We start from the raw sequence: 56,211 nt of genomic DNA on the forward strand, positions 1-56,211 counted from the left end.
GCTCGGCCGCCCCGCCGTCGAACGGCATGTGCAGCAGCACGACCAGCCGCAGCCGGTCGGCCTCGGCCACCAGCGCGTCCGGCGTCGCGCAGCCGACCAGGCCGTCCACCAGGACGACCTCGCCGTCGGCGATGCGGGACAGCGCCGACGCCATCGTCCCGGCGACGGCCTGCTCGTGGACCCGCCAGCCGAGGGCCTCCAGCCCCTCGCAGACGCGCCGGTCGTAGCGGTTGCCCCCGCTCGGCCGCCGCGGGTCGTCGACCCCCGGCGGCGTCAGCACGTGGACCGTCGTCACAACGCCCGCTCGTAGCTCGCCCAGGCGACGTGGGACTCGTGCAGGGTCACGACCAGCCGGGTCAGGTGCCCGGTCCGGCCCAGGGCCCCCGCGGCCACCCGCTCAGCGAGCCGGTCGGCGACCACGCGGGCCATCACCTCGGTCGTCGTGGGAGTGCCGGCGAGGTCGGGCAGGTCGTCGAGGTTGCGGTAGGTGAAGGCGGAGAGCACCTCGCGCAGCTGCTCGGTGGCGAGCCCGATGTCGACCACGAGGCCGTCCGCGTCCAGGGTCGGGCCGGACCAGGTCGCGTCGACGACGTACGTCGCCCCGTGCAGCCGCTGGGCGGGTCCGAACACCTCGCCGGGCAGGCTGTGGGCGACCATCATGTGGTCGCGGACGGTCACGCTGAACATGGCTCCTCCTCGGGGCAGTCGTAGGTGATGCCGTGGCAGAGCCCGGGCAGGTCGCCGGCCGCGATCCGGGCGAGCACGTCGGGCAGCTCGGCGAAGGGCGAGCTGCCGGTGAGCAGCACGTCGAAGGCCGGGTCGCGGAGCAGTTCCAGCGCGAGGGCGAGCCGCTCCGACGTCGTACGACGGCCGCGCACCGCGGGCGAGACGGTGCCGACCTGGCTGGCGCGCAGGGTGAGCCGCCGCGAGTGGAACGCGCCCCCGAGCGCCACGTCGACCGGCGTGTCGCCGTACCAGCTGAGCTCGACGACCGTGCCCTCCGGCGCCAGGAGGTCGATCGCGGTCCGCAGCCCGGCCGAGGTGGCGCTGGCGTGCAGGACCAGGTCGCGCTCGCCGGCGGCCTCACCGGGACCGGCGAAGCCCACGCCGAGCGCGTCGGCGACCGTCCGGCGTCCCGCGTCCACGTCCACCAGCGTCACCTCGACGCCCGGGATCCCTCTGAGGAGCCGGGCGACGCAGCAGCCGAGCAGCCCCGCGCCGACGACCGCGACCCGGTCCCCGACGAGCGGGGCGGCGTCCCACAGGGCGTTGACGGCCGTCTCGACCATGCCGGCCAGCACCGCCCGGGCCGGGGGCACGTCGTCGGGGACGACCGTCACCGCCTCGACCGGGACGACGTACGCCGTCTGGTGGGGGTGCAGGCAGAACACCGTCCGGCCGAGCAGCTCCGGCGGACCCTCCTCGACCCGTCCCACGCTGAGGTAGCCGTACTTCACCGGGCCGGGGAAGTCGCCGTCCTGGAAGGGGGCGCGCATCACGTCGTGCTGGTCCGGCGGGACACCGCCCCGGAAGACCAGGCTCTCCGTGCCGCGGCTCACCGCCGACCGGAGCGTGCGGACGCGGACCTCGCCGGGGCCGGCGGGCGGCACGGACACCGTCCGGATCTCGCCGTGGCCAGGCTCGCGCACCCAGAACGCCCGCTCCCCGCTCGTCATCGGCGTCATCGATGCCCTCCGCTCCCGCCCGGGTGAACCGGGACGCCATCCTCCTCGTAGTGACAGTCGTACCCCTGGGAGACACGGAGGAACAGTGCATCGGGTTCACGCGGCACCCTCGAGCGCGCTCGCGGGACTGGTCGTGCTCCTCGGCGGGCTCGCCGTGACCGTCGGCCTGGGCCCGGTCGCCTGGAGCGTGGGCCTGGCCTGCGGCGTGGGCCTCCTGGGTCTCCTCGTCGCGGCCATGGGCCGCCACGAACGACCGGGACTGATGCCGGCCGACCGGGTGACGCTGGCGCGCGGGCTGCTCGCCACCGCGGTGGCCGCCCTCGTCGCGGAGGCGGCGACCGGGCACGACGCCGCCCACCTCCGGATCACCCTGGTGGCCCTCGCGGCCATCGCGCTCGTCCTCGACGGCGTCGACGGCCCGGTGGCCCGCCGGACCGGGACCGCCTCGGACTTCGGGGCCCGTTTCGACATGGAGGTCGACGCCTTCCTGATCCTGGTGCTCAGCGTCCACGTGGCGCGGACGTCGGGCTGGTGGGTGCTGGGGATCGGCCTGGCCCGCTACGCGTTCGTGGCGGCCACGTGGGTCTGGCCGTGGCTGCGCGCGTCGCTCCCGCGCCGGAGCTGGGCGCGGGTCGTCGCGGCGGTCCAGGGCGTCGTGCTGGCCGTCGCCGCGGCGGACGTGCTGCCCGATCGGGTGACCCTGGCAGCCCTGGTGGTCGCCGCGGCGTTGCTCGCCGAGTCCTTCGGCCGGCAGGTGCACGACCTGCGCCGGCTGGCTCTCCGGCCTCCGGCAAGCGGCCGCGTGGTCACCGGCGTCGCGTTCGTCGTGGTCTGGGCCGCCCTGGTCCTGCCCGACACCGTCGACCTCCTCACCCCGGCCGGGCTGCTGCGGGTCCCGCTCGAGGGCCTCGTGGTCGTGGTGGTGGCCCTGCTCCTGCCCGACGTCGTACGCCGTCCGGTGGCCGTCGTCGCGGGGCTCGCGCTGGCCGCGCTGGTCGTCCTCCGGCTCCTCGACATGGGGTTCCGCGTGGTCTTCGACCGCCCCTTCGACGTGCTCAACGACTGGTACTACCTCGGCCCCGGGATCGGCGTGCTCCGCGACTCGATCGGCGGCTCCGCCGCCCTGGCGGTGACCGTCGGAGCCGGGGTGCTGCTGGTCGCCCTCGCGGTCGGCCTCCCCGTCAGCACGCTGCGCGTCGCCGGGTGGGTCCACCGGCACCGCCGTGGATCGGCGCGTGCGGTCGTCGCGCTCGGGATCGCCTGGGCGTTGCTCGCGGTCGCCGGTGTCCAGCTCGCCTCGACCAGCGCCGCGCGCCAGGCCGTCGATGCCGTCGCCCAGGTGCGGGCCGACCTGGCCGACCGGCGCACGTTCGCGCGGGAGATCGGCTCGGACTCCTTCGCGACGGAGCCCGACGGGATGCTGGCCGGGCTGCGCGGCAAGGACGTGCTGCTGGTGTTCGTCGAGAGCTACGGCCGGGTCGCGGTCCAGGACACGACGTACGCACCCGGGGTCGACGCCGTCCTCGACGCCGGGACGCGGCGGCTCCGGTCGGCGGGCTTCTCCGCCCGCAGCGCCTTCCTCACCTCACCCACGTTCGGCGCGGGCAGCTGGCTGGCGCACGCGAGCCTCCAGTCGGGCCTGTGGGTCGACAGCCAGCAGCGCTACGACCAGCTGATGACCTCCGACCGGCTGACCCTGAGCGACGCGTTCCGCCGCGCCGGGTGGCGAACGGTCTCCGACGTCCCCGCCGACACCCACGCGTGGGCGCAGGGGCAGGCGTTCTACCACTTCGACCAGATGTACGACTCCCGGGACGTGGGCTACCGGGGGCCCACGTTCGGATATGCCTCGATGCCCGACCAGTACACCCTGGCGGCCCTGCGCCGCCTGGAGCTGACGGGGGCGGGCCGGCGGCCGGTGATGGCCGAGGTCGACCTCGTCTCCAGCCACCATCCGTGGACGCCGCTGCCGCGGATGCTGCCCTGGGCACGCGTCGGGGACGGGTCGGTGTACGCCGGGATGCCGGAGCAGGGCCCCTCCGCGGACGTCCTGTTCCGCGACCCCGAGCGGGTGCGCGCGGCGTACGGCCGGTCGATCGAGTACTCCCTGAGGGCGCTGGTCTCCTTCGTCGCGACCCACCCCGACCCCGACCTGGTCCTGGTCGTGCTGGGCGACCACCAGCCGCACTCCTACGTCACGGGCGCGGACCCCGGCCGCGACGTGCCCGTCTCGATCGTCGCGCACGACCCCGCCGTGCTGGACCGGATCGCCGACTGGGGCTGGCAGGACGGGCTCCGGCCCTCGCCCACCGCCCCGGTCTGGCGGATGGACGCCTTCCGGGACCGCTTCCTCACCGCCTACGGCCGGTGACCGGCACCCGAACGCACCGACGAAAAAGTCACACAGTGTGGCCGCGCCCAGCAGGCCCTCCTATCGTTCGCACCATGACTGACGACTCCGCCGTCGAGGGCGGCCTCGCCGAGCCCACGGAGCTCGAGCCCGACCAGGGTTCGCTCCGGCTCGCGTCGCCCGAGGACGACTGGTCCGTCACCGACTGGGAGCGCAGCACCGCCGCGGTGCTGCGCAAGTCGCGACGGATGACCGACGAGGACCCCGACGACCTGGTCTGGCAGAAGCTGACCCGCACCACGCTCGACGGCATCGCCGTCACCCCGCTCGGGACCCCGGACCTGCTGCAGGACCTGCAGACCTCCGGACGCCCCGAGCGCAGCGGGGACTGGGACATCCGCGCCCACCTCTCGGGGGCGGACGCCAAGACGGCCAACGAGGCGGCGCTGGTCGACCTCAACGGCGGGGTCTCCTCGCTGTGGCTCACGGTCGACGCCGACACCGACCTCAGGACGCTGCTCAACGAGGTCCTGCTCGACCTCGCGCCGGTCGTCCTCGACGCGCCGTCGGCGCCGCTCGTCGCGGCCGGGGCCCTGCTCTCGCTGCTCAAGGAGCGCGGCACCACGCCGGCTCCGGGCACCAACCTCGGCGCCGACGCCCTGGCCGACGAGGCCGAGCTGGTCGCCGTCGCCCGCCTGGCCCTCGACGCCGGCGTGCTCGGGGTCGTCGTCGACGCCACCAAGGTCCACGACCGCGGGGCGTCGGACGCCCAGGAGCTCGCGCACTCGCTGGTGGCGGCCGTGCGGGTGCTGCGGGCCCTGACCGACGCGGGGATCTCGGCCGAGGACGCCGCCGGACTCGTCGAGTTCCGCTACGCCGCCACGGCCGAGCAGTTCCCCACGATCGCCAAGCTGCGCGCGGCCCGTCGCCTCTGGGCGCGGGTGCTCGAGCTCAGCGAGGTCTCGGCAGGCTCGACCACCGGCTCGGGCGGACGGGTGCAGCGGCAGCACGCGGTGACCAGCCGCCCGATGATGAGCAAGTACGACCCGTGGGTCAACATGCTCCGCACCACCGTCGCCGCGTTCGCCGCGGGCGTCGGGGGAGCGGACGCCGTCACCGTGCTGCCCTTCGACAGCCCCCTCGGCGTGCCCGACGCGTTCGGCCGCCGGATCGCACGCAACACCAGCGCGCTGCTGATCTCGGAGTCCCACGTCGCCACGGTCGCCGACCCGGCCGGTGGCTCCTACGCCGTCGAGAAGCTCACCGACGACCTGGCCCGCGCGGCCTGGGAGATCTTCGGCCGACTGGAGGACGGCGAGTCGCTCGACGCGATGGTCGAGGAGACCGTCGCCCGCCGCGAGCAGGAGATCGCCCGCCGCAAGCGCCCGATCACCGGCGTCACGGAGTTCCCCAACCTCGGCGAGACGCTCCCTGAGCGGGCCTCGGCAGGCTCGACCGACGAGTGGGCGAACGTCCGCCGCTACGGCGCGAGCTTCGAGGCGATGCGGGACGAGCCGGTGGACACCCCGGTCCTCCTGGCGCCGCTCGGCACCATCGCCCAGCACACCGCGCGCGCCACGTTCGCCAGCAACCTGCTCGCCGCCGGCGGCATCGCCGTCACGACGGAGCCCGGTGAGGCCGGCGGCGTGGCCTGCGTCGTCGGCACCGACGGCGCCTACGACGTCGAGGGCGCCGAGAAGGCAGCCGCCCTGCGCGAGGCGGGCGCGACCTGGATCATCGTCGCCGGCCAGCCGCGCGACTGGGCCGACGACTCGGCCGCCCTGGGCGTGGACGCCCTCGACTTCCTGACCCGTACGAGGGAGAAGCTGCGATGACCATCCCGAAGAGCTTCAGCGGACTGCCGCTGGGCGGGGGTGTCGAGTCGCTCGCCGGCGCCCGCTCCTCCACCACCGACGGCAGTGGGCAGGCGTGGACGAGCCCGGAGGGGATCGACATCCTCCCGGTCTACGGCCCCGAGCACCTCGAGGGCCTCGACGCCCTGGGGACCTTCCCGGGCCTGAGCCCGTTCCTGCGCGGGCCCTACCCGACGATGTACACCACGCAGCCGTGGACGATCCGCCAGTACGCCGGCTTCAGCACGGCCGAGCAGTCCAACGCGTTCTACCGGCGCAACCTCGCGGCCGGCCAGAAGGGCCTGAGCGTCGCCTTCGACCTCGCGACCCACCGCGGCTACGACTCCGACCACCCGCGGGTGCGCGGTGACGTCGGCATGGCCGGCGTGGCGATCGACTCGATCTACGACACCCGCACGCTCTTCGACGGCATCCCGCTCGACGAGATGTCGGTGTCGATGACCATGAACGGCGCGGTCCTGCCCGTGCTGGCGCTCTACATCGCGGCGGCCGAGGAGCAGGGGGTGAAGCCGGAACAGCTCGCGGGGACGATCCAGAACGACATCCTCAAGGAGTTCATGGTCCGCAACACCTACATCTACCCGCCGGCGCCGTCGATGCGGATCATCTCCGACATCTTCAGCTACACCGCCGCGAAGATGCCGCGCTTCAACTCGATCTCGATCTCCGGCTATCACATCCAGGAGGCCGGGGCCACGGCCGACCTGGAGCTGGCCTACACGCTGGCCGACGGCGTCGAGTACATCCGCGCGGGCCTGGCCACCGGCATGACGATCGACCAGTTCGCGCCGCGGCTGTCGTTCTTCTGGGCGATCGGGATGAACTTCTTCATGGAGGTCGCCAAGATGCGCGCCGCCCGCGCCCTGTGGGCCCGGTTGGTGCGCGACTTCGACCCCCAGAACCCCAAGTCGCTGAGCCTGCGCACCCACAGCCAGACCTCGGGCTGGTCCCTGACCGCCCAGGACGTGTTCAACAACGTGGGCCGCACCGCGATCGAGGCGATGGCCGCGACCCAGGGGCACACCCAGTCGCTGCACACCAACGCCCTCGACGAGGCGATCGCGCTGCCGACCGACTTCTCGGCGCGGATCGCCCGCAACACCCAGCTGATGCTCCAGCAGGAGAGCGGCACCACCGGGACGATCGACCCGTGGGCCGGCTCCTACTACGTCGAGCGCCTGACCCACGACCTCGCCGAGCGCGCCTGGGCCCACATCCAGGAGGCCGAGCAGGCCGGCGGCATGGCCAAGGCGATCGAGCAGGGCATCCCCAAGATGCGCATCGAGGAGGCCGCGGCCCGCACCCAGGCCCGGATCGACTCCGGCACGCAGAAGGTCATCGGCGTCAACACCTACCGGCTCGCCGCCGAGGACAAGCTCGACGTCCTCAAGGTCGACAACGACGACGTCTACCGCCAGCAGGTCGCCAAGCTCGAGCGGCTGCGGGCCGAGCGCAACGACGACGACGTACGCCGCGCGCTGGAGGCCCTCACCAACTCCGCCGACCGCGGCGCGGTCTCGACAGGCTCGACCACCGGGGCGTCCCTCGACGGCAACCTGCTCGCCCTCGCCGTCGACGCGGCCCGCGCGAAGGCCACCGTCGGCGAGATCTCCGACGCGCTGGAGAAGGTCTACGGCCGCCACCAGGCGACGATCCGTACGATCAGCGGCGTGTTCAGGGACGAGGCGGGATCGGCGGGCAGCACACTCGTGCAGCAGGTCCTCGACGCCACCGACGAGTTCGCCGAGGCCGAGGGCCGTCGCCCGCGCATCCTGGTCGCCAAGATGGGCCAGGACGGCCACGACCGCGGCCAGAAGGTCGTGGTCTCCGCCTTCGCCGACATGGGCTTCGACGTCGACGTGGGTCCGCTGTTCTCCACGCCCGAGGAGGTCGCGCAGCAGGCGGTCGACGCCGACGTCCACATCGTCGGTGTCTCCTCGCTGGCCGCGGGCCACCTCACGCTGCTCCCCGCGCTGAAGAAGGCGCTGGAGGAGCAGGGCCGTCCCGACATCATGGTCGTGATCGGTGGCGTGATCCCGCCCGACGACGTCCCGACGCTCCAGGAGATGGGCGCGGCCGCGGTGTTCCTGCCCGGCACGGTCATCGCCGAGTCCGCGCTCGACCTCCTGGCCAAGCTGCGGGAGCAGCTCAGTCACTGATGGCCGACGACAAGGTCGCCGGCCTCGTCGAGGGCATCCGGGCCGGGCGGCGCGCCGCGGTGTCCCAGGCGATCACGCTCGTGGAGTCCTCGAGCGCGAAGCACCGGGAGCAGGCACGCGCGCTGCTCACCGAGCTGAGCGTCGACGGGACGTCGCGGGACGTCGTGCGGGTCGGGATCTCCGGCGTGCCCGGCGTCGGGAAGTCGACGTTCATCGAGGCGCTCGGCTCCCGGCTGACCGCGGCCGGGCACCGGGTCGGCGTGCTCGCGGTCGACCCGTCCAGCGTGCGCACCGGCGGCTCCGTGCTCGGCGACAAGACCCGGATGGCCCGGCTCGCCGCCGACCCGAACGCCTTCATCCGGCCGTCGCCGTCGGCCGGCACCCTCGGCGGCGTCGCCCGCGCAACCGTCCAGGCGATGACGGTCCTCGAGGCGGCGTCGTACGACGTGGTGCTGGTCGAGACCGTCGGCGTCGGCCAGTCCGAGGTCACCGTCGCCGGGATGGTCGACACGTTCCTCTTCCTCACCCTCGCGCGCACCGGCGACCAGCTCCAGGGCATCAAGAAGGGCATCCTCGAGCTCGCGGACGTGATCGCGGTCAACAAGGCGGACGGTGACCGCGAGCAGGAGGCCCGCGCCGCGGCCCGCGAGCTGGCCGGCGCCCTGCGGCTCGTGCGCGGCAAGGGGGAGTGGGCGCCGCCGGTCGTCACCTGCTCCGGGCTCAACGACGTCGGGGTCGACGACCTCTGGGAGCGGGTGATCGCGCACCGCGAGCACCTCGGTGCCGAGGGGCTGCACGACAAGCGGGCCGGCCAGCAGCTGGAGTTCACCTGGGCCCTGGTCCGCGACGAGCTCGCCCAGCGGCTCCGCGACTCGCCGGGCGTGCGCGCGATCCGCGACGAGGTCCGCGACGGCGTCCTGGCGGGGGAGCTGCCCGCGACGGTCGCCGCCGACCGGATCCTGGCGGCCTACGACACCGGCGGCACCAGCCGGTAGGCCCCGCCGGGCAGCTGCTCGATCCAGCGCGGGTCGGGCCGGTTGTCGGCCAGCCGGGCCACGAGGCTGGCCATCGCGTGGGTGACCAGCCGGCGGTCGTGCTCGGCCACCTGGCTGGAGTCGAGGTAGGTCTCGCCGCGCAGGCTCATGGCGAGGTCGCCGGGCGAGCGGGCCCGGTCGCCGGAGTAGAGCAGGATCTCGAGGAGGTCGAACTCGAGGCGGTCCAGCTCGAGCGCGCGCCCGTCGACGGTGAGCAGGCCCTGGTGCGGGTTGAGCGCCAGCCCGCGCAGCTCGACCCACTCGCCGGTGAAGCGCACGCCCGCGCGAGGGGCCGGCTCGGGGGAGGACTCCGCCGTGGCCGGAGCGGCCTCCGGCTCCGGCTCCGGAGCGCCGGTGCCGAGCCTTCCGGGGGGCCGCCGCAGCCCGGCCATGAAGCGGGCGCGGAGCTCGCGGGGACGGAAGGGCTTGGCGACGTAGTCGTCGGCTCCGGCGCCGAAGCCGCCGATGATGTCGTCCTCGCCGGCCAGCCCGGTGACCATGACGATGTAGGTGCTGCTGAACTCCCGGATCCGGCGGGTCGCCTCGAGGCCATCGACGCCGGGCAGCGAGATGTCGACGGTCGTGAGCTGCGGCCGGTAGGTCCGCACCGCCTCGACCCCGGCGTCCCCGTCGTGGGTGACCACGACCCGGAAGCCGGCCTGGCTCAGGATCACCTCGAGCAGGTGGGCGACGTCGTGCTCGTCCTCGATGACGACCGCGACGGGCAGCACGACCCCCGGCTCAGCGACAGCGGACATTGCTGTTCTCCCCTCCTGTGGCACCGGCCACCTGTGCGCACCCCACGACGTTGCCATGGTCCCGGGCCGCCCCGACCAGCGACACGGCGTACCGCGGTGCGGTCATCTCGTTGTCGACGATCCGGTTGTCCCGGCCCCAGCCGTCGAGCACCACGTGGACCTGCACCGCGTCGCCGCGGCCGGTCACGACCCGGTTGCGACGCACCGTCCAGCCGTTGCCCTTCAGGTCGACCGCCGAGTCCGCGCCGGGGTCGGACAGCCGGTTGCCGGCCAGGGTGCCACCGGTGGTGCCCTCCTTGACGTCGACCGCCTCCGCGGTGGTCCGGGTGACGGTGTTGCCGACCAGCCGGTTGCCGTCGCTGCGGTCGGGCTCGCACGCCGACACCTCGCACCAGTTGCTCTCGGCGGACCCGACGTAGATGCCCTCGCCGTACGCCGGCTCCCGCAGCCCGGTGTCGGCGATGAACGACCGCTCGAGCAGGTTGTCGCTGCTGCCGGACCGCAGGTGCACGGCCTCGTCGCCGACCCCGGTCACGTGCAGCCCGGAGAGCACGTTGTCCGACGAGCCGTCCAGCACCACGCCCTTCTGGCCGCCGGTCACGGCGAAGCCGCGCAGCTCCCAGTGCGAGGCCCCGTCGAGGTGCAGCGTGTAGCCGTGGTCCGTGCCGCCCCCGTCGAGCACCGAGTCGCGCGTCCCGCAGAGGCGGATCGGGGACGCCCGGGTGCCGGAGCGGGTGACGTCGAAGGTCCCGTCGTAGTGGCCGGACGCCAGCGCGAAGGCGTCGCCGGGACCGGCCGTGGCCAGCGCCCGGCGCAGCCCCTCGGCCGAGGAGAGGACCTCGGCGCCGGGGGGACAGCCCCGCACGGCCGACGGCGGAGTCGCGTCCCCGGCGGAGCAGGCCGGCACCGCCCCGAGGAGCAGGGCGAGCGACACCACAAGCCGGCGACGGGGCACGCGGTGCAGTCTCACAGCCTGCGACGCGGTCCGCGCGCATCTGGCTGAAATCCGGAAGGCTCCCCCTGTCGCGCCCTACGATCTCCCCTGGAGGGGCGCGGGTCGCCCCGCCGCGCTCGGGGTCGAAACCGCTCGGGACCGTCGTCGGTCCCCACAGGGGAGGGCTGGGGCGCGATGCATGCTGTGCCCTCGCTCGCTGACGACCCGACGTGGTTCCTGCCGTTCGGGATCATCGGGATGGTCTCCTGGGGCTTCTGGCTGGTCCGCAAGCTCCTGTCCGCGACCGCCCGGCCCACCGTGAACGACTACCGCACCACGACCACGGTGGTGGTGCCGTCGTACCACGAGGACCCCGCCGTCCTCGTGCGCTGCCTCGGCACCTGGCTGCGGCAGGACCCCTCGCGGGTCATCATCGTGCTGGACGTGGCCGACACCGAGGCGCAGGAGCGGATCGAGGCGATCGGCGACCCGCGGGTCGAGGTCGTGATGTTCCAGCACCGGGGCAAGCGCTCCGCGCTCGGCTGCGGCATGCGGATGGTCGACACCGACCTGGTGATCTTCGTCGACTCCGACACGGTGTGGGACGACGGGATGCACGACGCCATCCAGATGCCGTTCCTGGACCCCGTGGTCGGCGCCGTGAGCACCCGGCAGAACGTCTACCTGCCCAAGACCAGCATCTGGCGCCGCGTCGCCGACTGGATCATCGACCTGCGCTACTACGACTACGCGCCCGCCATGGGCCGCTTCGGCGGCGTCATCTGCGCCTCCGGGCGCACGAGCGCTTACCGCTGGTCGGTGATCAAGGACCGGATCGAGGACCTCGAGCACGAGGTCTTCTTCGGCCGCGAGTGCGTGGCCGGGGACGACGGCCGGCTGACGTGGCTGGTGCTCTCGCAGGGCTTCCGGGTCGCCCACCAGGACAGCGCCCGGGCGCTGTCGATGTTCCCCGACACGTTCCGCGCCTTCGTCAAGCAGCGCGTGCGGTGGAGCCGCAACTCCTACCGGTGCTACCTCACGGCGATCCGCAACGGCTGGATCTTCAAGGTCCCGATCATCTCGCAGATCACCGTCATGCAGATCCTGCTGACCCCCCTCAGCAGCACGCTGGCCGTCGCGTACGTCGTCGTCGCCGTCGACTGGGGCAGCAACTGGACGGCGCTCGGGGTCGCCGTCGTGTGGCTGTTCGTCGGCCGCGGCATCCGCGGCCTCTCCCACCTGTGGCGCCGGCCGGAGGACCTCTGGATCCTGCCGTTGATCACGCTCGTCGTCCTCTTCATCGCCGGCCCCATCAAGCTCTACGCCTTCTGCACGATGAACAAGCAGGGCTGGCTGACCCGGTCGGCCGACAGCATCGGCGGCGAGGGCCAGAGCGAGGCCAGCCTGTCGAGGGAGCCGGTCGGGGAGCAGGTCGGCGAGTCGGTGGCCGTCCCGTGACCGGGCAGGACACGGTGCTTTTCACCGACGACGAGCGCGGTGACACCGTCCCGCGGTGGGTCCGCCACGTCATCCGGTTCGTCGCCCTCGCGCTGCTGCTCTCCCTCGCCGCGGCCATCGCGCTGGCGCGGCAGCAGATGGCGCCCGCGGACCGGGCCCCCGTCGCCTCGACGCCCCGGGTCGACGCCCCGGTCGACCTCGGCCACGAGGCCGACCTGCTCGGCCGGGAGGACGCCCGGCTCCGCGCGATCAGCATCGGCCGGACGGACCTCGTGCACTGGGTCGACGGGACCCTCGTGCTCGGCACCCGGCGGGCGCCGTACGGCGTGCAGGACCTGGTCGACCGCGGCGCGATGGTGCGCACCTCGCCCACCGGGTTGATGCTCGTGCGTCCGGTCGTCGCGCGCCGCGGCGCGCACCTCGTCCTGCACGCGCCCGGGACCACGCTGCGGATGGTCAGCGGTCACGACCGCTTCACCAGCCTGGTCGCGTGGGGCGGCTCCATCGCGTTGTCCGGGGAGCCCGGCGCGCCACTCACCGTCGAGGGGTGGGACGCGCGCGGCAGGGCGGCCGACGACGAGACCGCGGACGGGCGCGCCTACGTGCTGGTCAAGGACGGCACGCTGCGGGTCGACCGGGTGCGCGTGGACCACCTGGGCTTCTGGAGTGGACGCACGGCCGGGCTCGCGCTGACCGGCACCGCCGAGACCGTGGCCTCGGGTCGCCTGACGCACGTGCGCGCGGGTGACGTGCACATGGGCTTCTACGCCTCGGGGTCGCACCACCTGGTGGTGCGCGACCTCGACGTGGTGCGGCCCGAGCGCCACGGCGTCGAGATCACCAACCGCTCGGCGTCCGCCGTGCTGCGGGGCGTCACGGTGACCCGCCCCGGGGAGGACGGCGTCAGCGTCTCGAACGGGACCTCCGACGTGACCCTCGTCGGGCTGACCGTGCGCCGCTCGGGGGAGTACGGCCTGCGCGTGGACGGGTCCCCGCTCGCCGACGGCCCGAACTCCGCCGGCTACGCGATCGGCAACTACGGCGGCCTGCGCGTGATCCGGGCACGCCTGGCCGGGAACGCCTGGGGCGCGGCCCTGGTGCGGTCGATGGACCGCGTCAGCCTGCAGGGCAGCACGCTCACGGGCGCCCGCTCCGCACTGGTCGTCGAGGGCGCGTCCCGCGGGCTCGACGTGCGCGACTCCACCCTCGACTCCCGCGAGCGGTCGGGCCTCGTGCTCACCGGGGGCGTCCGGGGTGCCCGGCTCACCGGCTCCACGGTCACCGGGGCCTCCGTGGCGGTCGACGTCACCGACAGCACGCTCGCGCTCGACGACAACGCCATCACGGTCGGCACCGGGCACGGCGTGCAGGCGTCGGGCCGGCACACCGAGGTGGTCCTGGGCGCCAACACCATCGACGGGCGTGGCTCCGGCGCGGTCGACGTCCGCGACGGTGCCACGATCACCGCGGACGAGCAGCCCGGCGGCTCGTGGACCTACCGCCCCACCGCCTTCCTGTGGGCCGAGGCCCACTCCGCCGCGCTCCCCATGCTCGGCGTGCTGGTCCTGCCCCTGCTCGGCCTGGCCTTCGTGCTGCGCCGCCGGCGCCAGCAGGGCGAGCTGCGCCGGCTCTTCGAGCAGGCGCTGGTCTCCCAGGGCCGGGTCGCCATCGCGTCGTACGACGCCGCGGCGGGCAGCGCGCCCGGCGCCGAGCCCGCCCCGGCCCCGGCAGCGCGACCGGCGCCCCTGCCGGCACAGCCGGGCGGCGAACCGCGACCCGGCGTGCTCGCGGGCCGCCACTTCGCCGACGCCCGCGCGTTCGCGGTGGCGGCGGCCACCGAGGCCGGCTACTCGCCCGCCCAGGTGGCGCGTGCCCTGCGGCTGCCCACCTCGCGGGTGTCGGAGTGGCTCGAGGAGCCGGCCGACGTTGACCGGGAGCTCGCGGACGCGGTCACCTGAGACACACCGGGGCGTGGCGGCCCCGACCGTCAACTAACCTTCCCGTGATGCCTGCCGATGCCCCCGTGAACGTTCCGGCCCTGATCGACTCCGTCGTGGAGAAGTACGACGCGGAGCTGGTCGAGCTGCGCCGCGACCTGCACGCGCACCCCGAGCTGTCCTGGGCCGAGACCCGCACGACCGCGCTCGTGGCCGACCGGCTCGAGGAGGCCGGCTGGCGGGTGACCCGGCTCCCGCAGACCGGCGTCGTCGCGGAGATCGGGGAGGGTCCCCGCGTGGTCGCGCTCCGGGCCGACCTCGACGCCCTCCCGGTCGACGACGCCACCGACGACCCCTGGCGCAGCACCGTCCCGGGCGTCGCCCACGCCTGTGGCCACGACGTCCACACCTCCGCCCTGGTCGGCGCCGCGCTGGCCCTGTCCGAGGTCCACGCCCGGGGGCTGCTCCCCGGGCGGGTGCGGCTGCTCTTCCAGCCCGCCGAGGAGGTCATGCCCGGCGGTGCCCTGCACCTGATGAGCCTGGGCGCCCTCGACGACGTCGAGCGCGTCTTCGCCCTGCACTGCGACCCCGGCGTCGAGCTCGGCCAGGTCGGTCTCCGGCTGGGCCCCCTCACGAGCGCCGCCGACCGCCTCGAGGTGCGCCTCGAGGGGACCGGCGGGCACACGTCGCGGCCGCACCTCACCGGCGACCTGACCTTCGCGCTGGCCAAGGTCATCACCGAGCTGCCCGCCATGCTCTCGCGCCGCCTCGACCCCCGCTCGGGCGTCAGCCTCGTGTGGGGCATCGTCACGGCCGGCGCGGCCGCCAACGTCATCCCCGACCGCGGCCTGGTCGCCGGCACGGTGCGGATCCTCGACGCGGTGGTCTGGGCCGAGTGCGAATCGCTGGTCCGCGAGCTGGTCCACGACATCGTGCGCCCCTACGGCGTGGTCGCGCACGTCGACTACCAGCAGGGCGTCCCGCCGGTGGTCAACGAGATGCTCGCCCACCAGGTCTTCTCCCAGGCCGTCCACGACGTGCTGGGGGAGGAGGGCCACGTGATCGCGCACCAGAGCCTGGGCGGCGAGGACTTCGGCTGGTACCTCGACCAGGTGCCCGGGGCGATGGCCCGGCTCGGCACCCGCACGCCCGGCGGGCCGTCGTACGACCTCCACCAGGGCAACCTCCGGGTCGACGAGCGGGCCACCGGCATCGGCGCGAAGGTGCTGGCAGGTGCCGCCGTCCATGCGTTGGTCACTGACAGGTAACGGTTCGGGTTTCGTCACCTTTTGCCCATACAGGTGCCGAGCACGGCCATTAGGGTGACTCGGCGTGCGTCGGGAACGGCTGGCGCACCATCACCCACATTTCAGGAGGCCGCCGTGAAGCACACGGCACGCACCGCCGCGATGGTTGGCATCGCTGCACTTGTTCTTGCCGGTTGTGGCAGCCGTCCCTCGGACAGCGCCAGCGACAGCCCCAGTGCTTCGCCGACGGAGTCGACCAGCAGCTCCGCCCCGGCCGAGAGCCACCCCGACTTCAAGGCTTGCGAGGTCTCCGACTCGGGCGGCTTCGACGACAAGTCGTTCAACCAGACCTCGCTCAAGGGCCTGACGGACGCCAAGACCGACCTCGGCGTGCAGACCGCGCAGGTCGAGTCCAACTCCGACTCCGAGTACGCCGACAACATCGACGCGCTCGTCAAGCAGGGCTGCAACTCCATCACCACCGTCGGCTTCCTGCTCGGTGACGCCACCGAGGCGGCCGCCAAGGCCAACCCGAAGGTCGACTTCTCGATCGTCGACTACGGCTACGCCAAGCCCGCCAAGAACCTCAAGGGCCTGACGTTCAACACCGCCGAGCCCTCCTTCCTCGCCGGCTACCTCGCCGCGTCGCAGTCCAAGTCCGGCATCGTCGGCACCTTCGGTGGCCTCAACATCCCCACCGTCTCCATCTTCATGGAGGGCTTCCGCCAGGGCATCGAGAAGTACAACGCCGACAACGGCGCGGACGTCAAGCTGCTCGGCTGGAACGGCAAGGACGGCTCGTTCCTCAACACCTTCGACGACAAGTCCAAGGGCCAGTCGGTCGCCGAGGGCATGATCCAGCAGGGCGCTGACATCATCTTCCCGGTCGCCGGTCCCGCCGGCCTCGGTGGTCTCCAGGCCGCCAAGGACAAGGGCATCCACGCGATCTGGGTCGACACCGACGGCTGCGTCTCGGCCGCCGAGTACTGCGACGTGCTCCTGACCTCGGTCATGAAGGGCATGGACGTCGCCGTCGAGCAGGCCATCAAGGACGCCGTGGACGGCACCTTCTCCAACGAGGTCTTCGTCGGCACGCTGGCCAACGGTGGTGTGGGCCTGGCCCCCTACCACGACGCCGACTCGCTGATCGACGACAGCACCAAGAGCGCGATCGAGGACCTCAAGCAGCAGATCATCGACGGTTCGCTGAAGGTCGGCTGACCCTCACCCGATCACACACGCTGAGAGCCGGGTCGGTAAGTTACCGACCCGGCTTTCCGCGTCTAGGCTCATCGAGAGCACACCGGGGCGGCGAGCCACCCCACCACCGTTCAAAGGAGAGCGATGAAGCTGGAGATCCGGGGGCTGACGAAGAGGTTCGGGTCCTTCACTGCGAATGACCACATCGACCTCACGATCGAACCGGGGGAGATCCACTGCCTGCTCGGGGAGAACGGCGCAGGCAAGTCCACCCTCATGAACATGCTCTACGGGCTCCTCGAGCCGACCGAGGGTGAGCTGCTGATCGACGGCGAGCCGGTGAGCTTCAGCTCGCCGGGCGACGCCATCGCCGCCGGCATCGGGATGGTCCACCAGCACTTCATGCTGATCCCCGTCTTCACCGTCGCCGAGAACGTCATGCTCGGCCGCGAGCAGACGCGCGGCCTGGGGTTCCTCAACCGCAAGGCCGCCGCCTCGCTGGTCAGTGACCTCTCCTCGACCTACCGCCTCGCCGTCGACCCCGACGTCCTCGTGGAGGACATCCCGGTCGGCGTGCAGCAGCGCGTGGAGATCATCAAGGCGCTGGCCAACCACGCGAAGGTGCTGATCCTCGACGAGCCGACCGCGGTGCTGACGCCGCAGGAGATCGACGAGCTGATGGGCATCATGCGCGAGCTCAAGGCGCAGGGCACCTCGATCATCTTCATCACCCACAAGCTCCGCGAGGTCAAGGCCATCGGCGACCGGATCAGCGTGATCCGGCGCGGCAAGGTCGTCGGCACCGCCGACCCCAGCGCCTCCGAGGCCGAGCTCGCCGAGATGATGGTGGGCCGCTCGGTGAAGCTGACCGTCGACAAGGCCGCGGCCGAGCCCGGCGAGTCGGTCTTCCAGGTCAAGAACGTCACCGTCGTCGACCCCCGCGGCGTGCAGGTCGTCAAGGACGTCTCCTTCGAGGCCCGCGCCGGTGAGGTCCTCGGCATCGCCGGGGTCCAGGGCAACGGCCAGACCGAGCTGATCAAGTCACTGCTCGGCCTGATGAAGCCCGACGCCGGTGAGATCACCCTCGAGGGCAAGGACATCCGCAAGCACGGCCCGCGCGAGAGCCTCGAGGACGGCATCGGCTACATCCCCGAGGACCGCTCGCACGACGGCTACGTCGGCGCGTTCAGCGTCCGCGAGAACCTCGTCCTCGACCTCTACCGCAACGACGAGTTCTCCCGCGGGCTCGCCCTCAAGCTCGACGCGCTCGAGGCCAACGCGGCCGCGCGCATCGAGGAGTTCGACATCCGCACGGAGTCGATGGAGTCCTCGGTCAGCTCGCTGTCCGGCGGCAACCAGCAGAAGGTCGTCGTGGCGCGGGAGTTCTCCCGCCCGCTGAAGGTCCTGATCGCCTCCCAGCCGACGCGTGGCGTCGACGTGGGCTCGATCGAGTTCATCCACAAGCGCATCATCGCCGCGCGCGACAACGGCACCGCCGTGATCATCGTGTCGACCGAGCTCGACGAGATCTTCGCGCTCTCCGACCGGATCGCGGTGATGTACGACGGCCGCATCGTCGGCACCGTCAGCCCCGACATCGCCCGCGAGGACATCGGCCTGATGATGGCCGGCGCCCACGGCCCGGCCGAGGCCGAGGAGGTTTCCGCATGACCACCGACACGACCACCCCCGAGCCGGCCCAGGCCCCGGAGCAGCGGAAGGCGCCCGCCAAGCGGCCGCCGCTGGCTGCCGCCGACTGGCTGCCCTCGGTCCGGACGACGCTCGCCGCGATCGCGCTGGCCCTGGTGATCGGCGCGGTGCTGATCGCCTTCTCCAACGAGGCCGTCATCAAGTCGCTGCCCTACTTCTTCTCCTACCCGTGGGACTTCTTCCGCGAGGCGGGCTCGGCCGTCGGCAACTCCTACTGGGCGCTGCTGACCGGCTCGGTCGGCTCCGGCCACGCCATCGGCATCACGCTGGTCCGCTCGGCGCCGCTGATCTGCGCCGGCCTCGGCGTCACGCTGGCCTTCCGGGCCGGCCTGTTCAACATCGGTGCCCAGGGCCAGCTGCTGCTCGGTGCCCTCGCGGCCGGCTACGTCGGCTTCACGTGGCACCTGCCGCCGGGCATCCACCTGCTCGTCGCCCTGCTCGCCGGCGTCGCGGGCGGTGCCCTGTGGGGCGCCATCGCGGGTGTCCTCAAGGCCCGCACCGGCGCCCACGAGGTGATCACCACGATCATGCTCAACTACCTCGCGTCGGCCCTGCTGATCTACTGCCTGGGCAAGAACGCCTTCCAGCGTCCGGGCAGCGACAACACCCAGTCGCCGCCGGTCTTCGACTCCGCGACCTTCCCGACCGTCGGCAACCTCCACCTCGGCGTGATCGTGGCCTTCCTCGCCGCGGGCCTCGTGTGGTGGCTGCTCAACCGCTCGACGCTCGGCTTCGAGATGCGTGCCGTGGGCGCCAACCCCGACGCGTCGCGCACCGCCGGCATGAACGTCCCGGCCGTCTACACGACCGCGATGGTCATCGCGGGTGGCCTCGCCGGCCTCGCCGCGACGATGGGCATCCTGGGGCACCACGACTCGCTGAGCCCGACGATGGCCGGCACCATCGGCTTCGACGCGATCACCGTCGCGCTGCTGGGCCGGGCCACGCCGCTCGGCACCGTGCTCGCGGGCCTGCTGTTCGGCGCGCTGAGCGTCGGCGGCGTCGCCATGCAGGCCAGTGCCGCGTCCACGCCCAAGGAGCTCACCCAGGTGCTCCAGGCGCTGATCGTCCTCTTCGTCGCCGCTCCCGCCCTCGTGCAGGGGATGCTGCGGATGAAGGACACCGACTCCAACAAGACCGTGATGGCGAAGGGATGGGGCGGATGAGCGCCGCAGTCGTGACCGAGCAGGACAGCCCACGCGAGGTCGACGTCGTCGACGTCCGCGACCGGGCCGACGTCCGGCGCCAGGTCAAGCTCGTCGTGGTCTTCGCGATCGTGGCCGCGCTGCTGCTGTGGTTCGCGCTCGACATCAACGACCCGACGGTCAAGTACATCACCGGCGAGCGGGTCACCGCCGACGACCGGGGCACCGAGCTCAACGGCCTCAACCTCGTGTGGGGCTGCCTGGGCATCTCGGTGATCGCGCTGCTGCTGGCCGCCGTCAACCGGATCCCCCGTGGGATCCTCGGGACCCTCATCTCGATCCTGGTCGGCATCGCCTTCTTCGTGGGCTTCATCGTCTGGTCCTACGCCGACCAGACGACGCTGGTCATCGCCAACCCGCTGCCCGGCACGGTCAAGCTCGCCACGCCCCTGGTGTTCGGCGCCCTGGCCGGCTGCCTGTGCGAGCGCGCCGGCGTCATCAACATCGCCATCGAGGGCCAGTTCCTCACCGGCGCGTTCTTCGCCTCGGTCTTCTCCAGCATGTTCTACAGCGCCGAGATGGGCCTGGTCGGCGGCATTCTCGCCGGCGTCGCCATCGCCTCGCTGCTGGCCGTCTTCGCGATGCGCTACCACGTCAACCAGGTCGTGCTGGGTGTCGTGCTGATCGCACTGTCGACCGGTCTGACGAGCTTCCTGCTCAGCCAGATCCCCGACGACCCGAAGATCAAGGGCTACCTCAACGAGCCGCTGATCCTCGCGCCGATGCCGGACGCCAACATGCCGATCCTGTCGCCGGTCGCCGAGACGCTGACCAAGATCCCTGTCCTCGGCCCGACGCTGTTCAACCAGACGCTGCTGGTCTACATCATGTACGTCTCGGTCGTCTTCGTGACCGTGCTGATGTTCCAGACCAAGTGGGGCCTGCGGGTCCGCTCGGTCGGCGAGCACCCCAAGGCCGCCGACACCGTCGGCATCAAGGTCAACCGGGTGCGCTGGCAGGCCGTCCTCCTGGGCGGCGTGTTCGCCGGCCTCGGCGGCGCGTGGTTCACCGTCGGCTCGACCGGGTCGTTCGACCAGGACGCCTCGGCCGGCAACGGCTTCATCGCGCTGGCCGCGGTGATCATGGGCCGCTGGCACCCCGTGTGGGCGTCGCTGTCCGCGCTGTTCTTCGGCTTCATGTGGACGCTGCAGAGCCAGCTGGCCTTCCTCGGGAAGATGCCGCCGGAGCTGCTGCGTGCCTCCCCGTACCTCGCCACGATCATCGCGGTCGCCGGTTTCGTCGGTCGGGTCCGCCCGCCGGCCGCCGACGGCGAGCCCTACACCAAGAGCTGACGGCGTGCCGGACACGGGGCCCGCGGTCGGCGGCGTCGACTGGGACGAGCTCAAGGCCGCGGCCGTGGAGGTCGCCGCCCGCGCCTATGCGCCCTACAGCAAGTTCCACGTCGGCGCCGCGGCGCTGGCCGACGACGGGCGCCTGCTGGTCGGCTGCAACGTCGAGAACGCGGCGTACGGCGTCGTGCTGTGCGCGGAGTGCGGGGTCGTCTCGCAGCTGCACGCGACCGGCGGCGGCAGGTTGACGCACTTCGTGTGCGTCAACGGCGCCGGTGACGTGATCATGCCGTGCGGCCGCTGCCGCCAGCTGCTGTTCGAGCAGGGCGGGCGTGACCTGCTGCTGCTGACCGTGTCGGGCGTGCGCCGGATGGACGAGGTCCTCCCCGACGCGTTCGGGCCCGACGACCTGACCTGAACCACCTTCGAGAGGGAACCATGCCGCAGCACGACGCCGTCGAGGTGATCCTGGCCAAGCGTGACCGGGCCGAGCTGAGCGACAGCCAGATCGACTGGGTGATCGACGCCTACACGCGCGGTGCCGTCGACGACGCGCAGATGTCCGCGCTCGCGATGGCCATCCTGCTCAACGGGATGAACCGTCGCGAGATCTCGCGCTGGACCGACGCGATGATCGCCTCGGGGGAGCGGATGGACTTCTCGACCCTGTCCCGCCCGACCGCCGACAAGCACTCCACCGGCGGCGTGGGGGACAAGATCACCCTGCCGCTGGCGCCGCTCGTCGCCGCGTGCGGCGTGGCGGTCCCGCAGCTGTCGGGCCGCGGCCTGGGCCACACCGGCGGCACCCTCGACAAGCTCGAGTCGATCCCGGGCTGGCGCGCGCTGCTGTCCAACGACGAGATGTTCGCCCAGCTCGAGTCCGTCGGGGCGGTCATCTGTGCCGCCGGCGACGGCCTCGCCCCCGCGGACAAGAAGCTCTACGCCCTGCGGGACGTGACCGGCACCGTCGAGGCGATCCCGCTGATCGCCTCCTCGATCATGTCCAAGAAGATCGCCGAGGGCACGGGCTCGCTGGTGCTCGACGTCAAGGTCGGGACCGGCGCGTTCATGAAGGACGTCGACCGGGCCCGCGAGCTGGCCTCGACCATGGTCTCGCTCGGCCAGGACGCCGGGCTGCGCACCGTCGCGCTGCTCACCGACATGTCCACCCCGCTCGGCCACACCGCCGGCAACGCGATCGAGGTCGCCGAGTCGGTCGAGGTCCTCGCCGGTGGCGGCCCGGCCGACGTCGTCGAGCTGACCCTGGCCCTGGCCCGCGAGATGCTCGCCGGTGCCGGCGTGACCGACGTCGACCCGGCCGAGGTGCTCGCCTCCGGCCGCGCCATGGACTCCTGGAAGGCGATGATCCGCGCCCAGGACGGCGACCCCGACGCGCCCATGGCGACCGCGCGCGAGTCGCACGTCGTGGCCGCGCCGGCCTCCGGGGTGCTGACCCGTCTCGACGCGATGGCCGTCGGCATGGCCGCCTGGCGCCTCGGCGCCGGCCGCGCCAAGGCGGGCGACGCCGTGCAGGACGGTGCGGGTGTCATCTGGCACGCGCGCCCCGGCGACGACGTCACCGAGGGCGCGCCGCTGTTCACGCTGCTCACCGACGAGCCGGAGCGCTTCGAGCGGGCCCTGGCCTCGCTCGACGGCGGCTACGACATCTCGCCCGCGGGATCGACGTACACCGCCGACCCGCTGGTCATCGACCGGATCGTCTGACGCTTCACCATGTGAAGGTGCCACACATTCGTCGCCGTTTCGCCGGTCGGCGATCTAGAGTGAGCGCATGAGCGGAGGGCACGACGGATCGAGCGCGTCCTTGGGCGCCCTCCCTCCGGGGACCCATCTCTGCGCCTTCCACCGCGACCCCGGGGAGCTGACCAGGATCGCCGCGACGTTCGTGGGGCAGGGCCTCTCCGCCGGCGACCGGCTGCTCTACGTCACGACCGACGACGGAGCCCGAGCGTTGTTGGACGAGCTCCGGGACCAGCTGGCCGCTCACGACGCCGTCGCCTCCGGGCAGCTGCGGATCACGTCCTTCGCCGAGGCCTACGGCACCCGTCGGCCCGACGACCTCGACGCGGTCGCGGACGGCTTCCGGGCTGCCGCCGACCAGGCCCGCAAGGACGGCTTCCCGGGGCTGAGGGTGGCCGCCGAGATGGACGGCCTGGCTCCGCTGCTCGGGTCCTCCGAGGAGGTCCTCAACTGGGAGCGCCTCTGCACGGGTCTGCAGCGCGAGCTGGGCGTGAGCTCGGTGTGCCTCTACGACGCCGGCACCCTCGACGAGGAATACCGGGAGCTGCTCACGCGTGAGCACGCCGGCCTCGCCCCCGAGGTGGCGGAGAGCCCGCTGGCCAGGTTCCTGGCCGTGGACGAGCCCTGGGGCGTCCGGATCAGTGGCGAGGTCGACATCTCCAACGACGAGCTGCTCCACCGGGTGCTCGTGTCGCGCGCGGCCGTCATGCCCCGGATGCACGTCGACCTGCACGGTCTGGCCTTCGCCGACCTCCGCACGGTCTCCCGGCTGCGCTCGGTCGCGGCGAGCCTGCCCGAGAGCGGGTGGCTGGCGCTGCACGGTGTCCCGGCCGTCGTCCGCCGCATCCTGGACGTCGCAGGACTCCACCACGACCGATTGAGGCTGGAGTCATGAGCCCGTCCCCCGCCACGCACACGTCCCTGTTCTACGACGACGCCCAGCAGTACGCCGCCGGGGCCGGCGCGTTCCTCCGCGAGGGGCTCGGCAAGGGGCACCGTGGCCTGGTCATGGCGCCCCCGCGTCGCGTCGACGCCCTGCGGGCCGTCCTGGGTCGCGACGCCGATGAGGTCACCTTCGTCGAGGACACCGTCGCCTACGCGCCCCAGTGGAACGCCTACCGCGTCCTGATCGACTTCGCGGCCGATGCGCCCGGTGTCCGGTCGTCGGTGATCGCCGAGCAGACGCTGGTCGAGCGGACCCCGGCCGAGGTGCTCGACTACCGACGGCTCGAGGCGGCCGTCAACGTCGTCTTCGCCGAGCACGACGTCGACCTGCTCTGCCCCTACGACGCGGGCTCGCTCCCGCCCCACCTGCTCGAGATCGGCTGGCGCACCCACGGCGCCGTGCGCGCCGGGCACGACCTGGAGCCCAACGCCACCTTCGACGATCCGCGTGACCTGCTGGCCGACCTGGCCAGGGTCGTCCCACCGCCCCGGGGGGCCACGACGCTCGACTGCGCCTCCCGCGCCGACGTCGCCGCTGCGCGACGGCTGGTCCACGCGCGTGGCACTGCGTCCGGCCTCGACTCCACGGTGGTCGACGACGTGGCGCTGGCCGTGACCGAGGTGCTGACCAACGCCCTGCTGCACGGCGCACCACCCGTCCGGCTGCACATGTACGACGAGGGAGCCACCTGGGTCTGCCACGTCCACGACCGCGGCCGCGGGCCGCTCGACCCGCTCACGGGCGTGCTGCCACCGGCCGAGCCCTCGGACCACGGCTACGGGCTGTGGCTGGCGCGGCAGCTCTGCACCGCCGTCGACGTCGGCAACGACCGCACCGGCACCCACGTCCGGCTCCACACCCGACGGTGAAGCGTCGTCACGGCAGCAGCAGGACGACGCTCTCCGCGACGCAGGCCGGCTTGGACTCGCCATCGATCTCGATGACGTGCTTGAGGGTGAGCTGCTTGCCGGCGGGCAGGTCGGTGACCTCGCCGACGGTGATGGTGCTGCGGATCCGCGAGCCGACCTTGACGGGGTTGGGGAAGCGGACCTTGTTGACGCCGTAGTTGAGCTTGGCGCCGGGGGTCTCCAGGGAGAAGACGGTGCTGCCGAGCCACGGGACGAGCGAGAGGGTGAGGTAGCCGTGGGCGATCGTGCCGCCGAACGGGCCGTCCTTCGCGCGCTCCACGTCGACGTGGATCCACTGGTGGTCGCCGGTGGCCTCGGCGAACTGGTCGACGCGCTCCTGGTCGATCGTCACCCACTCGGAGGTGCCGAGCTCCTCGCCGGTCGCGGCCGCGACCTCGTCCAGGGTGGTGAACACGCGCATGGTGACTCCGTCTCTTTCGGTCAGCCGGCGGGCCTCGATGGAAGGATGAGGCCATGAACGCCTCCACGACGGAACCTACCGTCCCCACCCGTGACCAGGTCCTGCGGGCGCCGAAGGTGCTGCTGCACGACCACCTCGACGGGGGGCTCCGCCCCGCGACCGTCCTCGAGCTCGCCGCGGAGATCGGCCACGAGCTCCCGGCGGCCGACGCGGACTCGCTGGGCCGGTGGTTCCAGGAGGCGAGCGACTCGGGCTCCCTGGAGCGCTACCTCGAGACCTTCGACCACACCGTGGCGGTCATGCAGAACGGCCCGGCCATCACCCGCGTGGCCCGTGAGTGCGTCGAGGACCTCGTCGCCGACGGCGTCGTGTACGCCGAGGTGCGCTACGCCCCCGAGCAGCACGTCGAGCAGGGGCTGACCCTCGACGAGGTCGTGGCGGCCGTCCAGCAGGGCTTCGACGAGGGCACGGCCGCCGCCGGTGGCCGGATCGTCGTACGCCAGCTGCTGACCGCGATGCGCCACCAGGCCCGGTCCATGGAGATCGCCGAGCTGGCCGTGGCGTGGCGCGACCGCGGCGTCGCGGGATTCGACATCGCGGGCGCGGAGGCCGGCTACCCTCCCACCCGCCACCTCGACGCCTTCGAGTACCTCCAGCGCGAGAACTCCCACTTCACCATCCACGCCGGCGAGGCCTTCGGCCTGCCGTCGATCTGGCAGGCGATCCAGTGGTGCGGTGCCGACCGGCTCGGCCACGGCGTGCGGATCATCGACGACATCAAGGTGGCCGAGGACGGGACCGTCGAGCTGGGCCGGCTGGCGGCCTACGTCCGCGACCAGCGGATCCCGCTCGAGATGTGCCCCGCCTCCAACATCCAGACGGGCGCCGCGACCTCGATCGCCGAGCACCCGATCGGGTTGCTGACGCGGCTGCGCTTCCGGGTCACCGTCAACACCGACAACCGGTTGATGAGCCAGACCTCGATGACCGACGAGATGTGGTCGCTGGTCGAGGCGTTCGGCTACACCCTGGACGACCTGCGCTGGTTCACCATCAACGCCATGAAGTCGGCCTTCCTGCCCTTCGACGAACGGCTCGCGATCATCGACGAGGTCGTCAAGCCCGGCTACGCGGCGTTGTCGGCGTTGTCGGCGTCATGACCCTCCACCACGGGCCCGGCTACCTCACGCTGGCCTCCGCCGTCGTCGCGCTGGTGCTGGGGCTCGGGTTCGTGGTGCGGGGCTTCCTCCAGCGACGGGCCGCGACGGCCTTCGTGGACCGGGCCGTGGCGACGACGGCCGTGGTGACCGCCGTGCACCCCAAGGACGTCGCCGTCGCGGGGGAGCCGCTGACGATTACTTCACCGAGGTCCGCTTCACCGTGGACGGCCAGGAGATCGAGACCGACACCATCACCGGCATCGAGCCGCCGACCCCGCGGGTCGACGACGAGGTGACGGTCCGCTACGACCCGAGGCGGCCGCGTCGCGTCGAGCTCGCCGACGTGGAGGGGGAGGCGCACGGCGCCGGCCTCACGTCGTTCGCGATCGCGCGGGTCCTGCTCGCCCTCGCCCTGCTCCTGCCGGCGGCATGGGGCGTGCTGACCCTCGTGGTGTTCACGGGCTGACGACCCACCAGGCCCGGTCCCAGCCGGCCAGCCCCAGCCGGTGGGTCGCGAAGGCAGCGCGGTCCACGTCGACGATCGCCCCGGCGGCCGGCTCGTAGCAGCGCAGCCGTGCCTGGACCTCGCCCAGGACGAGCACCACGTGCCGCGGCAGCCAGGCGTTGCCGACGTACAGCGCGGCCGGGCGGTGGCCGGAGGTGGCGGCGACCAGGTCGTCGTACACCTCGGCTCCGGAGGTCCGGACCTGGTGGACCTCGTAGCGGACGGCCGGGAGGCCGGGTCCCGACGTGGCCGACAACTGGTGGGCCACCGCCCACGGCGGCGTCCCGATCGCGCGCGGCCACGGCAGCTGGAGGTGGCCGGCCGCGTCCACCACCCCGGTCACGCGCTCGTGCATCCCGAGCACCTCGTAGCGGAACCGGCTGGCCACAGTGCCGGGCAGCGCGAAGCCGGTGCCGGGATGGCGCCCGGTGGACACCAGCTCGGCGTACGCCGGGTCGAGGAGCATCCGCGCCACGACCAGCACGGAGGCGCCGCACGAGCGCTGGTCCGGCTGCGCCAGGCGCTCCCGGAACAGCTCCGCGCCGGCGTCGGTCACCGGGTCACCAGGGGACGTCGGTCGCCGCGAGGTCGCGCAGGGCGTGGTAGGCCTCGTCGGGGGTGACGGCGACGCAGCCGCGCTCGACCGCACCCGCCACCACCCGCCGCTGGTCGGCCAGCAGCGCCAGGCCGCGGCGGACGAGCACGAGCGGCGGCTTGCGGTGCTCGCGCAGGTCGCGGGTCAGCCGCCGCCAGAACGTCACGACGGGGTGCTGGCGCACGCAGTAGGCCGCGGCGAGCAGCCCGGCGTCGCGGCAGGGCTCGACGACCTCCTGGGCGAAGATCCCCTCGGCCACGAAGAGCTCGTGGCCGTCGAGGTCGAGCTTCTGCCAGCCGCAGCGACCGTCGTGGGCGATGTCGTAGACCGGCACCTCGGCGACGCCGTCGCGGCACAGGTCGGTGATGGCGGCCATCGCGTCCTCCGGCAGCCACGACTCCGGGACGTCCCAGTCGACGAGCCCGGCGTTGGCGCCCTCGGTGATGCGGGGGAGCGTGGGGTCGTCGCCACTCTTGTAGAAGTCGTCGAGGCGCAGCACCGGCAGGCCGATCCGGTGTGCCAGACGGGACTTCCCGGCCCCGGAGGGGCCGGCGAGGACGATCACCCGGGCGCGCACGTGCACATTCTGCCCTGACTGTTGGCAGGTTCCGAGTCCTACCGTCGACCCGTGGGTTCCGTGTGGAGGAGTTGTCCGATGAATCCTGGACCCCGGTGGCACCGGTGCGTGCCGATCGTCCTGACGGCGATGCTCTGCCTGGTGGGCGGATGCACCTCCGGAGGGTCGGCGACGACAGGGTCTCCCGCTCCCTCGACCGCAACGTCGACAGCGCCGCCGGCCTCCCCGTCGGCCACCGGGACCGCCGTGCGGCCGGCCCCCCGGCTGGCCGCCAGGTTCCGGCACACCATCCCGGGGATGCCCCGCAACCTCGCCAGCGACGTGTACGCCGCCGCCCGGCCGGGACGCCTCCGGCAGAAGGTCGCGCGCGACCCGGCCTACCTCTACGTCCCGAACTCGTACGGCGCCCCCGTGACCACCGTCATCGACCAGCGCACCCGCAAGGTCGTCCGGGTCCTGCGGACCGGCTCGCTCTCCCAGCACGTGACCCCGTCCTACGACCTGTCGCGGCTCTACGTGGAGGCGAGCTACAGCAACCAGATCGACGTCGTGGATCCCCGGACCGGCCGCATCACGCGCCGCTACCCGGTGGACCGGCCCTACAACCTCTACTTCACCCCCGACGGCCGGCACGCGATCGTGATGGACGAGGAGCACCAGCGGATCGTCTTCGCCGACCCCCGGACGTTCCGGCCCCAGCGGACGCTGAGCGACCCGACCTGCGACGGGCCCAACCACGCCGACTTCTCCGCCGACGGGCGCTCGTTCATCGTGACCTGCGAGTTCAGCGGCTCGCTGCTCAAGATCTCCACCCTGGGGGAGCGCGTGGTGGGCCGGCTCGACCTCGGTCCCGGGAGCAAGCCCCAGGACGTGCGGCTCTCGCCCGACGGACGCTGGTTCTACGTCGCCGACATGGGCCGGGACCTGCTGCTGCGGATCGGCTGGCGCGACCTGCGCGTCGTCGGCTCCACGCCGACGCCGATGATGCCGCACGGCATCTACCCCAGCCGGGACGGCCGGTTCCTCTACCTGTCGGACCGCGGGGCCGGCGAGGTCAGCGTCTTCTCGCTGGCACGCAGGCGGATCGTGGCGAACTGGCCGATCCCCGGCGGCGGCACGCCCGACATGGGCGGTGTCTCCGCGGACGGCCGGACCCTGTGGCTCACCGGGCGCTACACGGGCTACGTGTACGGCTGGAACACCCGGACCGGCAAGCTGGTCGCGAAGATCTGGGTCGGCGGGAGCCCGCACGGCATGCTGGTCTGGCCCCAGCCCGGCCGCTACTCGCTCGGCCACACCGGGAACCTCCGATGAGGCGCCTCGCCGGCGTGGCCGCGGTCCTGCTCGTCTCCGGGTGCTCGGCGTCCACGCCGTCGCCGACGCCCGTGGGGCCCGGCTCGTCGTCCCCCTCACCGTCCCCGTCGGCCTCCTCCTCGTCGTCGGCCACACCGTCGGCCACGCCCGCCCCCACCCACCTGGTGGTCAGGACGATGCCGTGGCGGCTGCCGTTCCCGGTCGGCCGTGAGGCCGTCGTCCCGACCGGCCACGGGTACGTCGTTGCCGGCGGGCTGGTGGCCGGCGACCAGTCCACCGACCAGGTGTTCACCCTCGACCCGCGCACCGGCCGCACCCGGGCCCGGCCGCCGCTCGGCGTGCCCGTCCACGACACCGCCGGCGTCGCGCTGGGCGGCCGGGTCCTCGTCGTCGGCGGGGGCAACTCCACCGAGCAGGACGTGGTCCAGCAGCGGGGCCCGCACGGATGGAGGGTGACCGGGCACCTGCCCCAGCCGCGCTCGGACCTCACCGTCGTGACGGTCGGCGACCAGGCACTGGCGCTCGGCGGCTACGACGCCACGACGGTCGCCGTCCCCGATGTCGTGGCGACCCGCGACGGCGTGCACTGGCGCCGCGTCGGGACCCTCCCCGTGCCGGTGAGGTACGCCGCGGGTGTCGTGCTCTCGCACGCGGTGCTGCTGTTCGGGGGAGAGCGCGCCGGCGTCATGCAGCGCGCCGTGCAGCGGGTGGACGCGGACGGACACGTGCGTGTGGTGGCTCGACTGCCCGTGGCGCTCGGCCACGCCGTGGCCGTCCGGGTCGGGGAACGCGTGCTCGTCGTGGGTGGGCGCCTGACGCAGGACAGGGTGACCGGCCGGATGTGGTGGTTCGACCCGCGGACCCGGCGCTTCAGCCCGGCCGGACGACTCCCGACACCGCTCGCCGACTCCGCGGCGGCGGTCGACGGCGACGTCGTCTACCTGGTGGGTGGAGAGTCGCCGTCGGTGACCGACCGGGTCGTGCGGATCGCGCTGCGCTGACCCGCGGAGGCGTCGTACGACGACGGCCCCGGCAGGATCTGCCGGGGCCGTGCGTCGTGCTGCGTGGGTCGGTCAGACCCCGATCGGGTGCCAGACCGTCTTGGTCTCCAGGAACGTCGTCATCGCGTCGATGCCCGGGTCGGCCGACCAGTCGGGCTCGACCGCGGGGGCGCGGCGGACGCGCTTGAGGTTGTCGGCCGCGGCCACCTCGAGCGACGTGGCGAGCTCGACGTCACCGGCGACGCCGGTCAGGTCGATGGCGTTGACGTCCATGTGCGAGGCCAGCCACGGGGCGATGGTCGCCGCGGAGCCGGTCAGGATGTTGACCACGCCGCCGGGCACGTCGGAGGTGGCCAGCACCTCGGAGAACGTGACGGCGGGCAGCGGCCGGGCGTAGGACGACACGACGACCACGGTGTTGCCCGTGACGATCGCGGGCGCCACCACGCTGATCAGGCCGAGCAGTGAGGACTCCTGCGGGGCCAGGACGGCCACGACACCGGTCGGCTCGGGCGTCGAGAGGTTGAAGAACGGCCCGGCGACCGGGTTGGCGCCGCCGACCACCTGGGTGATCTTGTCGGCCCAGCCGGCGTACCAGACGAGCCGGTCGATGGCCTCGTCGAGCACCTTCTGCGCGCGGGCTGCAGTCAGCCCCTCGGACTGGCGGAGCGCCTCCACGAACTGCGGGCGGCGGTCCTCCATGACCTCGGCGATCCGGTAGAGGATCTGCGCGCGGTTGTAGGCGGTCTTCGCCGACCAGCCACCGAACGCCTTGCGGGCGGCGATGACGGCGTCACGGGCGTCCTTGCGCGAGGCGAGGGCGGCGTTGGCCACGAACGTCCCCTTCGTGTCGTTGACGACGTAGGAGTGGCCCGACTCCGAGCGGGGGAAGGCGCCACCGATGTAGAGCTTGTACGTCTTGCGGACGTCGATGCGAGTGTCGCTCACTTGAGGTAGGCCTCCAGACCGTGGCGGCCGCCCTCGCGGCCGTAGCCCGACTCCTTGTAGCCGCCGAAGGGGCTGGTCGGGTCGAACTTGTTGAACGTGTTGGCCCACACCACGCCGGCGCGCAGCTGGCTGGCCATGTGCAGGATGAGCGAGCCCTTGTCGGTCCACACGCCGGCCGAGAGGCCGTACGGCGTGTTGTTGGCCTTCTCGATCGCCTCGGAGGGCGTGCGGAAGGTCAGGACGGACAGGACCGGGCCGAAGATCTCCTCGCGGGCGATCCGGTGGGCCTGGGTGACACCGGTGAACAGCGTCGGCGGGAACCAGAAGCCGTTGCTCGGCAGGTCGCAGGCGGGCGACCAGCGGCCGGCGCCCTCGGCCTCACCGATGTCGCTGAGCTCGCGGATGCGGGCCAGCTGCTCGGCGGAGTTGATCGCGCCGATGTCGGTGTTCTTGTCCAGCGGGTCGCCGACGCGCAGCGTGGACATCCGGCGCTTGAGGCGCTCGAGCACCTCGTCGGCCACGGACTCCTGGACCAGCAGGCGCGAGCCCGCGCAGCAGACGTGGCCCTGGTTGAAGAAGATGCCGTTGACGATGCCCTCGACCGCCTGGTCGATGGGGGCGTCGTCGAACACGATGTTGGCGGCCTTGCCGCCGAGCTCGAGGGTGACCTTCTTGTCCGAGCCAGCGACGGCCTTCGCGATCGCGCGGCCGACGTCGGTGGAGCCGGTGAAGGCGACCTTGTCGACGTCGGGGTGGGAGACCAGCGCACGGCCGGTCTCGCCCGCGCCGGTGACGATGTTGACGACACCCGGCGGCAGGTCGGCCTGCTGGCAGATCTCGGCGAAGAGCAGCGCCGTCAGCGGCGTCGTCTCGGCGGGCTTGAGGACGACGGTGTTGCCGCACGCCAGCGCCGGGGCGATCTTCCACGCGAGCATGAGCAGCGGGAAGTTCCACGGGATGACCTGGCCGGCGACGCCCAGGGGCTGCGGGTTGCCGTTGCCGAAGCCGGAGTACTCCAGCTTGTCGGCCCAGCCGGCGTAGTAGAAGAAGTGCGCGGCGACGGTCGGGACGTCGACGTCGCGGGACTCCTTGATCGGCTTGCCGTTGTCGATCGACTCCAGGACGGCCAGCTCGCGGCCGCGCTCCTGGATGATCCGGGCGATCCGGTAGAGGTACTTGGCGCGCTCGCGGCCGGGCATCTTGGACCAGACGCGGGTGTAGGCGCGGCGGGCGGCCTTGACGGCGGCGTCGACGTCGGCCTCGTCGGCCTCGGCGACCTCGGAGAGGACCTCCTCGGTCGAGGGGCTGATGGTCTTGAACGCCTTGCCGTGGCCGTCGACGAACTCACCGTTGATGAACAGGCCGTAGGACGGCTTGATGTCGACGATGGAGCGCGACTCGGGGGCGGGGGCGTACTCGAAGGGGGAGCTCATGGGAATCAGTCCAGGGTGAAGTAGTCGGGACCGGAGTAGCGACCGGTCGTCATCTTGGTGCGCTGCATGAGCAGGTCGTTGAGCAGCGTGGAGGCGCCGAACCGGAACCAGTCAGGGTCGAGCCAGTCCTGGCCCGCGACCTCGTTGACCATCACGAGGTACTTGATGGCGTCCTTGGTCGTGCGGATGCCGCCGGCGGGCTTGACGCCGATCATCTGCCCCGTGGCCTCGCGGAAGTCGCGGACGGCCTCGAGCATCACCAGCGTGACCGGGAGGGTCGCGGCGGGCTGCACCTTGCCGGTGGAGGTCTTGATGAAGTGGCCGCCGGCCATCATCGCGAGCCAGCTGGCGCGGCGTACGTTGTCGTAGGTCTGGAGCTCGCCGGTCTCGAAGATGACCTTGAGGTGCGCGCCCCCACAGGCCTCGCGGACCGCGACGATCTCGTCGAAGACGGCCTTGTAGCGGCCCGACAGGAACGCGCCACGGTCGATGACCATGTCGATCTCGTCGGCGCCGGCCTCGACGGCGTCCTGGGTGTCGGCCAGCTTGATGTCCAGGGCCGCACGGCCGCTCGGGAAGGCGGTCGCGACCGCGGCGACGTTGACGCCGCTGGTGCCGAGGACCTCCTTGGCCGTGGCGACCATGTCGGGGTAGACGCAGACGGCGGCCGTCATGGGGCAGGACGGGTCGGCCGGGTCGGGGTGCATCGCCTTGGCGGCGAGCGCGCGGACCTTGCCGTGGGTGTCCTGGCCCTCGAGGGTCGTCAGGTCGACCATGCGGATCGCGAGGTCGATCGCGTAGTCCTTGGCCGTCGTCTTGATCGAGCGGGTGCCGAGGGCCGCGGCGCGCGCCTCGGCGCCGACCTGGTCGACGCCCGGCAGACCGTGCAGGAAGCGACGCAGCGTGGCATCCGAACGCGTGATGTCCGAGAAGTCCGCCTGCGGCGCCGTTGCCGTGGGGGTGGGGGTGCTTGTCACCGGTCCAGCATAGGGTTGTCGCGACGAGGGACAGAATCCACCAGCCGGACACCCCGGCCATCGACGGAGATCACGCATGACGCAGCACGAGGTCGAGAAGTTCGCCGCCACGAGCGGCCGGATCCTCGGCGTGATCGCCCTCGTGGGCGTGCTCACGATCGTCGTGATCGGCATCGTGGACCGCGACCATGGCTTCCCGGCGGCGGTCGTGACGGGCGCGCTCGTCTTCGGCGTGCTGGTGTGGGCCGCGATGCTCCGGCCGCGGGTGTGGGCGACCCCCGAGGCGCTGGTCCTGCGCAACATGCTCGACACCGTGTCGATCCCGCTCGCCGCCATCGACACCGTCGTCGTGCGCCAGGTCCTGGCGGTCGGCGTCGGCGACTCGCGCTACGTCTCGTCGGCCATCGGTCACTCGTGGCGCCAGACGATCAAGTCCAACCGGTCCAGCGAGCGGCCCAGCGCGACCGAGTCCTACCCCGTCTTCGTCGAGGACCGGATCACCCGGCTCGTCGAGGACGCCCGGGCCCGCCACGGCATCCAGCGCTTCACGCCCGAGCAGGCCGCGCTCGCCGACGACGTCCACCGGACGCTCGCCTGGCCGGAGATCGGCGTGCTCGTCGGCAGCCTCGTCGCCTTCGTGGCGACCCTCGTGGCCTGAGCGGTCCCGCTCAGATCCCGGCGGCGGCCTTGATGTCCCCGCGCAGGGCGTCGAGCCGTCCGACTGCGGCGAAGCGTGCCGCCTCGACCCCGTCGTCGGGGTTCACGGTGATGACCACCTCGAGGTAGCACTTCAGCTTGGGCTCGGTGCCGCTCGGCCGCACGATCACGCGCGCACCCTCGGCCAGGTGGTAGCGCAGGCCCTCGGTAGGAGGGAGGTCCGCCGAGCCGAGGGAGAGGTCGTCGACGCGCTCGACCGCGAGGCCCCCGAGCCGGGTCGGGGGAGTGCTGCGCAGCCGGTCCATGGCCGCGGCGATCTCGCCGAGGTCGGTGACCCGGACCGAGAGCTGGTCGGTGGCGTGCAGGCCGTGCTCGGCGGCGATGTCGTCGAGCAGGTCGAGCAGCGTGCGGCCCTCGGCCTTGGCACCGGCCGCCATCTCGCAGAGCAGCAGCAACGCTGAGACGCCGTCCTTGTCCTTCACGTGCTCGGGGTCGCAGCAGTAGCCGAGCGCCTCCTCGTAGCCGAACGCGAGTCCCTCGACGCGGCCGATCCACTTGAAGCCGGTCAGCGTCTCGGCGTAGGGCTGCCCGGCCGCGGCGGCCATCTTGCCGAGCAGCGAGGAGGACACGATCGAGGTCGCGTAGGTGCCCTTCCGGCCGGACCGGAGCAGGTGGTGCGCCAGCAGTGCGCCCACCTCGTCGCCGCGCAGCATCCGCCACCCGTGCGGGCCGGGGACGGCCGCGGCGCAGCGGTCGGCGTCGGGGTCGTTGGCCACGACCAGGTCGGCCCCCTGGCGCTCGGCCAGCGCCATGGCGAGGTCCATGGCGCCCGGCTCCTCGGGGTTGGGGAACGCGACGGTCGGGAAGTCGGGGTCCGGGTGCTCCTGCTGCTCGACCACGCTCGGCGCATCGAAGCCGGCGGTCTCCAGGACCTGGACGACCGAGGTGCCGCCCACGCCGTGCAGCGGGGTGTAGACGATCTCGAGGTCGCGCGGTCCGTCGCCGGCCAGCTCGGCGGCGGTGTCGAGGTAGCGGTCGACGATCTCGTCGCCGAGGACGGCGCCCGGGGTGCCGCGCGGGATGTCGGCGAGCGCGCCCACGGCCGCGATGCGGTCGGCGATGGCGGAGTCGGCGGGCGGCACGATCTGGGAGCCGTCGCCGAGGTAGACCTTGTAGCCGTTGTCCTGGGGCGGGTTGTGGCTCGCGGTGACCATGACGCCGGCGACGCAGCCGAGCTCGCGGATGGCGTAGGCGAGGATCGGGGTCGGCAGCGGGCGCGGCAGGACGTGGGCGCGGAAGCCCGCGCCGGTCATCACCTCGGCCGTGTCACGGGCGAAGACGTCGGAGTTGTGGCGGGCGTCGTACCCGATCACGACCGAGGGCTCGCGACCCTGGCCGGGCTCGCGGTCCTGGGCGCGGAGGTACGCCGCGAGGCCGGCCGCGGCGCGCAGCACGACGCTGCGGTTCATCCGGTTGGAGCCGGCGCCGAGGGCGCCGCGCAGGCCGGCGGTGCCGAACTCGAGGGTGCCGTCGAAGCGGTCGGCGAGGTCGGTCGGGTCGCCACCGGCCTCGACGTCGGCGATGACCCGCTCCAGCTCGGCGCGGGTGTGGCCGTCGGGGTCCTCGGCGGCCCAGGCGCGGGCGCGGTCGAGCAGGACGTCGTTGTCCGGAGAGGTCATGGGGCGCACGCTACTGGGTGCGCCGGCCCTCGGAGGAACCGCCGAGAGGGGGCCGCCATGATGCCCGCCATGATGGGGGCGTGACCCCGTCGTACTCCTTCCGAGGCACCTGGACCGTGGCCGCAGACCCCGACCGGGTGCGCGACGTGCTGCTCGACCTCGAGCGCTACCCCGAGTGGTGGCCGCAGGTCCGGGCCGTGGCGAGCCTGGGCCCCGACGACGCGCGGGTGCTGTGCCGTTCGGCGCTTCCCTACACGCTCGACCTGGTGCTGCACGCCGTGCACCGCGAGCCGCGGCACCTGGAGATCGAGACGTCCGGGGACCTCACGGGCCGGGTGCGCTGGCTGCTGACGCCGATCGAGGGCGGCACCCGGATGGACTTCGAGCAGGACGTCCGCGTCGCGGGGCGCTGGCTGGGCCTGGCGTCGCGGGTCGGGCGGCCGCTGCTCGCCTGGAACCACGACCGGATGATGGCCGGCTGCCTCGACGGCCTGCGGGACCGGCTGGCCGGCTGATCGGTCAGGCCACGCAGAACTCGTTGCCCTCGGGGTCCAGCATGGTGACGCCGTAGTGGTCGACGCCCTCGGAGCCCTCGAGGTCCGTGCTGCGGTGGCGGACCCGGGCGCCGCGGCCGACGAGCTCGGCGACCTTGGCCTCGACGATCACCCGGCGCCGCTCGAGGGAGAGCGTCCGGTCCCGGCCGGTGGGGAAGATGTCGAGATGCAGGCGGTTCTTGCCGGCCTTCTCCTCGGGCACGATCTGGAACCAGATCCGCGGCCCGGCGCCCGTCGGGTCCCAGATCCGGTCGGACCAGTCACTGTCGGGCAGCTCGTCGTCCGGGACCCCGAGGGAGAGGTAGTAGGCCTTCCAGGAGGCATGGGGCTCGGGCGGGGGCTGCACCTCGTAGCCCAGCACCGGCGCCCAGAACTGCACCAGGCGGGCGGGGTCGTTCGCGTCGATCGTCAGCTGCCAGTCCACCATGACGGCAGGCTAGTGGTGACGCGTCAGTCCCGCGCGACCTCGGGCATGTTCTCGCCGGTGTAGTCGACCTCGGCGTTGGCGGGCCGGTTGGCGGGGTCGAGCCGGCGTTCGCGCTCGGCCTCGATCTCGGCGATCTCCTCCTCCGAGGGCTGGATCCGGCGGAACGCCGCGCCCGGGTCGGAGCTGCCGGCGGCGCCCTCGACGTCCTCGCCGGCGTTGAGCTCCTTGAACTCCTCGACGGTCGGCAGCGTCTTGCCGGTGTTGTCCACCTCGGCGTTTGCCGGGCGGTTGTCAGGGTCGAGGCGGCGTTCGCGCTCGGCCTGGATGTCGGCCGGCACGGCTCCCTCGGTGTGCTCGTGGGGCTCGGCGGACTCGTCGTACGTGGCCATGGGGACCCTTCCTGTCGCGGTGCGTACCCCGGGCCCGTAACCGGTCGGGCCCGGGGCATGCATCGCGTTCCGGTCAGGAGTCGATGTGGCTCATGTCCCCGTAGCGGTCGCCGGCGACGGCGTCGCGCGGCACGGCGGCCTCGAGCGCCGCGAGGTCGGCGGGGGAGAGGTCGACGTCGGTGGCGCCGACGTTCTCCTCCAGGTAGGCGACCCGCTTGGTGCCCGGGATCGGTGCGACGTCGTCGCCCTGGGCGAGCACCCACGCAAGCGCCAGCTGGCCCGGCGTGCAGCCGTGCGCGGCCGCGAGCTCGCGGACCTTGTCGACGAGCGCGAGGTTGGCGTCGAGGTTGTCGCCCGCGAACCGGGGGAAGTACGCCGACCGCCGGAAGTCGCCCTCGCCGACGGCGCCGGACTCCTTGGTGATCGCGCCGGTGAGCATCCCGCGACCGAGCGGGGAGTAGGGGACCAGGCCGATGCCGAGCTCGCGCACGGTCGGGAGGATCTCGTCCTCCAGGTCGCGGGTGAAGAGGGAGTACTCCGTCTGCAGGGCGGTGATGGGGTGCGTCGCGTGCGCCTTGCGGATGTTGGTCGGCGAGGCCTCGGACAGGCCGAGGTGGCGGACCTTCCCGGCCTCGACCAGCTCGGCCATGGCGCCGACGGTCTCCTCGATCGGGACGGACTGGTCGACGCGGTGCTGGTAGTAGAGGTCGATGTGGTCGACGCCGAGGCGCTGCAGGGAGGCGTCGCAGGCGGCCCGGACGTAGTCCGGCTTGCCGTTGATGCCGACGCGGGTGCCGTCGGGGAGGCGCTCGTTGCCGAACTTCGTGGCGAGCTGGACCTCGTCGCGGTGGCCCCGGATGGCCCTGCCCACGAGCTGCTCGTTGGTGAAGGGGCCGTACATGTCGGCGGTGTCGAGGAAGGTCACGCCGAGGTCGAGCGCGCGGTGGATGGTCGCGATCCCGGTGGCCTCGTCACCGGTGCCGTAGAACTCCGACATGCCCATGCAGCCGAGGCCGAGGGCGGAGACGGTGAGGGGCGAGGCGGTGCCGAGGGTGCGCTGCTGGAGGGAGGTCTGCTGGGTCATGCCCCCACTCAAACGCTTGGAGTGCGCTCCAGGTCAAGCCCCGTCTCGATCTTGTCGACGTAGATGCCGATCTTGCGGTCGATCGCGCCCAGGTGCTCCTGGACCTCGGCCAGCTGCGCGAGGACGTGCTGGCGGTGGGCGCGGAGCAGGTCGAGCCGGGCCTGCTCGTTGCCGTCGCCCTGCCGGACGAGCTCGGCGTAGCGGCGTACGTCGCGGATGGGCATGCCCGTGCCGCGCAGGCAGGTAAGCAGGTTGATCCAGCGCAGGTCGCCGTCGGTGTAGCGGCGGTGGCCCGTCGCGGAGCGCCCGACCGGGCGCAGCATCAGGCCGTCGCGTTCGTAGTAGCGCAGCGTGTCGGGCGTCAGGTCGCTGACCTGCGCCGCCTCGGCGATCGAGTAGCTCATGGGCCCAGTGTCAGGGTTGGAGCACACTCCAGGTCAAGACCGGTCGAACGCCGGCCGGTAGAACGCCTCGGTCGCGAACGCTCCGCCGACGTGCGCGGCCTCGGTCGCGTCCTCGTCGCGGGCCGCGATCCGGTCGGCCCAGTCCTCGGCGTCGTCCTGCGGCTCGTAGCCCAGGGCCCGGCCCGGCTCGAGGTCCCACCAGGCGCGGGTGTTGGCGGAGATGCCGTAGAGCACCGCGAAGCCGGGGCTGGCGGTCGTCAGCGACGCCTCGACCATCCGCACGCAGTCGTCGTGGGAGAGCCAGGTCGACAGGTTGCGGACCGTCTCCGGCTCAGGCAGGAAGGAGCCGATCCGGCAGGAGACCGCGTCGATGCCGTAGCGGTCGGCGTAGAGGCTCATCACGGCCTCGGCCGCGACCTTGCCGACGCCGTAGAACGTGTCGGGCCGCGGGCGCTCGGCGGTGGTGAGCAGGTCGGTGCGAGGGGTCCGGCCGACGGCGTGGTTGGAGCCGGCGTACACGAGACGGGTCACGCCGTGCTCGACCATCGCGTCGAGCAGCGCCGCGGTGGTGACGGTGTGCGACCGCAGCGACTCGGCGAGGCTGCCCTCGCCGGGGTAGCCGGCCAGGTGCACGACGGCGTCGAGGCGCTCCTCGGCGAAGACGGCGGCCACCGCGTCGGGGTCGGCGCAGTCGATGAGGTGCCACGGGCCGACGTATCCGTCGGGGGCGGGCACCCGGTCCAGGCCGACGACCTCGTGGCCGCGGTCGGTCAGGCCGTCGGTGAGGACGGTGCCGATGGACCCGGCGGCGCCGGTCACCAGGAGGCGCATCAGATCTGCGGGACGATCTGGCCGAGCAGGTCGCCCATGCGGGAGGCGGCGGCCTTGCCGGCCTCGAGGACCTCCTCGTGGTTGAGGGGCTCGCCGCTGATGCCGGCCGCGAGGTTGGTGACCAGGCTGATGCCGAGCACCTCCATGCCGGACTGGCGGGCGGCGATCGCCTCGAGGGTGGTGCTCATGCCGACGAGGGTGCCGCCGATGTTGCGGACCATGGTGATCTCGGCCGGGGTCTCGTAGTGCGGGCCGGGGAACTGCACGTAGACGCCCTCGTCGAGCGTCGGGTCGACCTGCTGGCACAGCGCGCGCAGGCGCGGGGAGTAGAGGTCGGTGAGGTCGACGAAGTTGGCGCCCTCGATCGGGGAGGTCGCCGTCAGGTTGATGTGGTCGCTGATCAGGACCGGGGTGCCGGGGGTCCAGGTCTCCTTGAGCCCGCCGCAGCCGTTGGTCAGCACGATCGCGCGGCAGCCGGCCGCGGCCGCGGTGCGGACCGGGTGGACGACGGCGCGGACGCCCTTGCCCTCGTAGAAGTGGGTGCGGCTCAGGAAGACCAGCAGGTTCTTGTCGCCCGAGCGGATCGAGCGGATCTTGCCCGAGTGGCCGGCCACGGCGGCCGCGTTGAAGCCGGGCAGGTCGGTCGTGTCGATCTCCGCGGTCGCCTCACCCAGCGCGTCGACGGCCGGGAGCCAGCCCGACCCCAGGACGAGGGCCACGTCGTGGCGCTCCACACCCGTCAGCTCGGTGAGGCGGGCGGCGGCCTGCTGGGCCAGCTCGAAGGGATCCGTGGTCTGGGTCGCGATCGTCACGTCGCCCGACTCTAGTGGGCACGCGGCGTACTGCCGAGTCGGCGCAACTGCCGGCGCTGGAGACGTCGAGTCGAGCAAGTTCCGGGATCTCGGTGCAGGATCGGGACATGATCGACCACTTCGGCATCAACTGCTCCGACCTCGCCCGGTCGGCCGCGTTCTACGACGACGTGCTCGGCGTCCTGGGCTACCGACGCGTCCTCGACTTCGGCGTGGCCATCGGGTACGGCGACGAGGCGCCCGACTTCTGGATCAGCGCCCAGCCCGACGAGGGGCCTGCGTCCGGGCCCAACCGCGAGATCCACGTGGGCTTCCGGGCCAAGGACGGCGAGGCCGTGCGCGAGTTCTTCGCCCACGCCGTCGCCCAGGGGGCCGAGGTGCTCCACGAGCCGCGCCTGTGGCCGGAGTACCACGAGGGGTACTTCGGTGCGTTCGTGCGCGACCCGGACGGCAACAACGTGGAAGCGGTCTGCCACACGGGGGAGTAGCCCGGGCACGGGGCTGCAGGAATCCCCGGTCAACCGGGGAAACCTGACGTCTTGGGGCGCTGCAACGCCCGAGAAGGTCCGGAACTGCCCGAAGAGTTGTCGTCTCGCATCGTTTGTCCACAGGCGCCGCGAGCGATGGATTCGTGCTCGAGTGGCCGGGGAAACCAACGCTCATGATGATCCGTGCTGACGATCCCCGGCGGATGCCCATTCGGCTGCGACAGCAGTTGATCGACGAAGGGTTCAACGATCGCGCCATCGCACGGCGCGTCCGTGACGGGATGTGGGCCAGACCGCGTCGCGGCGCGTACGTCGACGGCCCGGCCTGGCGGGCACTGGACGACGTGCAGAAGCACGCCGTCGTTGCACGTGCAGTGCTCCTCACGGCGCGCACCGATGTGGTGCTTTCCCATGCGTCGGCCCTGGGCGAGTACGGCGCGCCCACCTGGAACATCGATCTGTCCATGGTTCACGTCACGCGACTCGACGGTCGTGCTGGACGCAAGGAGGCTGGCGTACGGCAGCACGCGGGGTCGCTCCGGGCCGACGATTGGGAGGTCCGTGGAGGAGTCCCGGTGACGAGTGCGACCCGACTGGCCCTGGACATGACGACGTTGGTCGATGTGGAGACCAGCCTCGTCATCGTCAACCACCTCCTCCATCAGAAGCTCACGGACCCCGCGCGGCTGGAGAGGACACGCGCCTTCATGGACGCCTGGCCGAACACCCTCCACACAGACTTGGTGCTGCGTCTGGCGGACGGGCGGATCGAGTCGGTGGGGGAGAGTCGCTGCTTCCATCTGTGCTGGCGGTACGGACTACCCCGCCCGGAGCCTCAGTACAAGATCCGCGACGCGAATGGCCGCGTGGTCGCGAGGGTGGACTTCGCGTGGCCGGATCTCGGGGTGTTCCTCGAGTTCGACGGGATGGTCAAGTACCGCAAGCTGCTTCGAGACGGCGAGACCGCGTCCGACGTGGTCGTGCGCGAGAAGCTCCGCGAGGAGTTGATCTGCAGGCTGACTGGGTGGAGGTGCATCCGGCTCGTGTGGGCCGATCTGCTTTCCCCGGAGATCACCGCCGCTCGGATCCGCGAGCAGCTCTACCCCATGCCGCTGGCGTCCTGACCGCCGACTCCGCAGCCACTTCCTGACGTTTTGGGGTGTTGCAACGGCCCAAGACGTCAGGAATCCCCGGTTAACCGGGGATTCCGCCCCGAGCCAGCCCTAGAGGCCGGTGGAGCGACAGGGTCGCCGGCGGAGGGCGGCGACGTAGTCATCCGGGGCGTCGGCGGCCTCGGCGGCGTCGGCGAGGACCCCGAGGTACGACGCGGAGGGCAGGCCGCCCTCGTAGGCGTCGAGGACGTAGGTCCAGACCACGATCTCGCCGGCCAGGGTCGAGACGCGGACCTTGGTCTTGCGGTAGAGCCCGAGGTCGGCGGCCTCCCAGCCGTCGAGCTGGGACTCGTCCTCGCGGGTGACGTCGTAGACCGCGACGAAGACCTGGTCGAAGGGGTCCTGGACGATCGTGGACAGGGCGCCGTCCCAGCCGTGCTCCTCGCCGCCGAACGTGAGCCGCCAGCCCTCCAGCCACCCCGTCGTCTGGAGCGGGGAGTGGGGGCAGCGCTCGCCCATCCGGGCGGGATCGAGGTTGGTCCCGTAGGCCGCGTACAGCGTCACGTGACCGAACGTTAGTCCCTGCCTTGGAGCAGGGTGGCCGCAACTCATAGGCTGACGGGCGTGACCCACTTCAACGTTCTCGTCCTTGGTGCCGGCCCCGGTGGATACGTGGCGGCCATCCGCGCAGCCCAGCTCGGCCAGTCCGTGGCCGTGATCGAGGAGAAGTACTGGGGTGGTGTCTGCCTCAACGTCGGGTGCATCCCGTCCAAGGCGCTCCTCAAGAACGCCGAGCTCGCCCACGTCCTGACCCACGAGAAGGACAAGTACGGCATCGAGGGCGACGCGTCCATGTCCTTCGGTCCGACCCACAAGCGGTCGCGAAGCGTGAGCGCCGGCATCGTCAAGGGCGTCCACTTCCTGATGAAGAAGAACAAGATCACCGAGATCGACGGCTGGGGCACGATGCACGGCGCCGTCGACGGCAAGCAGACCGTCGAGGTCCAGGACAAGGACGGCAAGACGACGTCCTACACCTGCGACAACCTGATCGTCGCCGCCGGTGCGAAGGTCCGGATGCTGCCCGGGATGAGCGCCAGCAAGAACGTCGTCACCTACGAGGAGCAGATCCTCGACGAGAACCTCCCCGGCTCGATCATCATCGGCGGCTCCGGCGCGATCGGCGTCGAGTTCGCCTACGTGATGAAGAACTTCGGCGTCGACGTGACGATCGTGGAGTTCCTCGACCGGATGGTCCCCACCGAGGACGCCGACGTGTCCAAGGAGCTCCTCAAGCACTACAAGAAGCTGGGCGTGAAGGTGCTGCTCTCGACCAAGGTCGAGAACGTCGAGGACACCGGCTCCGGCGTCAAGGTCACCGTGAGCAAGGACGGCAAGGAGGAGGTCCTCGAGGCCGACAAGATGCTGGCCGCCTTCGGCTTCGCCCCGCGGGTCGAGGGCTACGGCCTCGACAAGGCCGGCGTCGAGCTCACCGACCGCGGGGCGATCGCGGTGGACGCCCGCGGCCGCACCAACGTCGAGGGCGTCTACGCCATCGGCGACGTCACGGGCAAGATGATGCTGGCCCACGCCGCCGAGGCCATGGGCATCGTCGCGGCCGAGACGATCGCCGGCGCCGAGACGCAGGAGATCAACTTCGACATGATCCCGCGCGCCACCTACTGCCAGCCGCAGATCGGCTCCTTCGGCTACTCCGAGGCCCAGGCCAAGGAGAAGGGGTACGACGTCAAGACCGCGACGTTCCCGTTCTCGGCCAACGGCAAGGCGCAGGGGCTCGGCGACACCGCCGGCTTCGTCAAGATCGTGGCCGACGCGGAGTACAACGAGATCATCGGCGCCCACCTGATCGGCCCCGACGTCACCGAGCTGCTCCCGGCCCTGACGCTGGCGCAGCAGTGGGACCTGACGGCCGACGAGGTGGCGCGCAACATCTTCGCGCACCCGACCCTGGGTGAGTCCGTCAAGGAAGCCATCCACGGCATCGCCGGCCACATGATCAACTTCTGATGGGCCACACCAGCGACGAGCACGTCGTCATCGTCGGCGGCGGCCCGGGCGGCTACGAGTCCGCCCTGGTCGCGGCCCAGCTCGGCGCGCACGTCACGGTCGTCGACACCGACGGGCTCGGCGGCTCGGCGGTCCTCACCGACTGCGTCCCCAGCAAGACCCTGATCGCCACGGCCGAGCTGATGACCGACGTCTCGGCCGCCGCCGAGCTCGGGGTCAACTTCGAGGACCACGAGGGCGACGCGGCCACCACCATCCGCGTCGACCTGGCCCGCGTGAACGCCCGGGTCAAGAAGCTCGCCGCCGACCAGTCCGACGACATCGCCCGGCGTCTCGCCAAGGAAGGTGTCGAGGTCGTCCGGGGCCGCGGCCGCCTCGACGGGCCCGGCCGGGTCATCGCGACGAAGGCCGACGGCACCGAACAGACCCTCGACGCCGACGCGATCCTGGTCGCGACCGGTGCCGCGCCGCGCACCCTGCCCACCGCCCAGCCCGACGGTGAGCGGATCCTGACCTGGGAGCAGGTCTACGACCTCACCGAGGTGCCGACGTCGCTGATCGTGGTCGGCTCGGGTGTCACGGGTGCGGAGTTCGCCAGCGCCTACCTCGCCCTCGGCATCGACGTCACCCTCGTCTCCTCGCGCGACCGCGTGCTGCCTGGCGAGGACGCCGACGCCGCCGCCGTGCTGGAGGAGGTGCTCAAGCGTCGCGGCATGAACGTGCTGTCCAGGTCGCGCATGGAGTCGGTGACCCGCGACGGCGACGTCGTGACGGTCGCCCTGACCGACGGTCGCACCGTCCAGGGGTCGCACTGCATCCTCGCGCTGGGGTCGATCCCCAACACCGCCGACCTCGGCCTCGAGGAGGCGGGCGTCGTCCTCAAGGACGGCGGCTTCGTCAACGTCGACCGCGTGTCCCGTACGTCGGCCCGCGGCGTGTACTCCGCCGGCGACTGCACCGGCGTGCTGATGCTCGCGAGCGTCGCCGCCATGCAGGGCCGGATCGCGATGTGGCACTTCCTCGGCGACACGGTGCACCCGCTGGACCTGAAGAAGGTCTCCTCCAACGTCTTCACCGCCCCCGAGATCGCGACGGTCGGCTGGTCGCAGCAGTCGGTCGACTCCGGCGAGATGGTGGCCGAGGTCGTGATGCTGCCGCTGTCGGGCAACCCGCGCGCCAAGATGCAGGGCGTCCGCGACGGCTTCGTCAAGCTGTTCTGCCGGCCCGGCACCGGCATCGTCGTCGGGGGAGTGGTCGTCGGACCGCGGGCCAGCGAGCTCATCCACCCGGTCTCGATCGCAGTGGCCGAGTCGTTGACGGCCGACCAGCTCGCCCAGGCGTTCACGGTCTACCCGTCGATGAGCGGGTCGGTGGCCGAGGCGGCTCGTCGCCTCCACCACGTCTGAGCCGCGCGCTCAGATCCCGAGGCCGCCGCCGGTCATCCCGGAGATGTTGTTGGAGGCGCGACGCGCGTCGACCTCCGCCATCAGGCCCGGCGGCACGCCCGTGACCGCCACGGAGGCGACCGCAGCGACGAAGAGCCCGCGCTCGTCGGTGGCGGCGTACCACGGCACGTAGCGGTCGCCCACCCGCACGAGGCGGACGTCGGGCTGCTCGCCCGCGCTGAGGCGGTTGGCGTCGAGCCGGCAGACCGCGATCTCGCGCTCGACGCCGTGCGGCGGGGTCCAGGCCACGTCGGTGACGGCGGGGCCGTGCTGGGGGTTGAAGAAGCAGGGCTCGCGTCGCTGCGGCAGCTCGGTGCCGTCGCGGCGGGCGAGCACGCAGGCCCGCGCGAACTGGCCGTCCTCGAGCAACGACGTCACGCGCAGGACGTCCTGGGTCTCGGCCGCCTCGCGCAACGCGACCTTGGCCGCCTCGTAGGCGTCGAGGGCGTCCTGGTAGTCGCGACGCATGTCGTCGTCGAGCTCGGTGGTCAACGTGTCGACGTGCAGCTCGGCGAGCTGTTCGCCGAGGACGGTGACGTCCTCGTCGGCGAGCCTCCGGGCCTGCCGGAACTCCTCCATGATCGCGAGCCGGCGTTCCTTGCGGGCCGAGAGGAACCACACCATGCGTCCATCGTGCCCCATTGCCAAGCAGCCAAACGGCATGGTCGGATCGACGCTCGCGTCCACTCTCGGGGGAGAAAACACATGCTGCGCCGTCGACTCGTCCTGCTCACCACCGCCGTCCTGATGCTCGTCGGGGCGGCGCCGGCACTCGCCGACGACCCGTGGACGGTGCCGAGCCCGGCCACGATCACGATCACCGGCGACGGCAGCGGGCACGGCAAGGGCCTGTCGCAGTACGGCGCCTACGGGGCGGCCCGGGCGCCGTACAACCTCACCGCCCAGCAGATCCTCGACTTCTACTACCCGGGCACGCGCGCCGGCTCGGCCGGCGGCACGATCGCGGTCCTCATCAGCGGCGACCGCGACGGCGACCTGGTCGTCGAGGACCGCGACGGCCTGGCGGTGCGGGCGGTCCGGTCCGGCAAGGTCTTCGCCCTGACCGAGAAGGCCGCGCGGACCTGGCGGGTCAAGCAGACCGGCGCCAAGAGCGTCGTCGCCTACCGCGCGACCGGGACCAGCCCCTGGCACACGGTGCGCACCATCTCCGGCGACGCCGAGCTGACGGCTGGGGGCAAGCCCGTGACGCTCCGCTCGCCGGCCGGCACCCGCGCCTACCGCGGCGCGCTCCGCTCGACCCACCACGACGGCCGCCGGGTGACCGTCAACGTGCTGCCGCTGGAGGCCTACGTGCGCGGGGTGGTGCCCAGCGAGGTGGCCGCCTCGCGCTGGCCGCAGCAGGCGCTCCGGGCCCAGGCGGTCGCGGCCCGCACCTACGCGGCGTACGAACGGGCGCACACGGCCAACCCCGACTACGACCTGTGCGACACCGCGGCCTGCCAGGCCTACGGCGGCGCCACCGCGGAGTACCCCACCTCCGACGCGGCCGTCACCGCCACCGCGCACCGGGTGCTGACCTACCAGGGCGGGCTGGCCTTCGCGCAGTTCTCGGCCAGCAACGGCGGGTACACCGTGGCCGGGCAGTTCCCCTACCTGCCGGCGCAGCCCGACCCCTACGAGGGCACCTCGCCGGACTACTACGGCTGGACCGCGGCCGTCACCGACGCGCAGATCGAGGAGGCCTACAACATCGAGCAGCTGACGAACCTCCAGATCAACACTCGTGACGGCAACGGCCCGCGGGGCGGTCGGGTCGAGACGGTGCTGCTGACCACGGCGAAGGGGGACACCTACTCCGTCACGGGGGAGAGCTTCCGCCGCAACCTCGGGCTCCGCTCGACGCTCGTCGAGATCATCGACGTCCACCCGGGCTGAGAATTACAGATCAGTAGTTCTCCGGGAGGAATTGCGGCTCGCCGGACGGCCGTGGTGCGATTCATTGTTCACACCCGTCCCTGCCGTCACACACGCCACCGGAGCACCCTGATGCGACCCGCCCGCAGCCTCGCGCTGGTGCTCTCCGGCGCTCTCGCCGCCGCGGTGATCGGCGTCCCGGCGCACGCCGGCACGGGCGACACCTGGAAGGTCCCGGCCCAGGCCTGGATCACGATCAAGGGGCACGGCTACGGGCACGGCCACGGCATGTCGCAGTACGGCGCCGAGGGGGCCGCGCGGCAGGGCCTGGGCTACGCGAAGATCGTCGAGTTCTACTACCCCGGCACCGACTGGGGGCAGGCGACCGGCCGGGTCACCGTGCTGCTCACCGGCGCCACCGGCAACACCCTCGAGGTGTTGGCGCGGCCGGGCCTGACCATCAAGGACGCCGCCACCGGCGACCGCACGCCCCTGCCCGCCAACGGGGCGAGCCGCTGGCGCATCGCGACGGCCCCGAACGGCGACAACCGCGTCTCCTACAAGACCACCCGGTGGCACGGCTACGCCGACCTCCAGGGCGCCGGCGAGTTCTACGCCGGGGGCGACCCGATCAGCCTGGTCACGCCCGACGGCACCCGCGCCTACCGCGGCCGGCTCCGGGCCGCCATCCCCACGCCCGGCTCGCCCGAGCGCGACATCGTCAACGACCTGACCCTGGAGAGCTACATCAAGGGTGTGGTGCCCCAGGAGATCCCGGCGTCGTGGAGCACCGAGGCCGTCCGGGCCCAGGCCGTCGCCGCCCGGACCTATGCGGCCTACGAGCGCGAGCACCCGCACGGGTCGACGTACCAGCTCTGCGACACCTACGCCTGCCAGGTCTACGGCGGGTACGACGCGGAGTACCCCGCCTCCAACAAGGCCGTCGACGACACCCGCGACAAGGTCCTGACCGCCGACGGCGAGCCGGCGTTCACGCAGTTCGGCTCCAGCAGCGGCGGCTGGACCTCGGCCGGCTCGGTGTCCTACCTGCCCGCCCGCCAGGACCCCTACGACGGCTGGTCGGGCAACCCGGTCCACACCTGGAGCGTGAAGGTCCAGGACGACCTGATCGAGCGGACCTGGCCGGCGATCGGCAACCTGACGAAGATCGTCGTGACCCGGCGTGACGGCAACGGCGACTGGGGCGGCCGGATCGTCTCGATCACCCTGGTCGGCTCGTCCGGCCGGGTGACCGTCTCCGGCGACACGTTCCGCGCCGAGCTCGGCCTGCGCTCGACCTGGGTGACGTTCCGGGTGGCGCCGCGCACCGCCGCACGCCCCGAGAGCCGGGCCGACTACGCGGTCGACCGGCTGGCGGCCTCGCGCGACTGACGGGACTCAGGCCAGCACGAGCACCAGGTCGCCGCCGTCGACGGCCTGGGTGCCGGGCAGCGCGAGCCGCTCGACCTTCCCGGCGATCGGCGCGGTGATGGAGGCCTCCATCTTCATCGCCTCGATGGTGGCGACGGTGTCGCCCGCGGCGACCTGGTCGCCCTCGGCGACCACGATCGTCACGACGCCCTGGAACGGCGCGGCCACCTGGCCGGGCTTGGAGGTGTCGGCCTTCTCCGCGGCCGCCACCTCCGAGGCGACGCTGCGGTCGCGCACGCTGACCGGCCGGAGCTGGCCGTTGATGGTGGCCATGACCGTGCGGAAGCCGCGCTCGTCGGGGTCGCTGATGGCCTGCACGCCGAGGATGAGGGTCTTGCCCTCGTCGATCTCGACCTCGTGCTCCTCGCCCTGCTGCAGCCCGTAGAGGTAGTCCATGGTGGGCAGCACCGAGACGTCGCCGTAGGTCTCGCGGGCCTCGTTGAAGTCCCGCGTCGGGCCGGGGAACAACAGCTCGTTCAACGTACGACGGCGGGGGCTGCTGCCGCCCGCGAGCCGTTCGGCCTGGTCGGCGGTGAGGTCGGCGGCGGGCGCCTTCCAGGTGCGGCCCTCGAGCGCCTTGGTGCGGAACGGCTCCGGCCAGCCACCCGGCGGGTCGCCGAGCTCGCCGTTGAGGAAGCCGATGACCGAGTCGGGGATGTCGAACTTGCCGGGGTTGTCGGCGAACTCCGCCGGGTCGGCGCCGACCGCCACGAGGTGCAGGGCCAGGTCGCCCACGACCTTGGAGGAGGGGGTCACCTTCACGACGTTGCCGAGTATGTCGTTGGCCGCGGCGTACATGTCCTCGATCTGCTCGAACTTCTCGCCCAGGCCCAGCGCGATCGCCTGCTGGCGCAGGTTGGAGAGCTGGCCGCCGGGGATCTCGTGGGTGTAGACCCGGCCGGTCGGCGACGGCAGTCCGGACTCGAACGGCGCGTAGACCCGGCGGGTGGCCTCCCAGTAGGGCTCCAGCGCGCAGACCGCCTCCAGGGACAGGCCGGTCTCGCGGTCGGAGTGGTCGGTTGCGGAGACCAGCGCCGAGAGCGGCGGCTGGGAGGTGGTGCCGGCCATCGACGCGCTGGCCGCGTCGACCGCGTCGACCCCGGCGTCGATCGCGGCGAGCAGGGTCGCGAGCTGACCGCCGGGGGTGTCGTGGGTGTGCAGGTGCACGGGCAGGTCGAACTCCGAGCGCAGTGCGGTGACCAGCGTCCGCGCGGCCGGCACCCGCAGCAGGCCGGCCATGTCCTTGATCGCCAGCACGTGCGCGCCGGCGTCGACGATCCGCTCGGCCAGCCGCAGGTAGTAGTCGAGCGTGTAGAGCTTCTCGCCCGGGTCGGACAGGTCGCCGGTGTAGCAGAGCGCGACCTCCGCGACCGTGGTGCCGGTGGCGCGCACCGCCTCGATCGCCGGGCGCATCTGCTCGACGTCGTTGAGGGCGTCGAAGACCCGGAAGACGTCGATGCCGGTCGCGGCGGCCTCCTCGACGAAGGCCTCCGTCACCGCCGTCGGGTACGGCGTGTAGCCGACCGTGTTGCGTCCGCGCAGCAGCATCTGGAGGCAGATGTTCGGCACGGTCTGCCGCAGCGCGGCCAGCCGCTCCCACGGGTCCTCGGACAGGAAGCGCAGCGCCACGTCGTACGTCGCCCCGCCCCAGGCCTCGACCGACCAGAGCTCGGGCGTGGTGCGGGCGACGTGACCCGCGACCGAGAGCAGGTCGCGGGTGCGGACCCGCGTGGCGAGCAGGGACTGGTGGGCGTCGCGGAAGGTCGTGTCGGTGACCGCGACCCGGTCCTGGGCACGCAGCCGTCGGGCGAACTCCTCGGGACCGACCTCGAGCAGCAGCTGCCGCGACCCGTCGGGGGCCGGCACGTCGAGGTTGGTCGGGGGCAGCTTGGTGACCGGGTCGATGCTGACCGGCGCCGGGCCGTGCGGCTGGTTGACCGTGACGTCGGCGAGGTAGTTGAGCAGCTTGCTGCCGCGGTCGCCCTTGCCGCGGGCGTTCATCAGCTGCGGGTGCGTCTCGATGAACGAGGTGGTGACGTTGCCGGCCGCGAAGTCGGGATCCTCGAGCACCGCCTGAAGGAACGCGATGTTGGTGGAGACACCCCGGATCCGGAACTCCGCCACCGCCCGGCGGGCCTTCTCCACGGCCTTCTCGAACGTCCGGCCGCGACAGGTCAGCTTGGCCAGCATCGAGTCGAAGTGGGCCGAGACCTCCGCGCCGGTGTAGACGGTGCCGCCGTCGACGCGGACGCCGCCGCCGCCGGGGGAGCGGTAAGTCGTGATCTTGCCGGTGTCGGGGCGGAAGTTGTTGGCCGGGTCCTCGGTGGTGATCCGGCACTGCAGGGCCGCGCCGCGCAGCGTCACGGTGTCCTGGGAGAGCCCGAGGTCGGCGAGCGTCTCGCCCGAGGCGATCCGCAGCTGCGACTGGACGAGGTCGACGTCGGTGACCTCCTCGGTCACGGTGTGCTCGACCTGGATGCGGGGGTTCATCTCGATGAAGACGTAGTTGCCGTCGGGGTCGAGCAGGAACTCCACGGTGCCGGCGTTGCGGTAGCCGATCTCGCGCGCGAACCGCACCGCGTCGGCGCACATCCGGTCGCGGAGCTCCGGGTCGAGGTTGGGCGCCGGGGCGATCTCGACGACCTTCTGGTGGCGCCGCTGCACGGAGCAGTCGCGCTCGAAGAGGTGGATGACGTTGTCCTCGCCGTCGGCGAGGATCTGCACCTCGATGTGGCGGGGGTCGACCACGGCCTGCTCGATGAAGACGGTCGCGTCGCCGAAGGCGCCCTCGCCTTCGCGCATGCAGGTCTCGACCGCCTCGCGCAGGTCCTTCGGGTCGTCCACGCGCCGCATGCCACGGCCACCACCACCGGCGACGGCCTTCACGAAGAGCGGGTAGGGCAGCTCGTTCGCGGCCTCCACCAGGGCGTCCACGTCGGTCGACGGCTCGACGCTGGCCAGGGTCGGTACGCCGGCGGCCTTGGCCGCCGCGATCGCGCGGGCCTTGTTGCCGGTGAGCTCGAGCACGTCGCTGGTCGGGCCCACGAACGTGATCCCGGCGTTGGCGCATGCCTCGGCGAGCGCGGGGTTCTCCGACAGGAAGCCGTAGCCGGGGTAGACCGCGTCGGCACCGGCCCGCACCGCGACCGCGACGATCGCCTCGGGATCGAGGTAGGCCCGCACCGGGTGGCCGCGCTCGCCGATCTCGTAGGCCTCGTCGGCCTTGAGCCGGTGCTCGGACCACCGGTCCTCGTGCGGGAAGACCGCCACGGTCCGCGCGCCGACCTCGTAGGCAGCGCGGAAGGCACGGATCGCGATCTCGCCGCGGTTGGCCACGAGCACCTTGGTGAACATGCGCACGAGGCTAGCGACGTACCTGCCGGTAGGGGACGGCGTACGCTCCTGCGAGACACCGGGAGGGGTGTCGATCCACGGGAGGAAGAAACACCGATGCTGCGCCGCGCCCTGTCCGCACTGGTCCTGCTCGCCGTCTGTGCCCTGTACGCCGCCCCCGCGGGCGGTGCCCAGGCCGCCGAGCCCGACCCGATCGACTACGTCGCGCTGGGCGACTCCTACAGCGCCGGCCCGCTGATCCGGCTGACCCGGCAGGACCCGGTCGGCTGCTTCCGCTCCACCAACAACTACCCGGCCTACCTCGCAGGCTTCCTCGGCGTCGCGACCTACCGCGACATGACCTGCTCCGGCGCCCGCACCGACGACTTCTTCACCCGCCAGGGCGTCCTGCTCGGCGACGCGCCCGCCCCGCAGCTGAGCGCCCTGTCGGCCGACACCGACCTCGTCACGATCGGCATCGGCGGCAACGACCACGGGCTGTTCGGCTCGATGATCTCCACCTGCCAGCAGGTGCGGCACCTCGACCCGACCGGCAGCCCCTGCCGCAAGCACTTCACCACCCGGGACGGGGTCGACACCAAGCTGCGCGACGCCCGCGACATCGAGCGGCTCGTCGCCCACGCGCTGATCGCCGTCCACCGGGCGGCCCCGAACGCCGCGGTGTACGTCGTCGGCTACCCGCGGCTGCTCCCGCTCACCGGCACCTGTGACGAGGTGCCCTTCGCCACCGGTGACTACGCCTGGGGCCGTCGCATCGAGTGGCTGCTCAACAAGTCGCTGCAGCAGGCCGCGGCCGACCACCGGGCGACCTACGTCAACCTCTACCCGGCCACCCGCGGCCACGACGCCTGCGGCACCGACGCGTGGATCAACGGCAGCGTCGCCAAGCTGAACGTGGCCCTGGACTTCCACCCCTTCCAGGTGGGGGAGCGCGAGATGGGCCGGGCCGTCTTCCGGTCGATCACCGGCCAGGTCACCCCCGACGTCGCCGGCGACGCGGCGCCGCCGGCGGGCTCGGTGGTGCTCAACCCGGTGACGCCATGAGCGGGCGGGCGATCCTGCTGGCCGCGGGCGTGCTCGCCGCCGGAGCGCTCCTCCCCGTCGGCACCGCGACGGCGGCGACGGCGACCTGCGACGGGCTGACGGCCACGATCGTCGGGTCCGGCGGGCCGGACATGATCGTCGGCACGGAGGGCGACGACGTGATCGCCGGCCTCGCCGGGGGAGACGTCATCGACGGCCTGGGCGGCGACGACGTGATCTGCGGTGACGACGGCGCCGACCAGCTGCGCGGCGGCCCCGGGGCCGACCGGCTCCTCGGCGGCCTGGAGGACTCCGACCCCGACGAGCACCTGGGGGGCGACGCGCTCTTCGGCGGGCCCGGCAACGACCACCTCGACCCGGGCTACGACTCCTCGGACCACCCGGACCGGGACAGCCTCCGCTTCGGCGACGCGCCCCGCGGGGTCACCTTCGACCTCGGCGACGGCGTCACCGGCACGGCCACGGGCCTCGGCCACGACACCCTCGTGCTGACCGGCAGCCCGCTCGTCGTCGGGTCCCCGCACGCGGACACGTTCCAGGGCTCGCCGGGACGGGACCGGATCCACGCGGCGGGCGGCTCCGACGTCATCTACGCGGGCGCCGGCGACGACGACATCCACCCCGACCGGGGGACCAGCGACCAGCGCTCCGCCGACGTCGTGCAGACCGGCGCGGGATCGGACATCGTCACCGCGTGGTCGGGCCACGACCGGGTGCTGCTGGGCAGCGGGAACGACCAGTACACCACCTACGGTGCCGCCGGCGTCCGGGTGCGGGGCCAGCGCGGCAACGACTACCTCCTCCTCACGATGGCCCGCGGCGTCCTCGCCCGGGGCGACCGGGGCACCGACTCGTTGGTCCTCCTGACGGCCAACCCCGACGGGTCGCGGCGCACGGTGGTCGTCGACGCCGCGTCGGGGCCCGTGGCGGGCTTCGAGCACTACGACCTCGGGAGGAACGCCCACTGGGACTTCCGGGGGACCTCTGGGCCTGACGACGTGCGGGTCTTCGACACTCCGCTCACCGCGCACACCCTCGGCGGCGACGACTACCTCGAGGGCGGGTCCGAGGCCGACCTGCTCGACGGCGGGGCCGGCCACGACCGGGCCGTGGGTGGGCGGGGGCGCGACACCTGCATCGCCGTCGAGCGACGTACGTCGTGTGAAGTCGTGCGCTGAGCCCTCCGGGCCGTAGGATCTGCCGGCTCGGCCGCTCCGGCCGGCACCATTCCCGGGAGAACTCCATGCTCAACCGCGCCCTCGCGCTCGCCCTCGTCACCCCGGTCGTCGTCCTGGCGGGCACGGCCGCGCAGGCCGCGACCACGCCGACCTGCCACGGGCACGCCGCGACCATCGTCGGCACCTCGGGTGCCGACCGGATCGTCGGCACCGACGGCCCCGACGTGATCGTCGGCCTCGACGGCAACGACCGGATCGTCGGCGGCCTCGGCGACGACATCGTCTGCGGCGGCGTGGGCGCCGACCTGCTCAAGGGCGGCGAGGGCGACGACGCGCTCTACGGCGGCCTCGACCTGCGCCGGAAGGCCAAGGAGGGCTACACGATCGTCAGGGGCGACCTCGTCGACGGCGGTCGTGGCGACGACCTGCTGGCTCCCGGAGCCGGTGCCCGGACGGGGCTGCTGGCGTTCATGCGTCCGAACGCGGTCACCTTCAAGCACGCGGCGGGCGCGGTCCACGTCGACCTCGCGGCGGGCACGGCCACGGGGGCCGGCGACGACACGATCCTGGTCGACGGTCCGCTCGGCGTCCTCGGATCGGCGTACGACGACGTGCTGCTCGGCTCGGCACGCCCCGACTTCCTCATGGGCGGCAAGGGCGACGACACGGTCTCGGGTCGTGGCAGCAGCGACGTGCTGCTCGACGGCGGCGGTCGGGGCGACGACTCCCTCGCCGGCGGCCGGGGCGTGGACGTGGCCTTCGGGTTCGCGGGCGACGACGTCGTCACCGGTGGGCCGGGCGGCGACGTCCTCGCTCCCTCGTCAGGCTCGGGATCGATCGTCACCGGGGGCGCCGGTGCCGACCAGGTCCTCCTGCCCGCGGGGCTGGGCGCGCCGAGCCTCCTGGACGGTGGCGCCGGGCGCAACCTCCTCGAGGTCATCTCGGTGTCGTTCGGCGACAAGCGCCCGGTCGTCACGACCGACTTCGGGTCCCAGACCGTCAGCGTCGTCGGCACGGACCACGACGGCGTCACCCGCGCCGCGGGCTTCGGCGGCGCGCAGCTCCTGGGCCGGGCGCGCTGGAACTACGTGGGCACCGACCTCCCCGACCTGCTGTTGGCCCAGGGTGGTCCCCTCAATGCCCGCACGCTCGGCGGCGACGACGAGGTGTACTCCGACCGCTTCGACGACGTGATCGACGCCGGTGACGGCACCGACCGGGTCGAGGGTGGCGGCGGCACGGACACCTGCCTGAACTACGAGCAGGGCAGCTGCCCGGCCAAGGCCGACCCGGGCCACTTCCGGACTGCGACGCGCGCCTCGAGCGCCCTCACCGGCGGGGTGTTCGGGATGGTCCCGCAGGTGCGGCATCTGCTGGCGGCCCGTCACCTCGGCTGACGCGGAACTGCGCGACCAGGTCGGGCAGGGCCGCCTCGGCCAGGTCGACCGCGACGCCCTCGGGGACGTCGAGCAGCGGCACGGCCTGGTCGCCCCCGGCGGTCGTGGCCACCAGGGAGGTGAGCCCGGCCCGCCGCTGGAACCAGGTCGCCCGGAAGTTCCACCCGATGACGTCCTCGGTCGCCAGCGCGCGGCGGTGCCGGTTGAGGCTGCCGGACTGCGCCACGACGTACCCGTCGACGAGCGTGTGCCCGAGCCCCGCCGCCCGGTCGGCGGCGAGCGGGACGGCCAGCGCCGGCGCCGCCAGGGAGACGATGAGCAGCCACCACGGTGCGTCGGCTGTCGCGACCAGCACGCCGGCCACCGCGACCAGGGCGAGGGCCGGGAGCAGCGCGCGGGAGTAGCGGCGGGTCCGGGCGCGGGGACCGTGGCCCACGAGCGGCGCGTCGATGGGAGCCGTTCGCCCGATCACCTGCCGGGCGACCTCGCGCACGACGTCCCGCGGCGCGGGCGGCACCAGCACGGAGCTGCCCTGCTGCTTGCGGTCGAGACCGGTGACGATCGCGGCGACGCGACCGCCACCGACGGCGCGCAGACCGAGCGGCTCGCACACGCTGACGCCGGCGACCCGCTCGT

51 protein-coding genes and 1 pseudogene (2 of these 52 cut by a window edge) are annotated in these 56,211 nt (G+C 72.5%); 30 read left to right on the forward strand and 22 right to left on the reverse strand.

Going from position 1 to position 56,211, the window contains the following annotated elements; genetic code table 11:
* The 3 genes in view from EJF31_RS20985 to EJF31_RS20995 are tightly spaced (each overlapping or abutting the next) and all read right to left on the reverse strand, a layout consistent with a single transcriptional unit that may run on beyond the window.
* Positions 1-295 carry the start of a glycosyltransferase family 4 protein gene (locus EJF31_RS20985; RefSeq protein ID WP_125039129.1) on the reverse strand. Its footprint begins 710 nt before the window's first position, so 295 of the gene's 1,005 nt are visible here — the first part of the coding sequence; its start codon is at positions 293-295; its stop codon lies beyond the left edge, outside the window.
* Complete coding sequence (locus EJF31_RS20990) at positions 292-687, reverse strand: 6-carboxytetrahydropterin synthase (RefSeq protein WP_125039130.1); 396 nt, start codon at positions 685-687, stop codon at positions 292-294. Before EJF31_RS20990 ends, EJF31_RS20985 begins: the two co-directional genes overlap by 4 nt.
* Positions 675-1,685, reverse strand: a complete 1,011-nt coding sequence (locus EJF31_RS20995) for a zinc-binding alcohol dehydrogenase (protein WP_221767689.1) — start codon at positions 1,683-1,685, stop codon at positions 675-677. Before EJF31_RS20995 ends, EJF31_RS20990 begins: the two co-directional genes overlap by 13 nt.
* A gap of 85 nt (positions 1,686-1,770) precedes the next feature.
* Between EJF31_RS20995 and EJF31_RS21000 the strand changes: the two genes are divergently transcribed.
* The 4 genes from EJF31_RS21000 to meaB all read left to right on the forward strand — a co-directional run bounded on the left by EJF31_RS21000 (position 1,771) and on the right by meaB (position 9,063).
* A complete protein-coding gene (locus tag EJF31_RS21000; protein WP_125039131.1) occupies positions 1,771-4,056 on the forward strand; it encodes a CDP-alcohol phosphatidyltransferase family protein in 2,286 nt (761 codons plus the stop codon).
* 74 nt (positions 4,057-4,130) lie between these two features.
* Positions 4,131-5,870, forward strand: a complete 1,740-nt coding sequence (locus EJF31_RS21005; protein ID WP_125039132.1) for a methylmalonyl-CoA mutase family protein — start codon at positions 4,131-4,133, stop codon at positions 5,868-5,870.
* A complete protein-coding gene (scpA, locus tag EJF31_RS21010; RefSeq protein ID WP_125039133.1) occupies positions 5,867-8,068 on the forward strand; it encodes a methylmalonyl-CoA mutase in 2,202 nt (733 codons plus the stop codon). Before EJF31_RS21005 ends, scpA begins: the two co-directional genes overlap by 4 nt.
* A complete protein-coding gene (gene meaB, locus EJF31_RS21015) occupies positions 8,068-9,063 on the forward strand; it encodes a methylmalonyl Co-A mutase-associated GTPase MeaB (RefSeq protein WP_125039134.1) in 996 nt (331 codons plus the stop codon). Before scpA ends, meaB begins: the two co-directional genes overlap by 1 nt.
* Here the strand turns inward: meaB and EJF31_RS21020 are convergent.
* Positions 9,036-9,860 carry a response regulator transcription factor gene (locus tag EJF31_RS21020; RefSeq protein ID WP_185736373.1) on the reverse strand — a complete coding sequence of 275 codons (825 nt, stop codon included), beginning with the start codon at positions 9,858-9,860 and terminating at the stop codon, positions 9,036-9,038. The two genes, meaB and EJF31_RS21020, sit on opposite strands and share 28 nt — an antisense overlap.
* Positions 9,844-10,815, reverse strand: coding sequence for a right-handed parallel beta-helix repeat-containing protein (locus EJF31_RS21025; protein WP_185736374.1), 972 nt, complete (start codon positions 10,813-10,815; stop codon positions 9,844-9,846). Before EJF31_RS21025 ends, EJF31_RS21020 begins: the two co-directional genes overlap by 17 nt.
* Before the next feature lie 174 nt (positions 10,816-10,989).
* Here EJF31_RS21025 and EJF31_RS21030 point away from each other — a divergent pair, with 174 nt between their 5' ends.
* From EJF31_RS21030 to EJF31_RS21080, 11 genes are all read left to right on the forward strand, one after another.
* On the forward strand, positions 10,990-12,252 hold the full coding sequence (locus tag EJF31_RS21030) for a glycosyltransferase (protein ID WP_125039137.1): 1,263 nt from the start codon (positions 10,990-10,992) through the stop codon (positions 12,250-12,252).
* Entirely contained in the window at positions 12,249-14,210 is a 1,962-nt protein-coding gene (locus tag EJF31_RS21035) for a right-handed parallel beta-helix repeat-containing protein (protein WP_125039138.1), read from the forward strand. Before EJF31_RS21030 ends, EJF31_RS21035 begins: the two co-directional genes overlap by 4 nt.
* A gap of 47 nt (positions 14,211-14,257) precedes the next feature.
* Complete coding sequence (locus EJF31_RS21040; RefSeq protein ID WP_125039139.1) at positions 14,258-15,457, forward strand: amidohydrolase; 1,200 nt, start codon at positions 14,258-14,260, stop codon at positions 15,455-15,457.
* 114 nt (positions 15,458-15,571) lie between these two features.
* Positions 15,572-16,657 (forward strand): BMP family protein, encoded by a 1,086-nt coding sequence (locus EJF31_RS21045; protein ID WP_260431001.1) that lies wholly within the window; start codon positions 15,572-15,574, stop codon positions 16,655-16,657.
* A gap of 123 nt (positions 16,658-16,780) precedes the next feature.
* A complete protein-coding gene (locus tag EJF31_RS21050; protein ID WP_125039140.1) occupies positions 16,781-18,307 on the forward strand; it encodes an ABC transporter ATP-binding protein in 1,527 nt (508 codons plus the stop codon).
* Positions 18,304-19,512 carry an ABC transporter permease gene (locus EJF31_RS21055; RefSeq protein ID WP_125039141.1) on the forward strand — a complete coding sequence of 403 codons (1,209 nt, stop codon included), beginning with the start codon at positions 18,304-18,306 and terminating at the stop codon, positions 19,510-19,512. The genes EJF31_RS21050 and EJF31_RS21055 overlap by 4 nt, the downstream gene beginning before the upstream one ends.
* A complete protein-coding gene (locus EJF31_RS21060) occupies positions 19,509-20,843 on the forward strand; it encodes an ABC transporter permease (RefSeq protein ID WP_185736375.1) in 1,335 nt (444 codons plus the stop codon). The genes EJF31_RS21055 and EJF31_RS21060 overlap by 4 nt, the downstream gene beginning before the upstream one ends.
* A 4-nt stretch (positions 20,844-20,847) precedes the next feature.
* The gene (locus EJF31_RS21065) at positions 20,848-21,258 is read left to right on the forward strand and encodes a cytidine deaminase (protein WP_125039143.1); all 411 of its coding nucleotides are present in this window, start codon (positions 20,848-20,850) and stop codon (positions 21,256-21,258) included.
* A 20-nt stretch (positions 21,259-21,278) separates the two neighbouring features.
* Complete coding sequence (locus EJF31_RS21070; protein ID WP_125039144.1) at positions 21,279-22,565, forward strand: thymidine phosphorylase; 1,287 nt, start codon at positions 21,279-21,281, stop codon at positions 22,563-22,565.
* Between the two features lie 67 nt (positions 22,566-22,632).
* Positions 22,633-23,496, forward strand: a complete 864-nt coding sequence (locus tag EJF31_RS21075; protein ID WP_125039145.1) for an MEDS domain-containing protein — start codon at positions 22,633-22,635, stop codon at positions 23,494-23,496.
* Positions 23,493-24,416 carry a sensor histidine kinase gene (locus tag EJF31_RS21080; protein ID WP_125039146.1) on the forward strand — a complete coding sequence of 308 codons (924 nt, stop codon included), beginning with the start codon at positions 23,493-23,495 and terminating at the stop codon, positions 24,414-24,416. The genes EJF31_RS21075 and EJF31_RS21080 overlap by 4 nt, the downstream gene beginning before the upstream one ends.
* Positions 24,417-24,423: 7 nt before the next feature.
* Here the strand turns inward: EJF31_RS21080 and EJF31_RS21085 are convergent, their stop codons facing one another.
* Positions 24,424-24,876, reverse strand: coding sequence for a MaoC family dehydratase (locus EJF31_RS21085; RefSeq protein ID WP_125039147.1), 453 nt, complete (start codon positions 24,874-24,876; stop codon positions 24,424-24,426).
* Positions 24,877-24,929: 53 nt separating this feature from the next.
* On the opposite strand from EJF31_RS21085, the gene EJF31_RS21090 reads away from it, so the two are divergent.
* Both EJF31_RS21090 and EJF31_RS21095 read left to right on the forward strand, forming a co-directional pair.
* Positions 24,930-26,036: an adenosine deaminase gene (locus tag EJF31_RS21090; protein WP_125039148.1), complete on the forward strand. Its 1,107-nt coding sequence runs from the start codon at positions 24,930-24,932 to the stop codon at positions 26,034-26,036.
* Between the two features lie 181 nt (positions 26,037-26,217).
* A pseudogene (locus EJF31_RS21095) lies at positions 26,218-26,502 on the forward strand (DUF3592 domain-containing protein); the annotation flags it as partial.
* Here the strand turns inward: EJF31_RS21095 and EJF31_RS21100 are convergent.
* Together EJF31_RS21100 and EJF31_RS21105 are read right to left on the reverse strand one after the other, a co-directional pair.
* Complete coding sequence (locus EJF31_RS21100; RefSeq protein WP_125039150.1) at positions 26,492-27,097, reverse strand: hypothetical protein; 606 nt, start codon at positions 27,095-27,097, stop codon at positions 26,492-26,494. The pseudogene EJF31_RS21095 and the gene EJF31_RS21100 overlap by 11 nt on opposite strands.
* 4 nt (positions 27,098-27,101) lie before the next feature.
* The gene (locus EJF31_RS21105; RefSeq protein WP_125039151.1) at positions 27,102-27,713 is read right to left on the reverse strand and encodes an ATP-binding protein; all 612 of its coding nucleotides are present in this window, start codon (positions 27,711-27,713) and stop codon (positions 27,102-27,104) included.
* A 297-nt stretch (positions 27,714-28,010) separates the two neighbouring features.
* Here EJF31_RS21105 and EJF31_RS21110 point away from each other — a divergent pair, with 297 nt between their 5' ends.
* Both EJF31_RS21110 and EJF31_RS21115 read left to right on the forward strand, forming a co-directional pair.
* On the forward strand, positions 28,011-29,027 hold the full coding sequence (locus EJF31_RS21110; RefSeq protein ID WP_125039152.1) for a YncE family protein: 1,017 nt from the start codon (positions 28,011-28,013) through the stop codon (positions 29,025-29,027).
* The gene (locus tag EJF31_RS21115) at positions 29,024-30,028 is read left to right on the forward strand and encodes a hypothetical protein (protein WP_125039153.1); all 1,005 of its coding nucleotides are present in this window, start codon (positions 29,024-29,026) and stop codon (positions 30,026-30,028) included. Before EJF31_RS21110 ends, EJF31_RS21115 begins: the two co-directional genes overlap by 4 nt.
* A 72-nt stretch (positions 30,029-30,100) precedes the next feature.
* On the opposite strand, the gene EJF31_RS21120 is transcribed toward EJF31_RS21115, so the two are convergent.
* From EJF31_RS21120 to deoC, 3 genes are read right to left on the reverse strand one after another with little or no spacing between them, the layout of a single operon-like run.
* Positions 30,101-30,976, reverse strand: coding sequence for an aldehyde dehydrogenase family protein (locus tag EJF31_RS21120; protein ID WP_125039154.1), 876 nt, complete (start codon positions 30,974-30,976; stop codon positions 30,101-30,103).
* A complete protein-coding gene (locus tag EJF31_RS21125) occupies positions 30,973-32,409 on the reverse strand; it encodes an aldehyde dehydrogenase family protein (RefSeq protein ID WP_125039155.1) in 1,437 nt (478 codons plus the stop codon). The genes EJF31_RS21120 and EJF31_RS21125 overlap by 4 nt, the downstream gene beginning before the upstream one ends.
* A 5-nt stretch (positions 32,410-32,414) precedes the next feature.
* Positions 32,415-33,386 (reverse strand): deoxyribose-phosphate aldolase, encoded by a 972-nt coding sequence (gene deoC, locus EJF31_RS21130; protein ID WP_260431002.1) that lies wholly within the window; start codon positions 33,384-33,386, stop codon positions 32,415-32,417.
* 76 nt (positions 33,387-33,462) lie between these two features.
* Between deoC and EJF31_RS21135 the strand changes: the two genes are divergently transcribed.
* The gene (locus tag EJF31_RS21135; RefSeq protein WP_125039157.1) at positions 33,463-34,044 is read left to right on the forward strand and encodes a hypothetical protein; all 582 of its coding nucleotides are present in this window, start codon (positions 33,463-33,465) and stop codon (positions 34,042-34,044) included.
* Positions 34,045-34,054: 10 nt separating this feature from the next.
* Here the strand turns inward: EJF31_RS21135 and EJF31_RS21140 are convergent, their stop codons facing one another.
* On the reverse strand, positions 34,055-35,722 hold the full coding sequence (locus tag EJF31_RS21140; protein ID WP_125039158.1) for a phospho-sugar mutase: 1,668 nt from the start codon (positions 35,720-35,722) through the stop codon (positions 34,055-34,057).
* 80 nt (positions 35,723-35,802) lie between these two features.
* Between EJF31_RS21140 and EJF31_RS21145 the strand changes: the two genes are divergently transcribed.
* On the forward strand, positions 35,803-36,237 hold the full coding sequence (locus EJF31_RS21145; protein WP_125039159.1) for an SRPBCC family protein: 435 nt from the start codon (positions 35,803-35,805) through the stop codon (positions 36,235-36,237).
* 4 nt (positions 36,238-36,241) lie between these two features.
* Here EJF31_RS21145 and EJF31_RS21150 read toward each other — a convergent pair whose 3' ends face one another.
* From EJF31_RS21150 to EJF31_RS21175, 6 genes are all read right to left on the reverse strand, one after another.
* Positions 36,242-36,703, reverse strand: a complete 462-nt coding sequence (locus EJF31_RS21150) for a VOC family protein (protein WP_125039160.1) — start codon at positions 36,701-36,703, stop codon at positions 36,242-36,244.
* A 23-nt stretch (positions 36,704-36,726) separates the two neighbouring features.
* Complete coding sequence (locus EJF31_RS21155) at positions 36,727-37,092, reverse strand: hypothetical protein (RefSeq protein ID WP_125039161.1); 366 nt, start codon at positions 37,090-37,092, stop codon at positions 36,727-36,729.
* Between the two features lie 73 nt (positions 37,093-37,165).
* Complete coding sequence (locus tag EJF31_RS21160; protein WP_125039162.1) at positions 37,166-38,176, reverse strand: aldo/keto reductase; 1,011 nt, start codon at positions 38,174-38,176, stop codon at positions 37,166-37,168.
* An 8-nt stretch (positions 38,177-38,184) separates the two neighbouring features.
* Entirely contained in the window at positions 38,185-38,580 is a 396-nt protein-coding gene (locus EJF31_RS21165) for a MerR family transcriptional regulator (protein ID WP_125039163.1), read from the reverse strand.
* Between the two features lie 33 nt (positions 38,581-38,613).
* Positions 38,614-39,411 carry an NAD(P)-dependent oxidoreductase gene (locus EJF31_RS21170; protein WP_125039164.1) on the reverse strand — a complete coding sequence of 266 codons (798 nt, stop codon included), beginning with the start codon at positions 39,409-39,411 and terminating at the stop codon, positions 38,614-38,616.
* Positions 39,411-40,223, reverse strand: coding sequence for a purine-nucleoside phosphorylase (locus EJF31_RS21175; protein ID WP_185736376.1), 813 nt, complete (start codon positions 40,221-40,223; stop codon positions 39,411-39,413). The genes EJF31_RS21170 and EJF31_RS21175 overlap by 1 nt, the downstream gene beginning before the upstream one ends.
* Before the next feature lie 107 nt (positions 40,224-40,330).
* On the opposite strand from EJF31_RS21175, the gene EJF31_RS21180 reads away from it, so the two are divergent.
* Positions 40,331-40,711, forward strand: a complete 381-nt coding sequence (locus EJF31_RS21180) for a VOC family protein (RefSeq protein WP_125039165.1) — start codon at positions 40,331-40,333, stop codon at positions 40,709-40,711.
* 143 nt (positions 40,712-40,854) lie between these two features.
* The gene (locus EJF31_RS21185; RefSeq protein WP_125039166.1) at positions 40,855-41,835 is read left to right on the forward strand and encodes a hypothetical protein; all 981 of its coding nucleotides are present in this window, start codon (positions 40,855-40,857) and stop codon (positions 41,833-41,835) included.
* Positions 41,836-41,934: 99 nt separating this feature from the next.
* Here EJF31_RS21185 and EJF31_RS21190 read toward each other — a convergent pair whose 3' ends face one another.
* A complete protein-coding gene (locus EJF31_RS21190) occupies positions 41,935-42,387 on the reverse strand; it encodes a gamma-glutamylcyclotransferase (RefSeq protein ID WP_125039167.1) in 453 nt (150 codons plus the stop codon).
* Between the two features lie 60 nt (positions 42,388-42,447).
* On the opposite strand from EJF31_RS21190, the gene lpdA reads away from it, so the two are divergent.
* Together lpdA and EJF31_RS21200 are read left to right on the forward strand one after the other, a co-directional pair.
* The gene (gene lpdA, locus EJF31_RS21195) at positions 42,448-43,851 is read left to right on the forward strand and encodes a dihydrolipoyl dehydrogenase (RefSeq protein WP_125039168.1); all 1,404 of its coding nucleotides are present in this window, start codon (positions 42,448-42,450) and stop codon (positions 43,849-43,851) included.
* Complete coding sequence (locus EJF31_RS21200) at positions 43,851-45,257, forward strand: NAD(P)H-quinone dehydrogenase (protein WP_125039169.1); 1,407 nt, start codon at positions 43,851-43,853, stop codon at positions 45,255-45,257. Before lpdA ends, EJF31_RS21200 begins: the two co-directional genes overlap by 1 nt.
* A gap of 9 nt (positions 45,258-45,266) precedes the next feature.
* On the opposite strand, the gene EJF31_RS21205 is transcribed toward EJF31_RS21200, so the two are convergent.
* Positions 45,267-45,920: a hypothetical protein gene (locus EJF31_RS21205; protein WP_125039170.1), complete on the reverse strand. Its 654-nt coding sequence runs from the start codon at positions 45,918-45,920 to the stop codon at positions 45,267-45,269.
* An 81-nt stretch (positions 45,921-46,001) separates the two neighbouring features.
* Here EJF31_RS21205 and EJF31_RS21210 point away from each other — a divergent pair, with 81 nt between their 5' ends.
* A complete protein-coding gene (locus EJF31_RS21210; RefSeq protein WP_125039171.1) occupies positions 46,002-47,192 on the forward strand; it encodes a SpoIID/LytB domain-containing protein in 1,191 nt (396 codons plus the stop codon).
* A 111-nt stretch (positions 47,193-47,303) separates the two neighbouring features.
* A complete protein-coding gene (locus EJF31_RS21215; RefSeq protein ID WP_125039172.1) occupies positions 47,304-48,563 on the forward strand; it encodes a SpoIID/LytB domain-containing protein in 1,260 nt (419 codons plus the stop codon).
* Between the two features lie 6 nt (positions 48,564-48,569).
* On the opposite strand, the gene EJF31_RS21220 is transcribed toward EJF31_RS21215, so the two are convergent.
* A complete protein-coding gene (locus EJF31_RS21220; RefSeq protein ID WP_125039173.1) occupies positions 48,570-51,956 on the reverse strand; it encodes a pyruvate carboxylase in 3,387 nt (1,128 codons plus the stop codon).
* A gap of 96 nt (positions 51,957-52,052) precedes the next feature.
* Between EJF31_RS21220 and EJF31_RS21225 the strand changes: the two genes are divergently transcribed.
* The 3 genes from EJF31_RS21225 to EJF31_RS21235 all read left to right on the forward strand — a co-directional run bounded on the left by EJF31_RS21225 (position 52,053) and on the right by EJF31_RS21235 (position 55,575).
* Positions 52,053-53,000, forward strand: a complete 948-nt coding sequence (locus EJF31_RS21225) for an SGNH/GDSL hydrolase family protein (protein WP_221767690.1) — start codon at positions 52,053-52,055, stop codon at positions 52,998-53,000.
* Positions 52,997-54,178, forward strand: a complete 1,182-nt coding sequence (locus EJF31_RS21230) for a calcium-binding protein (RefSeq protein ID WP_125039174.1) — start codon at positions 52,997-52,999, stop codon at positions 54,176-54,178. Before EJF31_RS21225 ends, EJF31_RS21230 begins: the two co-directional genes overlap by 4 nt.
* A gap of 65 nt (positions 54,179-54,243) precedes the next feature.
* Entirely contained in the window at positions 54,244-55,575 is a 1,332-nt protein-coding gene (locus EJF31_RS21235) for a calcium-binding protein (protein ID WP_125039175.1), read from the forward strand.
* Here the strand turns inward: EJF31_RS21235 and EJF31_RS21240 are convergent.
* Positions 55,508-56,211, reverse strand: the end of a protein-coding gene (locus EJF31_RS21240; RefSeq protein WP_125039176.1) for a PH domain-containing protein. 835 nt of this gene lie beyond the right edge of the window; 704 of the gene's 1,539 nt are visible here — the last part of the coding sequence; its start codon lies off the right edge, out of view — the gene reads right to left on this strand; the stop codon is at positions 55,508-55,510. The genes EJF31_RS21235 and EJF31_RS21240 overlap by 68 nt on opposite strands.

Source organism: Nocardioides sp. LS1 (genome assembly GCF_003865225.1).
Taxonomy (GTDB): domain Bacteria; phylum Actinomycetota; class Actinomycetes; order Propionibacteriales; family Nocardioidaceae; genus Nocardioides; species Nocardioides ginsengisegetis.

What these genes read in the sequence shown, in the direction of transcription:
- EJF31_RS20990 (WP_125039130.1), bottom strand. Translation starts at nt 687, where the DNA reads ATGTTCAGCGTGACCGTCCGCGACCACATGATGGTCGCCCACAGCCTG.
- EJF31_RS20995 (WP_221767689.1), bottom strand. Translation starts at nt 1,685, where the DNA reads ATGACGCCGATGACGAGCGGGGAGCGGGCGTTCTGGGTGCGCGAGCCT.
- EJF31_RS21005 (WP_125039132.1), top strand. Translation starts at nt 4,131, where the DNA reads ATGACTGACGACTCCGCCGTCGAGGGCGGCCTCGCCGAGCCCACGGAG.
- scpA (WP_125039133.1), top strand. Translation starts at nt 5,867, where the DNA reads ATGACCATCCCGAAGAGCTTCAGCGGACTGCCGCTGGGCGGGGGTGTC.
- meaB (WP_125039134.1), top strand. Translation starts at nt 8,068, where the DNA reads ATGGCCGACGACAAGGTCGCCGGCCTCGTCGAGGGCATCCGGGCCGGG.
- EJF31_RS21020 (WP_185736373.1), bottom strand. Translation starts at nt 9,860, where the DNA reads ATGTCCGCTGTCGCTGAGCCGGGGGTCGTGCTGCCCGTCGCGGTCGTC.
- EJF31_RS21030 (WP_125039137.1), top strand. Translation starts at nt 10,990, where the DNA reads ATGCATGCTGTGCCCTCGCTCGCTGACGACCCGACGTGGTTCCTGCCG.
- EJF31_RS21040 (WP_125039139.1), top strand. Translation starts at nt 14,258, where the DNA reads ATGCCTGCCGATGCCCCCGTGAACGTTCCGGCCCTGATCGACTCCGTC.
- EJF31_RS21050 (WP_125039140.1), top strand. Translation starts at nt 16,781, where the DNA reads ATGAAGCTGGAGATCCGGGGGCTGACGAAGAGGTTCGGGTCCTTCACT.
- EJF31_RS21055 (WP_125039141.1), top strand. Translation starts at nt 18,304, where the DNA reads ATGACCACCGACACGACCACCCCCGAGCCGGCCCAGGCCCCGGAGCAG.
- EJF31_RS21060 (WP_185736375.1), top strand. Translation starts at nt 19,509, where the DNA reads ATGAGCGCCGCAGTCGTGACCGAGCAGGACAGCCCACGCGAGGTCGAC.
- EJF31_RS21070 (WP_125039144.1), top strand. Translation starts at nt 21,279, where the DNA reads ATGCCGCAGCACGACGCCGTCGAGGTGATCCTGGCCAAGCGTGACCGG.
- EJF31_RS21075 (WP_125039145.1), top strand. Translation starts at nt 22,633, where the DNA reads ATGAGCGGAGGGCACGACGGATCGAGCGCGTCCTTGGGCGCCCTCCCT.
- EJF31_RS21080 (WP_125039146.1), top strand. Translation starts at nt 23,493, where the DNA reads ATGAGCCCGTCCCCCGCCACGCACACGTCCCTGTTCTACGACGACGCC.
- EJF31_RS21085 (WP_125039147.1), bottom strand. Translation starts at nt 24,876, where the DNA reads ATGCGCGTGTTCACCACCCTGGACGAGGTCGCGGCCGCGACCGGCGAG.
- EJF31_RS21090 (WP_125039148.1), top strand. Translation starts at nt 24,930, where the DNA reads ATGAACGCCTCCACGACGGAACCTACCGTCCCCACCCGTGACCAGGTC.
- EJF31_RS21110 (WP_125039152.1), top strand. Translation starts at nt 28,011, where the DNA reads ATGCCCCGCAACCTCGCCAGCGACGTGTACGCCGCCGCCCGGCCGGGA.
- EJF31_RS21115 (WP_125039153.1), top strand. Translation starts at nt 29,024, where the DNA reads ATGAGGCGCCTCGCCGGCGTGGCCGCGGTCCTGCTCGTCTCCGGGTGC.
- EJF31_RS21125 (WP_125039155.1), bottom strand. Translation starts at nt 32,409, where the DNA reads ATGAGCTCCCCCTTCGAGTACGCCCCCGCCCCCGAGTCGCGCTCCATC.
- EJF31_RS21135 (WP_125039157.1), top strand. Translation starts at nt 33,463, where the DNA reads ATGACGCAGCACGAGGTCGAGAAGTTCGCCGCCACGAGCGGCCGGATC.
- EJF31_RS21140 (WP_125039158.1), bottom strand. Translation starts at nt 35,722, where the DNA reads ATGACCTCTCCGGACAACGACGTCCTGCTCGACCGCGCCCGCGCCTGG.
- EJF31_RS21150 (WP_125039160.1), bottom strand. Translation starts at nt 36,703, where the DNA reads ATGGTGGACTGGCAGCTGACGATCGACGCGAACGACCCCGCCCGCCTG.
- EJF31_RS21155 (WP_125039161.1), bottom strand. Translation starts at nt 37,092, where the DNA reads ATGGCCACGTACGACGAGTCCGCCGAGCCCCACGAGCACACCGAGGGA.
- EJF31_RS21160 (WP_125039162.1), bottom strand. Translation starts at nt 38,176, where the DNA reads ATGACCCAGCAGACCTCCCTCCAGCAGCGCACCCTCGGCACCGCCTCG.
- EJF31_RS21165 (WP_125039163.1), bottom strand. Translation starts at nt 38,580, where the DNA reads ATGAGCTACTCGATCGCCGAGGCGGCGCAGGTCAGCGACCTGACGCCC.
- EJF31_RS21170 (WP_125039164.1), bottom strand. Translation starts at nt 39,411, where the DNA reads ATGCGCCTCCTGGTGACCGGCGCCGCCGGGTCCATCGGCACCGTCCTC.
- EJF31_RS21180 (WP_125039165.1), top strand. Translation starts at nt 40,331, where the DNA reads ATGATCGACCACTTCGGCATCAACTGCTCCGACCTCGCCCGGTCGGCC.
- EJF31_RS21200 (WP_125039169.1), top strand. Translation starts at nt 43,851, where the DNA reads ATGGGCCACACCAGCGACGAGCACGTCGTCATCGTCGGCGGCGGCCCG.
- EJF31_RS21205 (WP_125039170.1), bottom strand. Translation starts at nt 45,920, where the DNA reads ATGGTGTGGTTCCTCTCGGCCCGCAAGGAACGCCGGCTCGCGATCATG.
- EJF31_RS21210 (WP_125039171.1), top strand. Translation starts at nt 46,002, where the DNA reads ATGCTGCGCCGTCGACTCGTCCTGCTCACCACCGCCGTCCTGATGCTC.
- EJF31_RS21215 (WP_125039172.1), top strand. Translation starts at nt 47,304, where the DNA reads ATGCGACCCGCCCGCAGCCTCGCGCTGGTGCTCTCCGGCGCTCTCGCC.
- EJF31_RS21220 (WP_125039173.1), bottom strand. Translation starts at nt 51,956, where the DNA reads ATGTTCACCAAGGTGCTCGTGGCCAACCGCGGCGAGATCGCGATCCGT.
- EJF31_RS21225 (WP_221767690.1), top strand. Translation starts at nt 52,053, where the DNA reads ATGCTGCGCCGCGCCCTGTCCGCACTGGTCCTGCTCGCCGTCTGTGCC.
- EJF31_RS21230 (WP_125039174.1), top strand. Translation starts at nt 52,997, where the DNA reads ATGAGCGGGCGGGCGATCCTGCTGGCCGCGGGCGTGCTCGCCGCCGGA.
- EJF31_RS21235 (WP_125039175.1), top strand. Translation starts at nt 54,244, where the DNA reads ATGCTCAACCGCGCCCTCGCGCTCGCCCTCGTCACCCCGGTCGTCGTC.